Source organism: Fictibacillus nanhaiensis (assembly GCF_036213205.1).
GTDB lineage: Bacteria > Bacillota > Bacilli > Bacillales > Fictibacillaceae > Fictibacillus > Fictibacillus nanhaiensis_E.
This window is the reverse complement of the sequence record NZ_JARMFC010000020.1, coordinates 1-57,671: the sequence shown is the minus strand read 5'-3', so window position 1 is coordinate 57,671 and position 57,671 is coordinate 1. Positions and strand designations below refer to the sequence as shown.

Here is a 57,671-nt window from a genome sequence, read left to right as displayed (position 1 = left end):
ATGGCGTAACAATCGACAGCAAACCTGGTAAAGACAACATCCAGATGGTCGAAGGCATCGGAACGGGCGAGATTAAATCGATGTATTTAGTCGGCGAAGACATGGCGCTCGTTGATTCAAACTCCAACCATGTTCATGAGATGCTCAGTCAGCTTGAATTCTTTGTTGTCCAAGATATTTTCTTAACAAAAACCGCACAATACGCAGATGTCGTTCTGCCTGCAGCTCCTTCTCTTGAAAAAGAAGGAACATTTACGAATACGGAACGTCGTGTGCAGCGTTTGTATCAAGCTCTACCTACAACAGGAGGATCTCGTCCTGACTGGGAAATCATCCAAGCGATCGCCATTCGAATGGGTGCAGATTGGAACTACAGTCATCCAGGTGAAATCTTTGAAGAGATGGCGGGTCTTGCTCCTCTATTTGGAGAAGCAAACTATGATGTGCTAGAAGGCTGGGGCAGTTTCCTTTGGGGAGACTTTAGCGGTAAAAGCACACCGCTTCTCTACACAAAAGGCTTCAACTTCCCTGACAAAAAAGCACGCTTTGCACTATCAGACTGGATGCATCCCGCAGAGTTTCCAGAAGAGTTCGATCTTCATATCAACAACGGGCGCATGCTCGAACATTTTCATGAAGGCAATCTGACGAATAAATCAAAAGGCATCCAGCATAAGGTTCCTGATGTTTTCGTTGAAGTATCACCTAGTCTTGCTGAAGAACGTGGTGTGATCGATGGCTCAGTCGTTCGGTTAATCTCGCCGTTTGGAGCCGTGAAGTTGAATGCACTCGTTACAGATCGTGTAAAAAACAACGAGCTGTATCTTCCGATGAACTCTGTGAACAACGAGACGGCGATCAACTTTTTAACCGGTCCAGCTGTTGATCATCGTACACATACCCCAGCTTACAAACAGACGAAAGTACGAATGGAGATCATTAGTCGTGAAGGAGAAGTGAAGCTTCCTGGCAACAATCCAAGAAATAAAAAACGCTATCCGCAAAACGGTGTTGAAGTACAGCGTAAATGGAACCGTCCGGGCTATGTTCACTTGACGGATGAAGTCTAAGGAGGCGGAATTAATATGGCACAACCAACTACGGTTATCAAAAAGAACATAAAAACCGAAGAGCAGATTCAGCAAGAGAAACTTAATGAACTGCAAAAAGCATTAGCTGAGAAAGATGCAGCACTAACGAAGGCGCTCGATTTTATAGGTGAGCTTGATAAAATCGGGGCATTGGAAGCGGCAAACTCCATGCTTGTCGCAAAAGATAAAATCGCAAGCATCGCACTCGGTCAAGCAACGCGCGAACCGGTGACAAACATAATCAACAACTTAATGGGTGCAGCGGGTGTTTTAACGAAAATGGATCCAGAAGTTACGGCTAAGATGCTTGATAGTGTTGTTTCTGGCTTGAAGCAGGGGGAAGACTTTGTGGAGAGCGATAAGAAGATCGGCGCGTTTGATCTTGTGAAGTCGCTGAAAGACCCTGATATTAACCGAGCGATCGGATTTGGTCTTCACTTTTTGAAAGGTATGGGTCAGGAATTGAAGAAGTGATGATAAGTTGAGGTGACGCTCCGGGTGGGGCGTCACCTTTTTGTGTTTCATCGGTAAGTGGATTTGTCGAATGGACAGTATTATTGTGAAAGTGGACAGTAAATGTTCGAAAGTAGACAGTAAATCTTAAAACTGGACAGTATTTTTTATAAAGTGGACAGTATTTCATGAAAACCCGACAGAAACCTTCGTATCAGAATGTCAGCAAACTTATCAACCGCTCTTTACCAACAGAATGAATCAATATTGGAATTCGGGGTCCACTGTTGCTGTTTAAAACCAGTTGATATATGGTGCTAAACAATCTTTTTTGGTTACTTTTCTTTAGTTTGGAATCATCTACATGACAAATATCGTAAACGCTTCTCATCAGCTCTTCATCCTGAATATCTATTTCAGACATCAATAACCTTACAAAGTCTTCAATCCACTTTTTCTCTATATCATCTAGTAACCCGTAAAAGTGTAAATCCTTATCTTTATTAACTTTAAGTACTTTCTCTGAACACCAATTTTTTAACCAATATTCAGCTCTTTCACAAACGCCAGCTACCTCTTTCAACGTATACGCCTCCCCTGTTCTCTCCAACACTTCACGAACGAGTGAGGTATCGAAATTTACAAGCGGCAATATACTCGCCACATGGCTAAATTTAGGTACACGCCTTATAACAGATGTTACTGAAGAAAGTTCCAAAGCTGCTGATATCTCTTCTTTTAACTGACTTTTCTCTGCATGGCTAAATCTTTCATACTCTGTGTAGTTCCTAATCACGTCATCATCTAACCCAATATGGAAAGGTGCATTCGGCTGATACTTGGCAAACATGAAAAGGATAACTTCTGGTGTATAGATGTTCAACAACTCTCCAGGTGTAATATTGTTTCCCGAAGAACTCGACATCTTCTCACCAGATCCTTTAATACTAATAAAATCATACGGTTCATATTCAGGTGCTTGAAAGTTATAAATGTGGGATGCGATCTCCTTGGAAACATTAAAGCTTCCAGTCGCAGAAGAATGGTCTCTTCCACCCGGTTCAAAAATCACATCTTCAGCCTGCCATCTCATCGGCCAATCCACTTTCCAATTCAACTTGATGTTTGTCGCTTCTTCTACTTTGATAGAATTTGAATGACCACATGAACAAGTGTAACTTAATCTTTCATCTTGAAATCTGTGAATGTTTACCGTATCTTTCCTGCAAACTTCACAGTACACATTTATCGGATAAAAGCGCTCTCGCTCTTCCATGCTGTGTTCACTAGTTTTAAAATTCATTAAAATATCATAGACCTGTTTACGATTTTGAAGAGCTTGAACGATCTGAGTTTGATATCTTCCTGATTGATATTCCTTGCTTTGATAGATGAAATCAGGAACGATCCCGAAGTCTCTGAGTGACTGTTCAAACTCTCTTTCAAAGTGCTCAGCGTAAGAACTGTGGCACCCAAACGGACATGGAATCTCTGAGTATGGCATTCCAATATATTGTTCAAAAGTCGGATCAACATTTTTCGGGACTTTACGAAAACGATCAAAATCATCCCATGAAAAGATAAAACGTGTTTTCTTATCTAGGTGTTGCAATGCTCTTACAACAAAATATGTGGTAACCACTTCTCGAAAATTTCCAATATGAATCGAGCCCGATGGACTGATGCCTGATGCACAAACAAACGTCTCTCGATCTGGGTGCTTCCTTATTAATTCTTCTGCTATTCGATATGCCCAATGCATAATTGAATCACTCCTCCATTTTTATAAAAAAGAAAAACAAAAAAGCCCTCACCCCCAAGATTATTCATCTTGAGGACGAGAGCTTATTTAGCGTTCGCGGTACCACCTCAGTTTGTTCATATGTCACCATATCAACCTCTTCAGGTACGGCAATGAACAACAATCATTTGCGTATACCCTATCTCTGTAACGGGAGATCCCGTTGTAGTATCAGCAAAGAAATCTTTGCATCCGTACAAAGCTCAGAGTCTTTTTTCGTTAAGGTATTATTGCTCTTTCACACCAACCAAGAGCTCTCTGGAAATAATGTTACTTAACTACTTTTCTCTTCATAGCCATAAAATGTTAAATTTTTATTAGTATAGTCAGTTTAGCGGAAGATGTCAAAGCAATTTTTTTATTTAGCTTGCCTGAATCTCACTAGAAAGAAGATTCCAATACAAACGAAGAAGACAACTAAGCCAACATGCAAATACTTATACTCGTCATTGTCGTTTTGAAAGGTTTCATTAGTCGTTTTGACTATAGGCTTTTCTGGTTGTTTTAATAGAAACTCCTCATAATACGCTTTGCTCTTACTATTATGATGTAGTACTTTCCCCTCTGAGATCTGAATCATTCCATTAGGTCCACCAACTGGGGTTAGAAAGCTAGAATCCTTATTATTATCAAGAAAAAGCAAAAACTTTCCACCATCTTTTTGTAATTCATCCGCCCAACCAACGTCGTACCCATCGATACCTGCCCTTATTTTATAAGGTACATCCCCTTCATATACCTTATCAATGATAAATTCATAACTAGTAAACACCATATTTCTTCCTTTAGGTTTACTTGTGAAATCATATCGGCCAATTACAATTACTTCAGCTCTTTTATGAACTTCCTTTGGTTGAAGTTCTGCCCAACTTGTAGCATGAGCTTCATTACTTATTCCCAAAATTGATAATAACGTTCCAAAGCAAATCATCATTATGAGCTTCTTCATTTCTAACCAATCCCCCTTTGTGAATTAGTCGTTTAGCAACATTGTAAGTTTCAATATTAATATGATTTTTAGAAGTCTATGCCTTTGGCTTTCCCCACACAATATGCCAGTGAAGGTGTTTAGAATCTCGATAATTACCTATATTGTAACTACTTTACAAGCTCCATGTTCTTTCGTCACTATAGCAGCTACCTGTTTCATCACTCTTATCATTTTAAGTACCAGTTTATGACCCTCTTCATTAACGTGCCAACAGAAATGATACATGCCGCTTTGGGTTCGTTACAATATGTATTGGGTAAAAGGATCGGGTATGATAAAAAGCCACAACATTTTTTTAACACTTTTTTTCCGTTGTCTTCCCGCTCAGTACTTTTCCACAAAAAAAGCATTCATCTGCCTCCCTCTTTCATCGCTTTATTCCAGTTAAAAAAGAAGAAGGTGAGTATACTTAACTCACCTTCTTTTAAGAATAAAAAACATGGAATTAGTTTAAGTAAATGCCATGTGGACTTAGCGATGACTTTCATGAATTAAGAGAAGTTATCTGTGTCATATACAAAATCGGCTCTTAACACGCCCATAACAATCGTGTCATAATACTTGCCATCGATATAAGCATCATTCCTGAGACGTCCTTCAACTACAAAACCGCACTTCTCATAAGCGCGTATCGCGCGTGCGTTACCACTCCATGTATCCAGTTGTACACGTTTTAAATTCATTGTATGAAATAGATAATGAAGAAAGGCTCTTAACGCATCGGTCCCATATCCTTTACCCCAAAGCTCTTTCTCACCAATCCCTATTCCTACCACACATCGTCGTGAGATTATATCTAGGCTTCGGTATCCGATCGAACCAATATGACGCGCGTCTTCCCCTCTTGTATAGATCGAGAACTCTCCTACTTCACGTTTATCAATGGTACGAATATCTTTTTCATAGCTTGCTTGGATCTGTTCCAGTGGCACATGACTATATCGATAATAACCAGAACCTGCATCAAATGTAGCGGTCTCTTTATCATTTCGCCAGTGGTATGTTCGCTTATGATCTTCAAGTGAAACGGGTCGTAACTCTACTTTTTTTCCGGATATCATAGTGGTGATCCCTTCTTTCAGTTCGTAATCTATTAAAATACTTCATATGAAAACCGCAGACACGTACCATTGGCATCACCCCTCTGACTACTGATAATTATTTTAAAAACGTCTTAATCTTCGGGAAAATCTTTACCGCCGTGTTGTAAAAAACATCTTCATGATGCTCTTCAGGAATGATCTCTTTTATAAAATCAATATACGGCTGTATTGGTACGAGCGGCCAATCCGTTCCGAACAAAAACTTTTCATAGTTATCCGTGAACGTTAAGGCATGGCGCAAATGATTGAAGAATCTTGGTGAATCTTTGTATCTTGTAATATCCTCTCTTGTTCCAACAACTAGCCCCGACAGATCGGCATACATATTACGATTCTTGTAAATAACTTCTGCTCCGTCTAAGGTCCATGGGTCGCCGAAATGCGCCATCATGAAATTCACGTCTCTATGCATAACCGCTACTTCATCTAGCGTTAGGGGATGTGAGTACTTCAACAAACCACGCTCTGAATAAGTATCACCTGTGTGAAAGACGACTGGCAAACCATATTTCGCCGCTAACTTATAAACTGGCTGATACACTTCATCATACGCATAGTACGGGTAATAACCGAGGTAGATTTTGATACCCACAACTTCAGGTCGCTGAACTGTTTCTTCAAGCTGTATTAATTCTCTCTCTCCTAGGTGATACGGATTGATGCCTGCACAATACACGACGTTCTCAGGGATTTTCGTATCCAGATCAATCCCCATTGGGGTTGGAGCTAGAGGGTCTGGAAAACCCTCTAGCTCCTTTTCTGTTAACCCCATCGCGATGCCGAGCACAACATTAGATTCCTTATATTCTTTGATGATCCCATCATATGAATAGTCAAGTTTAGAAAGGTTTGTTGCCGTATGTTTGAAGCTTTCAATGTTTGAAAAATGCATGTGTGCATCGATAATTTTCATGAGTTCGCCCTTTCTAGCTGAATTTTATTTTCTTTAAATCTTCTAATGCTGTATCTGGAATCACTTTATCATTAAATACATAAAACACAGGTGAAGTGAATTGCTTAGCACCGTGCTCAAGGCTCACCTTTTCTGAGTATCCAAGCTCAATGACTTCTAAATTAATATACGAATCTACATGTGTAACGTTTTGGTCCGCTACAATTTGAAGCAGGTTCTCATGATTATCAGACCCGTAGATCACGCTGCGTTCTACTGTCATTTCCTGCTCACCTTTCGCACCAGAAACCATGGTCCACTCCCCATTTTCAGACTGAAAGCTTCCCCAGCTCCTAGCAGGCTCTGGTCCTGGATTTAAGAAACACCCTGTGTAAAAGTTCTTACCGTCCAAATAGCTCTCCATGTTCTGAACGATTTCCGTTGTATGGCAAAGCACTGGAACTCCTGGCAGCATCAAGAAGTACTTGTGAATTTGAATGCCTTTAAACTTCTCGTGCTTTTTATAGATAGTAGATACTTTAAGACCTCTCCACACGTTCCCTTTGCTGTCTTTCTCTTCTACAAATTCAACAGTGCTTTCCTCTTTTAATAAGGAATGAAGACTCGTGCCTTCTAGGAGACCTGCGATACCGCCGAACCAAGGATTCCACCATGATTTTGGTGTTGGTTTTGGAAACGGTGAATCCATCCACTCTTGATCTCCGTATTGAAGAGAAAACAATGAAGGCGCGAACTGTGCTGAAGCTGAGATCTTCATTTCTCCATTGTCTACGGTGTACACTTCAAGACCATCTTTTATCGACTTTTCCAACTGAATGGCTTGATTACTCAACACAAAAGCGGCTGATTGTCGTGTAACATGAACAGCACCTAAATTCATTTTGGAAGTTAATACATGTATACCCCTATCGTCTGGTAATTCGATATCAAACTCGGCATGTGTTAACTCTTCATCTGAAGCGAATAGATGACTCTGCAGAATCTCATCGTCTAGTTTCATTTCAATAAACCCGTTAAAAAACGAAGACTTATAATCTCTCACAACAGCTTTGCACTCACTATTATCAATAAAAGGATTTCCCCCGTTAACCGATACGTTCATATGATTGGTCAAACTGGCTGGCTTATCACCCTTTTGCGTCGCAAATTCTCTGAATGATTGCCAATCACGGAAAGCACCAATTGTCATGGTGATTGGCTTTGTCGCTACAGTTTCTTGAGGAGCTAATTTGCCTAACTTATTCTCAAGATACATGAACCAACTGGAGAAATTCACTTTCCCCTCTCTCGGCCATGAAATGCCTCTAGGGTTATTATTTCCACGTAAGAAAAGCCAGTTTTCTGTAAGTTTACTAGGATCCCAATATGATAAACCAGATCCCATAGAATCATTTAATTCAATGTATCTTCCTTCATAAGGCAATATCCCTTTATCAAGCATAGGACACATGATCGGCGTATTCAGCCATACCTCTTCGGCTGTTTCTACATCGCTTATATTTGTTACTTCATCGTATCTTTCTACTAGACCTTCGCTGTACAATTTCACAACAGTAGCAAGTTGCAATTCTGGAAACGCCTGTGAATGAAAAGTTGCTCTTAATCCTGCGTAACCATCTTCGACCAATGGTTCGATTTTCTCTGGACGAATTCGCGTTATCTCTTCTGAGAAAGGTTTGCCGAGCTGAGGCACCATGAAAGCCATTTTGTAATCCACATCACCTTTACCTGGTGCAATCCAGTTGTTGAATTTATCTAGTCGGATTTGATATTGTCCGTTGCATACGTGATAAAAATCATCACACTCTCCAGCGAATCTAGCTCCGATCCCTTGCAATGCTACACCAAGCTTTTTCGTAAAAGTAACGATATCTCCATTGGATTTCTTTGCGGAGATTTGGACTTCGTCAGAGTAAAATCCATTCATCATTAGCTTAAAAGGAACGGATATTGATTGCTTTCCTTTCGGTGCTAGCGTAACATTCACATTTCGATCCTGAATGGTAACCAATTCTGATGAAGGAAGTTCAAAGCTAAATGTTACTGTTTCATCAAAGTTATTTTCAAAGTTAAAAAACAGTCGAGATGAACTGCCGACAAAACTTAGATTACCCGGAGTGCTACAGCTTAGCTTAACTGGATACTTAGGACGAATCCCTACTCTAAATTGTGCTTTCTTCCCATTGATCAGTAATTGAGAAGTAACAGCTGGGTGCGTTCTCCATACACTTTGATCTACACTAATTGGATTTACCACAAAAGGAATCTCAATCTCTTCTTCCTTTTGAACTGTGATTTTTTTTGAAGTTGCGAACTGAATGTTCTTATCGTCCACACCTTGGATCTCTACGGTTAACGGCTTACTTGTTTTATTAATCATTTGGTATCGAATCTTATATTCAGAGCCAAAAACAAGATTAAAGTGTTCAACAACCGCTAAGATTTTATAATCATCAGTTTCAATGGAGCGAAGTCCTCTTCCAAAACGCTCAAATTCCATCTTCAAGTTACCAAGAGTCTCATGATTCCAAGCATACTCATAATAATGAAATTCATTTTCGTTGTTTCCATCAGGGATTGTTTCAATCGTACGTGTACTGTTTTCGTACCATTTACCATCATTAAAATAATCCAAAACCGCCTCTGTTTGCATAACGGAAGGCATAAAGTTCATGAGATGTGTCGTGTCATCCCGATCCTCCCAAAAGAATCCACATTTTTTATAGAGTGGAACTGCCTTCGTGTTCCCTGGCCATGTGTATAAATCCAAACGCGGCCACTTCATTTCAATCGCTTTTTGTAGCGCTTTTAGTACAAGCTTTTTGCCGATCTTCTTACCATGATAATCTCCTCTTACATTCAATAACGGGATGTAGAGCGCTCCATCATCTTCTCGATATTCTCCTAAACTGCAATAACCAACGACCTTATCTCCATCGAGGGCAAGATATAAATGGAGGTTTGATGAGTTCGATTCTTTCTTTAATACTTGTTCTTCCGTCATGATCGAGTTTCCGCCACCCCAGCCATCTTGACTCTTATTCCACATTTCAGCGACTGCTGCTGCATAGCTCGGATCATATTCTACTATCGTAATCTGATCAGTAATCTGCGTGTTCAACACTTCCATTTTTCTAACCTCCAAGTTTTCATTTTCTTACCGTTACTTGCTCTATCCAATTAAAGAATCATGTTCTACACTCCTTCAACAAAATAAAAAGCCACCCTAAATATATGGGTGACTTTTCGTACTAAAAAGCATAAAAAGGCCCCAGAATGTATACACATCCTGAGGCTCTGATTCACGTATCATTGGTTAGATCGAGTTCTCATATAGAAGGTTGTGTATTGGACAATATAATGTTGTTTTGTAGTGTCAAAAAATTTATTCATGTCCAACGCCTCCTTATCTTGAAAATTTTTCCTTACCTTTTGTATTGTAAAACATATGGATATAAAAGTAAATATAATTTTCCGAATATTTATTTTTTTACTCGTTAAGCCTGGATATTCGCTAAAGCTAAACCTATAATAAGTGCTTTATGAAGTAGTTTTAAAATTCTTATTAAAAAGCCGAACTGCTAAGATCTTTCCTACGATACACGCTCAGCACAACTCCGATTAAGATAGCGTTTAATAGAATCGGCACCAAGCCGTAACTGATAAACGGCAGTGACATGCTAGTAAGAGGGAAGAACCCGAACGCCATTCCGATATTACTTACTATTTGAAAAAATAATAATGATAAGCTGCCTATGATTAGAAGTTTTCCAAAGTAATCTCTAACTTGCTGAGTGGCGATGACCATTCTTGCAAGCACTAATATAAGGATAAGCGTAAGGAAAATCGCTGCTATCCAGCCGAAATGATACGTTATGCTAACAAATGCAAAATCTGTGTGTGCTTCAGGTATGAACTGCTGCTCGTTCTGACTTCCTCCAAACCATCCAGCACCGGATATTAACTTCTTAATTTGAAGCACCTGATATCCTGCTCCATCAGCTACTTTTCCAGGATTCAAAAAACCTATCATTCTATCTTTTATATAATACGGTTGATACTGCCATGAGAAAATACCTATTAATAGTAACGAACCCACCGTAATACCTGAAACAACACCTTTTTGACGATTAGAAAATTTGCTCCACCATAACATGGATAGCACCATGGCAAGATACAAGTAAGTCGTTGCGATACTTGGTATCACGAAGAATAATAATAGCGAAACCAAGAATAATAGTATAAATTGATAGATTTTAAAGGTATCTTTATTAAAGAAACAAGCCCAGGCAATCAGGAAGAATGGAAGCGCAGCAATACTTTCAATCGTTAGTTGCCCAAAAGCAAAGACAGGCTTCCCATTAATCGTACCACTAGAAAAGAAGAGTAAAGACAGCAGTAACAAAGTACCTACCCCATAAAACATCCATCCCCAGCTTACTGACTTCCGATAATCAACAAACATCAGACCTAATGCGACAATCATGCCAAGTACAACCAATATCATCTTTCTCATTAAAAAATAATGATTGCTGTCATACCCAAGAGAAAGTACTGGCAGAAACCCTAGCAAGAGTACAGCCGTCAATAAACTCAACAAGATCCAATCAATTCTTGGACGATGAATCTTGTTTAACTGAATACCTAGCGTAATCGGGCTTCCCATCTGCTCAATCGCTTTTTGTTCTGCATCCACATCAGAGTATCCTTTATTTACCCATCGCATTTTCGCTTCTTTCACATGGTAATTCAACTCAGCAGAAACTCGATCTTTTGCTTCCTTTGAACGAATCTGACTCGTAACCTCGTTTAGAAATGACTTTCTGCGATTTTCCATTCGGCTCCTCCTATCAACTGCTGCAAAATGATTGGTGACCGATTCTCCTTTTGATTCGCTTGTTTCAATAATCTTTTACCTTTACTTGTTAACTGATAACACTTGGTTTCCTCTTTTGATAGCCAGCTTGATTGAATGACCCCATTACTCTCTAAACGGTGCAATAAAATATAGAGAGATCCTTCATTGTCATTAAATTGTTTTATCCCTCGAGCAAAAAGTAAGTTTGCTAACTCATAGCCTGTCTTTTCTTGGTTTAATAATTGCAAAATGTTAAATACAATCTTTTCCTTATTTTCTTGATTACTTAGATTATTTTGTATGGTTTCGCGATGTTTTTCGGTGAACCTTACTTGTGAAAAGGTCTTTTCGTTCATCATTTTCTTTAAGTTTTTTAAACGGTTCTCCATCCCTAACCCTCCAAACGTATTTTCAATAGTTCTTTTGCTCGGCGCAATCTAGTTTTGACGGTATTGTCACTCACTTCAGTCACCAGTGCGATCTCTTTAATAGGTAGCTCCTCATAATAAAAGAGATAAATTACCTCTCTATATTTGATTTCCAGTTGCATAATCGCATGAATTAACTTCTCATCATCTTCTTTTTGAATGACTTCATGTTCAACCACATCCACTTCAGTCCGATGAAAAGAAGGCTCTTCATCAGTAGCGATAACTCTATTGTTGTACCAACTTTTCAAAAAGTCCTTACAATGGTTAATGGCAATCCGCCATAGCCATGTTTTAAATTTTGATTTTCCGTTATATGTATGCAATGCGTTATAACACTTAACAAAGATATCTTGTGTTAAGTCTTCAGCAATGCTTATTTGATTCACATAAGAATAGACCAACTGAATCAAGTCTTGACCATGCTCATTCATGGCTTCATTTAATATGTGCTCTTTATCTTCTGCCGAGATCACTTCAACTAACATGTTTTCCATACCAATCCCCCCTCTCTTATAATTAGACGACAAACGATGATTGCAAGTTTTTGTTAATCAAAAAAAAACAGCGTTTGATAATAACGCTGTCCTGCTTTTACCCTTTGAAAGCATAGGCTGGCATTCCTTTAACACCCGGTCTTACTTTAAACAACCCGCCAGCTTCTGGAAATCTTTCTAGGTTCTCTGCACTTGTATTCTTCCTAGCTGTTGTTACATACAAATCGTCCATATTTTCTCCGCCAAATGTGCATGAAGTAACATTTAATGATGGAATGGGAATAGAAGATAGCTGTTCGCCTGTTTCTGGGTTCCACCGGGAGACTTGTGCACCGCCCCAATGAGCGATCCAAAGCATGCCCTCTTCATCAATCGTCATTCCATCTGGAGCACCTACTCCTTCTGGAAAGGATATAACTTCTGTTGCTTCTTGGATGCGGCCCGTTTGAAGATCATATTGGAATCTCGTTACTTTTTTCGTTGGTGTATCAATTAGATACATATACGATTGTTCAGGCGACCACGCCAAACCATTCGAAATCGTTAAATTTTCTCGCTTCTTTTCCACATTAAGATCGTGATTTAAACAATAGAGAGAGCCTTTTTCAGCTTCTTCACTTAAACTCATCGTGCCTGCCCAAAACCTACCTAACGGGTCACACTTCCCATCGTTAAAGCGATTCTCAGGAAGCTCTTGTTCAGGGTCAACAATAGGTGTAAGTTTTTCCGTGTTAAGATCTAGAAAAAAGAATCCGTTCTGAAGAGCTACGACTAAACCACCTGATTCTCTCGGCACAACCGTTCCTACCATTTGATCAAGTTGAATCTCTCGGTTTTGGTGAGAGCGTGGATCGTAGATGTTTACCTTTTTATCTAAAATGCTAACCCAATAAAGGACGCCGTGTTTAGAGTCCCAGCAAGGTCCTTCACCTAAAGGAGCTTTTGCCGAAAGAACTAATTCCGCTTCACTATTAAACATGGTTTATTCCTCCATAATCTATGTTTTATGTGTAAGTATTGGTGAGATTATTAATTCCAAGTATACCATTAAAAAAATGTAAAATAGTTATGGAAACGGTAACAAACTTATTGTAAAATATAACTTCCGCTCATTTGAAAGGAATAAATAGTTAGGAGCTGATTTATGTCTTCCCACTCTAATTCTTACTTGTTTAAAGTGTACCTTTGGGCACTATCCTTCCTTCGTCCTTATAAGTGGCTGTTTATATTAATGATTGTCAGCAGCATTATTGTCACAAGCATTGAACTGATTATTCCAAAGTTTATTCAGTATTTTATCGATGTAATCTTTCCAGAAAAGGACACTACACTCTTTTTCACACTTCTAAGCTGTGTTATTGGATTAATCGTTTTTATGATTTACCTGAGTACGATCAGGAACAATTTGCAACGAATTGTACAAGAAAAAGCTTCTCGAGATATTCACTTCAAGATTTTCTCTCACCTTAGAAAACTAGGATTTTCTCATTTTGAAAGAACCCCCATAGGAGAATCGCTTTCTTTAATGAATACGGAAGTTTCTGCAGTTCAAAATCTGTACCGTCATTTTATTCCGTTCATGATTCAAGAAGCTATCTTCTCTATCATTGCAATTTCAATATTGTTTACACTGAACGTTAAACTCGCTCTCATTATCATTCCATCTTTCCTTCTTTATTATCTGATCGGACCTCGGTTTGAACAAAAAGCATCTATTCTCAGCAAAGAGCTTAGTACCAACCGAATCACATTGAACAAAAAAATCTATGAAACAATTAGTTCTTTGATTGAAGTTCGAGCTTACTCTTCAGAAAAGTGGGAGTATGAAAGATTAAATCAAGACGTGCAAACTTTAAATAAAAGCATGGTCAAAGCATTTCTTTATGCTTATATCAGAGGTACAGTCAGGAGGCTTTCTTATAATGCCGGAGCCATTGCAATCTTAATCTATGGATCAATTCTCGTTCAGTCCAATTCTCTTAGTGTTGGCGAGTTTGTAGCTTTTCTGCTTTATTACTTTACGGCTATGCATCGGTTAACAGCAGTTGTTACCTCTTTAACTGAGCAAAGAATCTTGATGTTTCAGGTAGATAAAATTTATCAAATGACAAAAATTGAACCAGAGATAAAAGAACAACTTCATCCCTTACACCTTTTAAATGTTAAGGGAAATATAGACTTTTGCAATGTACATTTCAGTTATCCTACTTCAGGTGAAATCATAAAAGGTTTTCAATTAACTGTTCAATCTGGACAGCGAATTGCATTTGTAGGAACGAGTGGAAACGGGAAATCTACCCTACTAAAATTATTAGGACGATTTTATGACCCTAACAAAGGTGAAATTTTACTTGATGGTGTATCTCTGAAAGAATTAGAGCTATCTCAGATACGTGAATCGATCGGATATGTTTTTCAAGAAACTTATTTGTTCGGTACAAGCGTTAAGGAAAATATTCGTTTTGGAGATCCGCAAGCAACAGAGCAACAGGTCGTTGCAGCTGCCAAAGCAGCATATGCTCACGATTTTATTATGAAGTTGGAAAATGGGTACGATACGCTGATAGGTGAACGAGGCATTAAGCTATCAGGTGGACAAAAACAGCGAATCTCTATTGCCCGTATGTTTTTGAAAAGCCCTAGTATCGTACTTCTCGATGAGGCGACATCTGCGTTAGATCATGTTAGTGAAGTAGAAGTACAAAAAGCACTAGACACACTTTTACAAGGAAAAACAACGTTCACAGTTGCCCATCGTTTATCGACGATTCAAGATTATGATCAAATCGTTGTACTGGAAGATGGTATGGTTGCAGAAAAAGGAACTTACTCGGAGTTAATGGCAATGCAAGGAATCTTCTACTCTCTTGCTGAAGGTCAAGAGGAAGCAAAGACTATTAAAATTGGGGGAATTTAATGAATAATATGAAATGGTTGTTTCACTATATAAAAAAGATTAAATGGTTATTTTTGCTCTCTCTTACTTTACTAGGATTAGAATCCATTTCTATAATTGCAAATACTGCTCTGCAAAAATATATCATTGATGATGTTTTTATTAATGGACACTATAACCGACTTGTCCCTATTCTACTTTTATTTTCCTTATCCTTTGTTGCTTACGCTTTATTATTCACGGCCGCGCCACATACATTTCATCGCATTCAAGCAAAAATGATAAGTCGACTAACTTTTGATTTTATGAGTTATATGCAAAGGATACCCGTAAAAACGTTTCATAATGAACGTGCTACAAAGTATGTACATTATCTCTCTAACGATGTCATGCAAGTTGCTGCAATAATCGGTGGTCATATCCCTCGTTTAATACAGTTGTTTATGACCATCCTTTTATTAACAGTGATTATTTATCACTCATCACCGATCATGTTAGGTTCTATCTTAGTATTCAGCCTCCTATATTTTTTCATGGGAAGATTCTTTTCCCCTCTAATTCGAAAAGCCGGGCAGGAAGCACAGAATTGTAGAACAGACCTGCTTATCCATATTGAAGAAGGTATCTCTTCCACTCGTGAAGTAATAGCATACAACAGAATAGACTGGGAAACTTCAAAATATAATCGATATTTCAAGCGGTACTTTAATGCTGCCATGAATCAAGCAAGAATTAACAATAAACAGTTATTAGTAAGTGAACCCCTAAAGTGGGGTGCTTCCTTAATAGTGTTAGGATACGGTGGCTATCAAGTCATTCAAGGGTCATTATCAATAGGAACATTTGTGATTGTTTTTCAGTTTACTGGACAATTGATGGATGCTCTTCATCGATTGTTTACATTCTCTATGGAACTTTCTAATCTCTATGCAAACGTGGACCGATTACGTTCAGTTATGGAAGGACCTATTGAGAAAGACGGAAACCTGCCTCTCTCAAAAAAAATAGAAAGTATCACTTTTCATGATGTATCTTTCTCATATGAAGAAAATCTTTCTAAAAAGGTACTAGATGGACTTTTCTTCACAATAACTGCCGGAAAAAAAATTGCTTTTGTAGGAACGAGTGGTGGTGGAAAATCTACTATTGCAAAACTTTTACTACGATTCTATCAACCTACTCGAGGAGCTATATTAATAAATAAACTGCCTTTACATGATCTTTATTACCAAGATTGGGTTAAACAGCTAGGCTTCGTTTCACAAGAACCATATCTCTTTCCCGATACCATAAAAAATAATATTTTGTTTGGAAGAGACTTCTCGGATGAAAGATTGTTTGCTGCTTGTAAATCAGCACAAATACATGATTATATCGAATCTCTGCCAGAAAAGTATGATACTGAGGTTGGAGAGAGAGGCATCACCTTATCAGGTGGACAAAGACAACGTATCGCACTTGCCCGAGCTATACTAACGAATCCTGAAGTACTGTTACTAGACGAAGCCACGTCTGCATTGGACCTTGAAACAGAACGACAGATTCAAACTAGTTTTGATCAGATAAGATGTAATAAGACTACCATTATTATAGCTCATAGACTTTCAACCATTCAGAACGCAGATGTCATATATGTAATGGATAAAGGTTGTATCATGGAAAGCGGAACACATCATGAACTGATGCAAGGAGAAACTCTATATAAAAAACTCGTACATGCTGAAAGATCTTTGGAAGTAGGAGCATAAACGAGAAGCCAAATGAAAGAAAGTGACGGATGCCCCGTCACTTTCCTCGTTTACGCTTTTCCTTTTCCTTCACTCACACGCTTATACTGACTTTCCTGAGTTAATTGATGGGACAGGCTCGATAACGTTGCTCCAACGAGATAAGCCTGTTTAATCTTTTCATTTTGTTTAACAGAAGTTACAGACATCTCTTCTGAACTTGCTAGAGTTTCTTGAGAAATGCTTGAAAATTGAATAGCAGCTGTTTCAATCTCAGGCAATACCACTTTTAACTGTTGCAGAGCTAGACTCATCTCAACCATTCGCTCATTGTTGTCTACCACTGAATTCATTATATATTGAATGTAACCAGTCGTATCCTTCACCTTTTCCACATGTGAAAGATTCGCTTCTCCAAGAAGGCGTGCCTCTTGGATTGCTTGTAAAGCAGTTTGGTTCATTTGGTTTACTGTCGCAATGATATCTGCCGCCGCTTTACTCGATTGGTCCGCTAATTTCCCTACTTCATCAGCAACTACGGCAAAACCTCTTCCAGCATCTCCTGCTCTAGCCGCTTCAATTCGAGCGTTTAATGCTAGCAGTTTTGTTTGTTCAGAAATTTCCTTTATCGTAGAGATCACATTTTGTGAGTGACTTGAGTATGTACCCATCTCATCAATGATTTTGTTTAGTTGCACGAAGCGGTCATGATTATCATGAATCTCACCAACTAGCTTCCCTACTTTTTCTTGGCCGGAAACTGCATTATGGTTCATAGATGAAAACTCATCCATCACAGTCATCACCGTTTTGTTCAACTCACTCACTTTTTCCTGCATATCGATAAATAGTCGGACACTGTGTTCTGAACTTGTTGCCGTTTCTTTTGCCCCTGTCATCACATTCTCTATCTTTTTAACAAGTTGTTCATTATATCGGTTGGCTTCACTGTAAGTATGTTCGAGTTTATTGCCTTGAACAGTTAGTTCGCCTGATATTTGTTGAATCTGATCATGAATATTTCTAATAAAAATCATCATCTGGTTAAAGCTATCAATGAGTCTTTGAATTTCAAGATGTCTAGAATGGTAATCCACATTATGTTGAAAATCGCCTTTTTGAACGCGTTTCATAACTTGGTTGAGTGCTGTTAATGGCGAAGTAATGCTTCTGATAACGCAAATAATTACTAATGCAGTTAATAGAATACTAATGATTACGGCAATAGTAATAAAGTTTCTGAGTTCATAAACGGGTTGCATATAGCTTTCTGTTTCAACAGCTATCACATAGATGCCATTCAGCTCTTGAATCTGTTTCATTGCTAGTGTGTACGGCTTATTCTGGATATGCGTGTGAAGAACACCATTTTCTAGTTCAGTTATTTTCTTCATACTATCTGAAGATAAAGCAACTGTCTCTTTACCGCTCGTCTTATAAGGAATCAGCGTCCCATTCTGCAATAAGAAAATAGTTGCTTTCATATCATCTTGCTGAAGGCCAACAAATTGTGAATTAATACTTTCAGCCACACGCTTATTAAACATTTCTTCATCTCTAATAAAACTAAATTTAAGGTTTTTTGCAATGTCATATGTAGTTTCTGTTTCACGTTCTAATCGATTTTCAATAATCGTTTTAGTAGTTTCAGATGCCTTGTTATAACTAAAAAGACCTACGATCGAAATAGTTAGAATAAATAACGAAAGCATCATCATTAATAGTTTTGTCTGTAAATGTAGCTTGAATTTCATGGATGCAGGAAATTTAGCTTGTTCAATAACCTTATAACTTTTAATCTGCTTATACAGCCTTTGTAAAACCTTCTTCAAAACTGCCACCCCTTTTGTCTATGTATAGAAATTATGACAATATTTACTAAGGAATGGTGTTAAGGTTTAATTAAGACTTTGTAAAGGTCTAAAGACTCATACGAAAAATCATCTCTATGCCATATTCCCCATTATAGTTTTCACCTTTATGGATAAATCCCGCTTTTCTATATAGAGATATAGCAGCGTCGTTCGTTTCATGAACGGTTAATATAATTTCATTTTTATCTTTGTACTGCTGCTTCACGATATTTGGTAGTAATTTAAGGGAATCCAGACCGAACCCCCTTTTCTGAAACCTAACATCGATTGAAAAGGATTTTAATAGAATTGCCTGCTTATTATTTGTATAAATATTACCTGATCCTTCTGTATATAGAGCAAACCACCCTACTAGTTGTTGATTGGAATAAATAACAAAAGGCTGATTGAAGATATCATTACGAAACGTTGCAAGTACCTCAGCAGGTATGGAAGTAAAAATTGCTTGCTCTGGTGGTAAGATGTACTCTAGAGCAGCCTGATGATCTTTATTTTCGTATTTTCTGACTTTCACTATAAGCCCTCCATTCTTGGTAATGAATGAAACAAGGATTTCTAAAATAAATAAAGAATAAACTGATATGTAGTGGATGAGAGGAAGAGTGGAGAATGAAAAAGAAGCTTATTTTAGCTGCTGTTTTATTAATAGGATTTATTTCCGTACTAACGATTTTCTTCAAAGATTCAGCTCCAACTTCAAGTACAAAGGGTCGAACATTTAAAAATAACGCTATCGTTTTTTCTGGAGAAAATGATTTCTGGCAAGCGACGTTCTCTATAGATAAAACAAATTCACTAAAGCTCACACATATTGAAGACAAAAACAAACTACCGAAAGAACTGACGTTCACGCTTAGTACAGCTTTTGGTCAAGAAAAAAAGCAAACAGAGATTAGCGAATATACCTTTTCGATGAATCAGTTTCCAAACCAAATAGCCGTAACTTTTGATGGGGAGGTTAAAAGTTTAAAAGAAAATAAGAAACTCGTATTAAAGATTACGGGTAAAGATCATTATCAATTTTTCACCCTCTATAAAGAGGAGTAATTATTTATTCTTTATCTCTTCTAGTAGTGCAATTATTTTCTCATTCTGTAAAATAACCGTCTCATTTTGTTTTCTGAATTTTGCAGAGTCAAACATGAATACGATTAATATGATAAAGATAAAAAACTCCATTATTTTAGTCACCTCTTTGCATCAAATATCTAAATATTAACATAAATATGAAAATCCTTTTGTAAGGAGAAATGAAAAATGAAGGATCAAGTTTTATTCACAAAGCCAACTATTTTAGAAAATAACGATGTTAAATTAATTCCTTTAGAATTTGAACACTCTATATCTCTATTTCAAATTAATCACTCCGACCATTGGGCTTATATGCTAACTACAATCAACACCAAACAGGAAATGGATGAATGGATAAGTAATGCGATACAACTTCGAGAAAAGGGGCTTGCTCTACCCTTTGTTATTGTGAACAAGAGAAACGAGCAAATTGTAGGTACTACTCGTCTTTACGAAATAAATTCTACTCAACGTTCATGTGAGTTAGGCTCCACATGGTATGGAAAAGATTATCAGCGGACATTCGTAAACTCTGCATGCAAGCAACTGCTTCTCACGTTCTGCTTTGAAACATTAAATTTTATTCGTGTGCAATTTAAAACTGACGAGCGAAACGTACGATCGCAAAAAGCAATTGAACGATTAGGTGCTGTGAAAGAGGGACTCATAAGGAACGAGCGTATACTCTCAAATGGCTATATTCGCAACGCTGTTTTGTATTCCATAACAAAAGAAGAATGGAAAGATGTTAACCAGGGTTTTATTGAAAGAGAAGAAAAATATAGATCACGTTCACTATAAAAGCCTGCAAACGATGTCGCAGGCTTTTTCTTTAATGATGATCCCGATTATTTTCTTCTGGTACCAATATATGGCCGTTCTTCTCTTTGTTCAGCAAAACTTGAAGAATCGACGAAGTTAACTGACTTGGTTGATAAGGTTTGATCAAGTACCCCGCAGCACCTAATTTGAGTCCTCGCTGCTTCTCATCAAGTGCTGTTGAGATAAATATGGGGATATCTTTCGTGTTCTCATTGGCTTTTAGTGTTTGAATCACTTGCCAGCCATCCATCTCCCCTTCAAGAAGAATGTCTAATATAATCGCTTCCGGTTTTAGTTTCTCTATCATGATCAAAGCTTCTTCACCTTTATTAAATTGTGCGATTTGAAAGCCTCGTTCAATTAATTCCTCGGTAATTAGACCTGCCAGATGCCTATCATCTTCAATAATGATAATATCAGCCTTCTGTCCTTTATCCATCGTGATGGAGGCATTCACATATACATCTTCTATGACAGGAAACTTTACTGTAAAAGTACTTCCCTGCCCTAATGTTGACTCTACCGATATTTGCCCTTGGTGGACTTTAACAATTTCTTTAACGATAGCAAGACCCAGTCCAGTGCCACCTATTTTCCTTCGATCGGAGTTATCAACTCTATAGAACTTCGTAAACAGATCTCCAATTGCCGACTGCGGAATTCCGAGTCCTTCATCCTTAACATCTATGATAAGATGTTTATCATTATTGTAGAGCCTAACCAAAACTGTGCCACCCTCAGGTGAGTATTTTATTGCATTCGAAATCAGATTCATAAACACCTGTGATAACTTATCTCGATCTCCGAACACTGATAACATTTCCGTTTGAATATCAATATCAAACATGTGTTTATCGCCACTTACCTTTTGAACGTCTATAACATCTTGAATAATTGGCAAAATTGAGTGATACTTTTTATCAAATTCCTGGCTGCCGCTCTCCATCTTTTGTACATCCAGGAAATCGTTTATAAGTGAAGTCAGCCTGAATGCTTCTTGGTGGATTGTTGTTAAGTATTTCTTTTGACGCTCTGGTTTCAACTCACGTGTTAGCATCAACTCGGTAAACCCTAGAACACTAGACAATGGTGTTCGAAGCTCGTGACTTACGGTTGTAACAAACTCCGATTTCATCTGGTCCACTTCGTATTCTTTTGTAATATCGCGGTACACGATAACGGTACCTAGTTTAGTGTCGTTTTGTATAAGACTTTCTGAATAGATTTGGATGACACGCTTCACTTCACCATCTAACTCAAATACATGTGAAATGCCAACATCGTTCTTTTCATGAACCGCATTCTGTATAAATGCAAGAAGTTCAGGAGCTTCTTGCACTCTTTCTTCTAACCGAAGAGTCCACTCCTCAAAATCCATGTTAGTCAATTGGTCCGGTTGATTACAGCTCATAAACTCACAAAATTTTTGATTGGCAGAGATGATATTTCCTTCGTTATCAATAAGCTGTATGCCTTCATGGATGCTGTTCATCACATTTTTCATCGTTACTCGCTGTTTCTCACTATCTTCATACAACATTATTTTTTCAAGCGAAAGAGCGACCTGACGTGCGAGACCTTGGTACTCGGATACTTCATCACCAGAGTAAGATGATCCTATTCGAGTTACGACCAAAACTGCCAAAACTTCACGTTTTCCAGAAATGATTGGGATGTAGAGATCTCCTGATTTATACGTTACTTCAACATATCCTTTTTCAGATGTTGAAGCATCTCTCATCACTTGATGAGATAAGTTGCTCTCTTTTAATTTCACCAATATACCCGAATCAGGAAAATGTTTTTTGAATTGAGTCTGCTCACTTTCTGATAGACCTACTGATGCGGTTTGATTACCATCAATAACCCATATTATTCCTTTGCTAGAATAGGTGATTTCAACCATATTGGAAATGATGCTCTTCAATAGTTGATTCTTATCAAGTGTATTAGAAATAGAATGAATAAAAGAATTCATTTTAAGAAGCATCTTTTCATTCTGCTCTGTGGTCAATAGAGCTTCACGAAGCTTCTCTTGTTGCTCATTTAATTCATCCTGCTGAGCGGCAAGTTCTTCATTCTGGGCAATTAATTCTTGTTCATTATCCTGAGTGCTTCGAATCATTTTCTCAAAGGCTTGAGAGAGTAATCCAATCTCATCTAGTCTTTTCGTATGTGGAACGTCGGTAACATAGTGGCCGTTCGTAATTTGGGTGGATACATTTGCAATTTCCCTAAGAGGTCCTCCAAATTGTTTCATCATTAATCGAATAAGAACGATGAACACCAACACCATAAACGTTAAAAAAGAAAAATAGATCCATTGACTGGTACTTGTCTTTTCATCTTTTTGTTTATATATTGAATTAATTTCTTTTTGGACATCTGTCTCGAATAAATTCAGCAATTCAAGTACATCATTTACCTGTTTTGTGCCTCCTTCATCCTGTGACATATTAACAAGTTTATCCATTTGCCCTTGCCGTTTGTATTGAATAGCACGAGGAAGCATCTCGTTAAAATAATTATCTGTAAATCCTTGGATCTCAACTAATAAGTTTTTATCTTGCGCAGTCTTATAGTTTTTTTCAAACGTTGCAAGGTCCATTTCAATCTGTTGTTCTTTCTGTCCGATCTTATCTAAAAATGTCTCTGATCCAAAAGCAAAATAACCTCTTGAATCAAACATCACTGAGTTTAAATTCTCTCTCATATTTTCAACAAAATTTAATTTGCTCTGTTTCGCTGAGATTTCTTTATCAAGTGATTGTGTTAAATTCACATGATAGAGTCTAAGTGAAACCATACCTGCTAAGAGTAGGAAAACAAAAACTAAGTTAATGATTATTACCTTCCTACCTAAGCTCCTCTTAAAATAGTTACGCACTCAAAATCTCCCCTATCGTTTCAAGAAGCTGCTGGGGACTGAACGGCTTTGACATAAAGAAATCAGCTCCCGCTTCCTTCATCCGTTCACGGTCAGCTTGTTGATTTTTCGCTGAAAGAATCATCATTTTCATGTCCTTTTTGTTTAGAACCTTTCTCGTTTTTTCAACAACCTCAAGACCTGTCATGCGTGGCATCATATAGTCTAAAATGACGAGATCATAATCATTCATTGATAACCTCTCATACGCTTCTTGTCCGTCCGTCGCCTCATCAATCTCATATCCCTCATCTTCAAGTGTATCTAGAACAAGCATACGGAGTATTTCTTCATCCTCTGCTAAAAGGATTCTTGCCATGAATCATTCCCCCAATTCCTTTACATTTTCAAATGTTTTCTGCATTTCATAATAAGATTGTTTTAATCGCTCTTGGTATTTAGGTTCATCCCATTCATTCCATTTATACTTTCTTACGTTCTGAAGAGAAATCACATCATTTTCTAGATGTGGAAGTGAGTCACCAACAGCTCCGTTCCCTTTATACGTGTAAGCACCAATGGCAAAACCATCTGTTTTCTCACTAGCCGACAACGTATCCTTCCACATATCTCCCATTACCTCATGCAGACTAGGATCTTTTACGTTAAGAAGAAGCCATGGAATTCTTATTTCTATAACACGTTCTTTTTCATTCACACTAACATCGGTTAGAGAATCATAGTTTTTATCTGCTGGATTTCCATTACCAAAGTGTAGTTTCCCAGTTTCAAATGATTGAAAGGGTATGAATTCTTTCGTACTCGGTATTGTAAGTTCTTTGTTTAAAGCCATTTCTATTGGATGATAGATACCATTATTTTTTTGATTGGCATACCTTTTTTGCTCAATCATTTTCAGTTCATGTCCATACATGTAATAGTTGCTATCGTAATAACTATCAACTAAAATTCTAGATTTACTCGGATCAATAAGACTTATAGCAAATTCGACACCAGTATCCGTACTAAGTTCTCCATTTGGTGTAGACAGCTGCCCTTGATTACGGATGGTATCAATTAAAATAGTTGTATTCAATCTCTCAGAATCTACTTTGCTGTTGTAATCCAGTCGCATATATACATAGCGGTTATCACTCGTTACATATAAAGCTTTTATATCGCTATTTTTAGTGCTACTTTTTTGATAAGGGGCTATCCCTTCCCAATCATATATTTCACCATCTACTTTAATAGGTGAATCTGAATCAAACGCTAACAAACCAAACTGTTGTTCATTCGTCTGAGCATTTGACCAAAACGGACGTCTGTCTGGATTGTCAAAGTCCATCGTATTCCATGTCCGTTTAAACCATTCATCCTGCCACGTAAATACCATGCCGCCTGCCATATGTTCTTCGACGATATCTTCAAATAGTCTCGTGTTAAATTTCCCTTGATCTTCTTCAGAATGGTGGCCTTGGTTCCATCCAAATGCGTTCTCATGGGTGATTCCTCTTGAACTTGGCACGCCAAATTCCGCAACGACGACTGGCATATCATGAACTTTCCTTAGATCATGTAAATAACCTGCATAATTGTTTTTCTTTCCACGATGATCCACATACTCCAGATACTTTTTCTCATAGTTTAAAAAGTCAGGATAGTATGGATATACGTGATACGATGCAAAATAACCTGATTGAAATGCATTTTGTGGCTTAATGCTGTTTGGATCAACAGAAACTTTATCCTCTTTTTCAAAAGGTTCGGCAGGATGTTTCAAGGTGTCTGTCGTAACCCAGTTCACATGACTCACTGCGTGCTGCCACTTATACGTTTTTGTTTCATAATCTGTTGTATAATTCAGCATAGATGTGAGCCAACTCTCAAACGGAGAAGCGTTTGAACTAGTGAAATACTCACCGTCAAGGCTGTTTTTGACTTGATGTTTCTCGTTCGTCGAAACCACCACTTCCGGGTCCCATTCTACACCAAGGATAAAGCCTAAAACATAAGGTGAAATATCGTTCTTATACTCACCACCTGCATGTCCTGGCAACTTCGGAATCTTAGCTTGACCGTGAACAATATCCACGACATGTTTGATTTCCTTCTTAAATGATTCTGTTACTTCTGGCGCATAAACATCTTGCTTTTCCTTCAGCTGATCCTCATTCACCCATACACCATGAAAAAGATACAACGGCTTTTTAGCGATCTTATTATATTCATAAAAAGCTTCATAAAAGCCTGGGGGATGAATCGTATAGACACGGATAGCATTTGCGTTCATCTCACCGATTCGTTTAAACCAACGGAAATATTCACTTTTAGAAATGGCTGTCTCACCTGGGAAGCTTCCTGGTTTCGCAATTCCCATGTTCACACCTTTTATCAAGAATTTTTTCCATTTCCCGTTCTCAAGAATTTGTAAATAATCACCTGATGCCTTTGCGTTTATCTTAACCCCATTCTTTTCTTCGACATGAATCGTAGCATTTGTTTTCTTAGCACTTTGCTCGTTTTGCAAAAGAGTTTTCATTAATGGCAGATACACCTTCCAATAAAACGTACTTCCTTGACCATCATCTAGAGCAAATTTCTGTTTAATGAAACTGATGCCCCATGTTTGGTACAACTCGGGAAGTTCCGCTTGATCGGCATAGTCACCAGCAAAGTAAGTAGCTTTATATACTGCATTCTGATGCTGTATAATGGCTGGGAACATTAGAGGAATATGATGTTTTTGAATCTTGTTTTTCCCGTTATCCGTTAGCTTCAATTCGTAATTTGCCATTATTTCATCGTCATTTATCGGTTTAATAATATCGAACCAATAATGATACGGTACTGATGGGTCCAATCCAAATGTTTTCTTCCCTGCCTTAGTAAAAGTGAACTGAGCACCTTTTTTCTTCATGTCTTTATTCTCTAAAATAACCATCTCGCCATTCTCATGCACGAACAACATACCACCACTCTTAAACGTCCACTCTCCATAACGATCTTTATAGTTCTCCTTCACCCAGCTGGGAACTTCTTCGCCGTTTAAATTTGAAAAGTATCTGCCAATCCATCCTGACCACTCCACATTTAACAGCTCTGATATTCCATCTCTTGCTTCTTTACTAGTTGGGCTCGCAAACGTATTAAATTCCGCGATGAGGTCCGTTTGTCCTGACATGACAGTACGTCTAATATTCTCAACTTCTTTAGGTGTCAGACCACCTTTGACACTTGGTTTGTTTTTCTTATTGAGAATTTCAACACCATAGCTATCAGCCACATAAAGGATATCTAGCTCTTTATCCTTATTAAACCTTGGCACAGACCTGCTAAAATGCTTACTCTCTCGGTATACTTCTTCTTTCTTATTTACGATCTTTAAGTGGTTTAACGTCCAAACTAGTCCACCATGTTCTCTGTATAAATCTTCTTTTACCGTTTTATCCACAATAGCAACGTCTAGCACACGATCTTGTTTGATCCACCACATCCAAAACGGAGAAGTAATCAAACCGATGATGAGCAGAATAAAAAGAAAAAAGAAACGTTTCCTTGATTTTTGTTGTGAATTCATTGTGAGATTCCTCCGGATACACCTTTTCTCTTCATTTCTCCCCATGATTTTTTACCTCGAATCGCTTGAACCAACCCTTGACAACGCCAAATCACAGTTAACGGACGATACCATAGTGTTTCTGTTAGTGAATACCCAAAAAGTTTAACGATGTCCGATATTTTTGGGTATTTACGAAGACTCCATTCCTCTAAGATCACTGCTCCCATTGAAGAAAGTGAGCCGATCAAGACTGACAAGAGAAAGAACAGCAATGCCATCTCAATATAGATACCCCCTAGAAAAAAAGAGAGTACCACAAACAAGTAACCACATAGCTCTACGACAGGTCCTGCCAATTCAATGATCCAAAAATAAGGAAGAGATACCATTCCGATCGATCCATACTTTGGGTTTAAAAGCATAGATTTATGAATCCATAGACTGTCAAACAAACCTCTATGCCAGCGATTTCTTTGTCTATGAAGATATTTAAGATCATCAGGAGCCTCTGTCCAACAGACTGGATCTGGTACATACACAATTTTTTTGTTCTCTTTTTTATCTTTAATCAGCTTCTGAAGGCGTACAACTAGCTCCATATCTTCGCCTACCGTATCCCGCTTATAGCCACCTGCTTCAATCACCCATTTTTTTGAGAACACACCAAAAGCTCCTGATATGATCAATAGCCAGTTATAACGGCTGAGCCCGATTCGTCCCATTAAGAACGCTCTCAAGTATTCAATAACCTGCATGATAACGATCGGATTCTTCGATAGGCCGATCCTTTCAACTTGCCCCTCATGAATATCACATCCGTTAGCGATTCGAATACTTCCACCTGATGCAATCACAGTCTCATCCGAGTCTATGATCGGTTTCATCACTTTTAGAAAAGCGTCTCGTTCAAGAACTGAATCACCGTCTAGTGAACAAAAGTAAGGATAGTTAGAAATATTGAGCCCCGCGTTCAGTGCATCTGCTTTACCACCATTCATCTTATCCACCAGCCATAGATTCGGATAGATCACCGATTGGTAGACACCTTTTATGGTCATCGTCTCAAGCCTCATCTGAATAACCTTCTTCACCTTTTTCATTTGAAAATGTTCGATAACGGTTTCTACCGTTGCATCTCTAGATCCATCATTGACAACAATCACTTCAAATTCTGGGTAGTTGATGCTCAAGAGTGAACGAACACTTCCTATGATTCCAAGCTCTTCATTATAAGCAGGTACGATAATAGAAACTGGCTTTGTGTAACTCGCATCCATATAGTCTTCATAACGTTCATAAGAGTCGATCTTCTCTTCCCTTTTTAACTGAAATGCAGCTAAAATAAACAGGAGTCCATAAAAAAGGACAACGCCTGACATATAAAACAAAATAAACCAGCCAAAAACACGAACAAGTTCGAGCCATAACTGACTAATAACTGTAACCATCTGCAATTCCTCTCTCGATCCATTCTGATGCCATGTCTCTGGCAAAAGGATCATCACTGGTAAACCGAACATCATACAAACGTTCCAGACCATTGGTATAATTTAAAAAAGACTTTGCAGCTTCAGCACGTACCATCCACGATGAATCTTTTATAAGTACTTCAAGAATATCCAGACCGTTTAAAGCTCGTGTCTTCCCAATCACCTTGGCCGCCATCAACCGTTCTTCCCACTTTTCTGATTTTGCGAAACGTCCTATGACTTCAGTGTCAGATAGGAATCCAACTTCACCTATCGCTTTCATCGACCGTATACGAATTTCAAACCGCTTATCAGCTAACTGACTTTCTAAAAAGATAACAAAGTCTAATTTCTTTTGGATTCCAATCATATCGATGATGGCTAACTTTAATGACTCAGGAAAATGCAAGTAATCCTCCACTAAAGTTTTGAATAACGCATCTTCCACTCTATTTAAAATACTTCTGTACTCTAGTACTGAAAATAAGGCTGCTACGGACTGAAATAACTGAGAGAGTGCGCGATCTTGGTTATTGGCTAAACAACGGAAAATAATAAGCTTTTCTTCTTTTGATGTGTCTTGATTCTTCAACTTACATTTAAGCACTTCTGAAAGGGAACTCATCTTAAAACCATCAACCTTATAAAGAACATTCATCCTGCTGCTCCATTTTTTTTGTTTTAAGATAGATTCATACCTTTCATGAAAAATTTCGTCTGCCAATGAAGAGATTCGCTGCTTACCCGCTCCATCAATAACGGTTGAATACTCTGTTAATAGACGTTCAATCGCAATAAACTTTATCGCTGAGTCCGGGATTAAAAGACGTGATTTTTGTTCACGATACAGGTAATCGTAGATCGTTAAATGAACTTGTTCTTTATAGTTATTGATTTCTTTCTCTTGTGAGTTCTCAACAGCCTTCTTGATGACTAAATATGTGAACATGCTTGTTAATAAAGTCAATAAAACTATTGCGATGCAAACTAAGAGAGAAATTTCCTGTGACAACATCATTTCACCCTTTGCACTAACACTTTTATTCTCGCTTCTAACTCACGAATACTAAAAGGTTTTGTTAAATAGTCATCTGCACCTAAATGCAGAGCACGCACAATGTCCCCCTCTGCTTTTCGTGCTGTGAGCATTAAAATTTTGTATTGGTTTGTATCTGTAAATTTGCGGATCTTCGTTAATACTTCGATTCCGTCCATCTTAGGTAAAACACCATCAAGGATGATCAAATATTCATCGTTAGATTGATGCCAATTATCCGCAAAGAATGAAAGGCCATCTTGAAATGTTTTTATTTCAAGCTCATAATTTTCAACCTCTAGACTGGTAAAAAAGCTTTCGAGCATTTTCCTAATGACTTCTGAATCATCGATGATTGCTACGCGAAGTCGACGGTTCAACTCTTCTTGCGTGCTTGCCGTTTCAACTCTCCCTCTTCCGTTTTCTTTTGCTGCATAGAGAGCACGATCTGCAGTTCTTACTGCTTCTGCTAAAGAAACAGGACTGTGTACCTCATAAACTCCTGCAGAAAAAGACACAAAGAATGAATGTTCTTCATAAACAAAAACGTTCTGACTCAAATTTTCTAAAAGTCGACAAGCGGTCTGTTCCGCTTCTTTAAGCTTCGTATATGGCAAAAGAAGAAGAAATTCTTCTCCCCCATATCTAACAACTACATCCTGATTCCGAAGTTGTGTTCGAAGAAAATCAGCAAACTTAATAAGCACGTGATCACCAGCAGTATGACCATATGTATCATTTATTTTTTTGAAGAAATCTACATCAATCATGATCATTGAGAAGTTATCCTTGTGTCTCAAATGTTCAGAAGAAATTCGTTGATAGGCTTCTTTAAGAAATTTCCGGTTGTATACTTTTGTTAACTCATCTTTCATAAGAGTGTCTTTCACAATTTTCCTTCTTTTCACCTGTCGATCAATCCTTGCCACATACTCATCCCATTCTAATGATTTTAGGAAGAAATCATCAGCACCTTTTTGATAAGCAGCTATTCGCTTCTCTTTATCATTAGAAGAACTGATAACAACGATTGGAATAAGTTCAAAAGCAACGGTCTCCCTTACTTGTTTAATAAAATCGTACCCATCGATCTCTGAACTAAATGGATTTACGATTAGACAATCTGGGCTAAGGTCATAAAACATCGATAGAGCTTTTTCAATGGTTGGAGATACGACTACAGCAAAGCCGTGATTCTCTAGTTGTTCTTTACTGTATATGAGATAAGGTACATCTTGATCTACAATTAGAAGAAGGGGCTTATCACACTGATCTGTGCTCGGAGTAAATTCAGAAGATAATGTCACGGCAAGGTTCTTTTGGTTAGCATCAAACAAATTTGTCACTGGACTCAAAAAATGAGCAACTTCTATTGAACTCCAGCTTTTTTGCTCATGACTCATCTTGTTCATCAAGTCAGCTGCAGCTTTTGAAATTTCTATGAGCGATATCGTACCTGCCGTACCTGTGATGGTATGCAAAAATTGGTGAAGCTCTTCATGAGAAACTGGAACTTCAGTACTTTTCCATTCTTGGACCTGTTTTGTTATCTTTTTTTGAAGCATGATTTGATATTTTGTCAATTTGGAATCCATTATAAAAAACTCCCTACAAAGGTGTTAGTTCTTACTCATTTATAATAATTATTATTTATGACAGTGCCTAGTGATTTTGAACAGAATTTCAAAAAAGTTCCTTTTCACCCATTTTACCTTTAAATTAAAATCGTTTCCCCGCTTCATCATGTTAGATACACGAATGAATATTGTTCTTTCGACTTATATAACCCTGATTTATTATTTTTATTTAGGTACTAAGCATGGTGTAATATCTACATTCTTTATATCGACTTCATGCTAAAGACCTGCATATTTTTTTAACACCTTTCTAAAAAAGACATTTAAAATTGATAAGACTTTCCTCTTCTTTTTGTATTAATTAACCGTTATTGTTAAGGAAGAGAAACTTTTGAGGAAGAGGTTAAATCCATGATCAACGAAAACATATGTAAACTTCTTGAAAAAGAACTCGTTGTGGCACTCGGTTGCACTGAACCTGTTGCAATCGCTCTCGCATCAGCTACTGCCAGAAAATATATAAGCGAGCCCTTAACGTCAATCTCTGTCAAAGCGAGCGGTAATGTTATTAAAAACGCTTTATCTGTAGGAATTCCCGGCATGAATCACACAGGTATCGATTTTACAGCAGCTCTCGGTATGATTGCAGGAGATCCTTCAAAAGGTCTTCAAGTACTTGAAGGTGTTACACGTTTTGAGGAAGAGAAAGCGATTGATTTGGTTCAGAGCGGGATTGTTTCTGTTGCAACTGCTGACGGTCCTGAAAAGTTATATATAGAAGTCGAAGTGAAAACTTCTTCAGAGACAGCAATCGTTGTGATATCTGGAGACCATACAAATATAAGCTTTATCTCTCAAAACGGAAAAGTGCTAGTAGATAAATTAAAACCACGTTTATCTACTAACTCTAATGAAGTTGTGGATTCTAATCTAACCATCGAAGATCTTTATACGTTTATTACGGAAGTCCCACTTCATCGATTGACTCTTGTTAAACGGAGTGTGGAGTTGAATTCTGCGATCTGTAAGGAAGGTCTTTCGAATGACTATGGTTTAAAAGTCGGAAAAACTTTGTATGACCAAACAAAAAAAGGTATTCTTTCAGATGATCTAGCTACTTATAGTATGGCGCTATCTGCTGCAGGGTCTGACGCACGAATGGCCGGATCTACAATGCCTGTAATGGCGAACTCTGGCAGTGGAAATCAAGGAATCGCTGTTACAATGCCTGTTGTAGCCGCTGCAGAGAAGCTAGGTGTAACAGAAGATAAAATGTTACGGGCAGTGACATTGAGTCACCTTTTATCTATTCATATGAAATCAAAGTTCGGCCGTTTGTCTGCACTCTGCGGTGTTACTGTTGCAGGTGCTAGTGCATCAGCTGCTATCACCTACTTGCTTGATGACAATTTAGAAAAGATGAAAGCTGCTATACAGAATACATTAGGCAACGTTAGTGGAATGGTTTGTGATGGAGCAAAAGCCGGATGTGCGATGAAGGTTGCTACATGTTCAAGTGCCGCTGTTCAATCGGCTGTTCTAGCATCGAACGGATTGTGTATTCCATCGACAAATGGATTTATTGAAGAAAATGTAGAAAAGACGATTGAGAATTTCTGCAGATTAGGTGCTGAAACATCAAGTACGACTGATTCTGTACTTTTAGATATGATGGTGAATAAGCAACAATAACCCCGATAATGAAGAAAGAGCTGATCAGCTTTGATCAGCTCTTTCTTCATCCATTCTGTTACTGCTTTATTCGTTGACAACTTTTCACTGTCAGCGTTTAGATTGCTCTCCTCTTTATTGATACCGCTGTTAGTCAAACAAAACATTTGAACATTTCACCCTCTCTTAATGTGTTAAAATTATCCATATACAGATTTCAAGCTAAGGAGATAAAACCTATATGGAGCAAAAGCAAATAATTGGCAAAGGAAGTACCGCACAGGTCATAATCTTTTCTCCATCCGAAGTTGCAAAGGTTTTTCATGATCACATATCTGATGATTTTGTTGAGCATGAATATTCGATCCATAGTATCATTTCTCGATCAGGGCTTAAGGTTCCCAAAGTAAGATGGAGTAAACCGATTTCTGGGAAAAGAGTTCTAATTTATCAAAAAATCGAGGGGGATACGCTAACGAGTTTATTAGAATCTCAACCTCAAAAAGTACTTCATTACTTGAGGAGGATGGCGACTCTTCAAGCCAGCATTCACGATAAGAAATTATCATCTCTTCCCTCTCAATTTGATGTGCTGCAACAAAAGATTATTTCAGTAAAAGAACTAAATAAAGATCAAAAGAAAAGAATTCTTGATGAGTTAGAAAAACTGCCTAAAGACAAATGTCTATGTCACGGTGATTTTCATCCAGACAATATTTTAATCACAAAAGACGACGCTGTAGTCATTGACTGGTGTGATGCTGCGAGCGGCAACCGTATGGCAGATTTAGCTCGAACTATCCTCATCTTGCGTTACGGCGGATTAAAAGACAGCACATCTTTTTTGAATTATACAACTACTTTGTATGTACGAAAATTTTTAGCTATGTATTATAGAAAAAGTTATACTAGACATTACCAGTTCTCTTCGCGCGTCTTGGAGAGTTGGATGCTTCCCATAGCCGCAGCACGATTGAGTGAAGATCTTCCGGATACCGAGAAAAAATTATTGTTAACAATTATTACTAAAGGTATTAATAAGTAATTAAACTGTTATGAAACCTCTGCCTCGTCAAAAACGTTGTTAGTAGTTATTAAATGAAGTAAAGGAGAATTACATATGATATATGAAATGACGGTTCAAGTTCGTGTATCGAACATGGATGTTGGTCAAAAATATTATGAAACTCTGTTGAACCGGCCACCTGATTTCACACCACATGAAGGATTTGCAGAATGGGAGTTACTTCCTAACTGTTGGCTGCAAGTTGCAGAGGGAGACCCAACTGTTGGCAACGGACCTCTTCGTCTAGGTGTAGTCGATCTCGATGCTGAGAGAAAACGATTGATCGATGTTTTACATGTGGAAGACTTTGAAATTTTTGAACGTGTCGAAGTTCCTGTTAGATGGGCTACGTTTACAGATCCTTGGGGAAACCAGTTAGGATTGTTTGAATACAAAGATTCAGAAGCCATGAACGAAAAGCTTCGACAGTTAGTTAGGAGATAGTTATGAGAGTCATCATTTCATCAGTAATATCGGTACTTTGTGGGGCATTATTCTTTTTTGCTATTCCTGGCGGAAATCCATTTAAGCTGGATCTACAAGGTGTGTTATTCGGTCTATTCTTTGGAATCGTTACAGCTCTTCCCTTTTTTCTTTTTTGCACATTGCCAATTGCATTTATTATTGAATCTTCTAAAGATAGAATGAGATTGAAATTTAGATTCCATCTTCTTTTATATGTAGCATTAAGTATCGTATTTCTTTTGATATACCGCTTTACCATCTTCTATTGGGCTAAGTTTGAAGGACTGAACACGTTTGCTGTGTTTGGCTATGGAATTACGTGTTCTATCGGCTTTTGTTTAAGTTATGCGTTATTTCGACCAAGAAAAAAGCGTGATCCGAAAGAGCCTAAAAAGCCTTCAGGTCCATCTGACATAAAAAGATACAGAAGTAAAAGTACTGTTTGATGGAGAGGAACATGGGGATGAAGAAAAAAAGATTTTGGTTCATTTTACTTGGATTTGTTCTCCTATTCCTATTGATAAATTATTTCTTTCCATTCTCACCTCTCAGCATAAAAAAATCCATTCGTTATAGTGGAGATCAAGTACTTATTGATGTATATAGATCGGAGTTAAAAGCATTCAAGTTGGAATACGAACCTCTTCTCAATCAACAAAGAAAAAATGAATTGATCCAAGACCGGACTACGAATGATGTTGAATATCTATTACAAATGTACGAACTTCCTTGGTTGGTTGACAAAGATTCGATAACTATTACACAAAAATTGTTAACTGATATGGATTTTGAAGTTAATGAAGCAAAAGATATACTCATCAACCTTACGTTTCAAGAGGAATATTCAAAAAGTACGAAGGGTTATATGCAAAGCTTATTAACGCAAACATTAAGTCTTGAAAGGGAAATTGATCAACTGAAACACCATTCGAGTCTTCATCCACGAAGTACGATTGATCGGCAACTACGGAACCTACACGTCCATTTCATCTCAAATTTCAAGATGCTATCTACTTTCTATAAGGAACATCTAAGGTCAAAACAAGAAGCTTGAGCACTAGCGCTCAAGCTTCTCTCTATTCTACCACTCTAACTTTGTACCAAACGGCTTCCCAATTTTTTTTCTTCACGCGCTCTTTATACTTGTTTCTTCTGTTTTCAGTTTTTCTGTAACTACCCGTTGGTCTTACCTTCATGTTTAAAACATCTTCTATTCCACATGGAGCAGCAAGTATTAATTCATTCTGTTCATTAAGCGTAACTCCAAGAGCAGTAACCGTTTCAGGAAATTTGGAGATTGCATCAACTGTTGAAGTGTAGGGTTCGAAATCATCATTGACGAGATGCATTCTCGCTTCATTTTTTACAGACCACGGCAAATCTGGAATGAGTTCTAAAAGCATTTCCTCATATTTTTTTTCGCTCTCTTTGTTCAAGTTATCAGGATTGAAATAAACGACATCAATATCTGCCAGTCTTGTTCTTTCTTGAAAATCATGAAGCGTATCCCAAACTTTTGATCGCACAAAGCCTGCACATATCCACCAATCTGGTAAATCTAACGTTTTGGCAGCACGTAAAATCCGCATCATCCATTCATCATTTTTAATCATGTCCATTATGTATTGATGTTGATCCACCTTTTCATCCCCTTTTTTTCTTTGTATATATGATAAGGATAGTAAAGTAATCTCGTCTGTTATCTTCCACACTTTTTAAAAGATAAAATAATTGACATGTTTAAAGCAAGCATAATATGATAATAGTAACTTCATAACTCCTAAAGGGGAGTAGCTTTTACAATATAGTCGTCATTTCGGAGCTTCGTGCTCTCGGCTATATTGGCAACTTTAACGTTGTTAGCAAGACCTTTACCGTTCGGTTGGTAAGGGTCTTTTTATTTGTAAGACCTTTGCCTGCTATTGGTAGAGGTCTTTTTTATTTGTTATCAGGAGGTTGCTTCATGTAAATGGTTCTCGCTTCATTCATGCATCTATCATTTTTTAAGGAGGAACAAAAATGGAACTATCAATCTTGTTAGAGTATGGTTGGATCTTATTAGTGCTAATCGCATTAGAAGGCTTATTAGCAGCAGATAATGCACTGGTCTTAGCTATTATGGTAAAACACTTACCAGAAGAGCAACGAAAAAAAGCATTATTCTATGGTTTGGTCGGTGCTTTCTTTTTCCGTTTCGCATCACTGTTTGCCATTTCATTCTTAGTCAATGTATGGCAGGTTCAAGCGATCGGAGCTGTATATCTTCTGTTCATCGCACTTAACCATATCTTCAGAAAAGTTGTCGTTAAAAAAGCAGATGATTCTACTGAAATGTATAGATCCGAAAAGAAAAAATCTGGTTTTTGGACTACAGTATTAAAAGTTGAACTAGCAGATATCGCGTTTGCAGTCGACTCTATACTCGCGGCTGTAGCACTAGCAGTAGCACTTCCCGATTCAGGTCTTCCTAACATCGGTGGTCTAGATGGTGGAAAGTTCTTAGTGATCTTTGCCGGAGGATTGATCGGACTCATCATCATGCGTTTTGCGGCTAACTTTTTTGTTAAGCTTTTACAATCTAAGCCAGGTCTTGAAATCGCAGCCTTTCTGATCGTTGGATGGGTCGGTGTGAAATTAGCAGTTTATACGCTAGCACACAGAGACTTAGCTATCCTTTCTGAAGGTTTCGCGAAGTCACCTGAATGGAAGATTACGTTTTATGTTGTGCTAATCTTAATCGCTGCAGGCGGCTGGTTTCTTTCTAAAGACAAATCACCACAATCACAAACGGATTAACTAAAAAAAGAGGAGCTCTCGGGTAGCTCCTCTTTCTAGTTTACCGTTTTCGAACAGAATCTCCTTCGATCAGGCTTACGTTGATTCGTTCATGTTCCGGACTTTGCTTTTTTTGTATTAAATTCAAAAGAAGTTCTGAGGCTAGTGCTCCCCATTTATGCTTTGAATAGTTGATGGTTGCAAGTCTCGGTTGAATATATTGAGACACTTCAATATTATCAAAACCGATAATATGAACATCTTCACCAATACGTAGATTTGTCCGGCTGAAATAGTTATACATTCCAATCGCCATCTCATCATTCAAACAAAACACACCAACAGGCTCTGTAAAGTCTTGATGAATTTTCTTTGCTGCTTCTTCTCCTGATAGCTTGTTAAAATCACCATCGATTTCGATGTAATCGATATGCGAATAGCGTTGCACCGCTTTCTGTACAGCTTCTAACCGCTGCCTCGCATCAAATGAGATATCGGGCCCTTTTACAACACAAATCTTTCGATGGCCTTTTTCAGCTAGATAATCAATCGCGAGTGTCGCACCAGCTTTATTATCAAGCAGAACTTGAGAGATGTTCGGATGATCCATTCTTCGATCCATCACGACCAGCTTATGACCTCGTTCTGCATGACTTAACAATTCTTTCGTTTCATATGTGGCATCAAGTATGATGGCTCCATCGATCATGCGCTCAGGAAGAAAGCGATGCGATTCTTTTCCACTGCATACGATTAGCTCATAGCCGTTCTCGCTTAAGGTCTCCATCATTCCCTGCAGAAGCTGGCCATAAAAAGCACCACTGTAGTTTGTTAAATAGATGCCTATGATTTTAGTTTCTCTTTTTTTTAAAGAACGAGCGGCGGCGCTTGGAATATAATTTAGTTCTTTAGCGATTGCCAGAATTCGTGCTGATGTTTCCTTCGTAACTTTCGGACTTCCGTTCAAGGCATAGGAGACCGTGGAAATGGAAACACCTGCTTGCTTTGCAATGTCTTTAATACTTACCAACGAACTTCTCTCCTATCTCTCTTGTTGCAAACGTTTCCTTTATTATAACGAATGGTTATGAATAAATCTCTACGGTATTCACGTCTGCTGACAATTTATTTACAAATTCATTTCGATTCACGCTGACTCCACCATTTCGGTAGATGTTTTGATATGTGTTGCACTCCACTTCTTGACCATTAACGATGAGTCGATTACTTTTCCCACCGCGATCTCGGAATACCATTTTAACAGGTTTGCCGTCGATCATATATTGCAATTCTAGACCATTCATTTCTTCTGTTAATACAGGATCAATGATTAAATTTTCCCCTTGTGGGCGAATACCTAAACAATTTGAGATTAACTGGTTCATGTATATTCCAGGACCAGATGAATAGATTCTCCATCCACCTTTTACCTTTGCCTTACCATCTTTCAGTTCGCCAAACCGTTTCTCTGCTTCATAACGGGTTTTAAAATCACCATCAGAACTTGAAAAGTAGGCGTTACTCTGACGACGCTCTGCATTTGGAACTTTCTCTTGAATCATAACAGGATTGATTTTCTCTAGTCCGCTCCACACTTCTTCTTTTTTACCTAGCTTTGCCATCGCTTCAACAAAACGAATGTGAGCATGAACATATTGTAGACCAATCTCACGTCCAAAGTTCGATGCTTGTTCAGCACGTTTAAAATGCGTACTCACACCCCCTTTATAGTGAGCAGGCTTGTCCATCAACCTTACACCATCTGGACAATAAAATTTATCCATAATCAGATCAAGGTGCTGTTCAGCCTGTTCCGGTGTTGACAATTCAGCGATCATACTGCGCGTCATGGGCAATAGACGATAGTTGATACCCGTCGTGTTATCACTAGGATGAAGCATAAGTTTTGGCGATTTTGGATCCTCCATGTAAACAAATCCAGGGATTACATCCGTGCTTAACATATGTTCTTGGTAATCTGTCTTAATGTTTTTAGCTAGCTCGCCTAGTTTAGCAGCCTCTACTTCGTCCACATGCTGTAATTGTTGTGAGAACTGAGTCATGACTTGATACGTTAACGCAACCGTCCATGAACTCACCATGTACTTTTTAAGCTGTGGATTCGCAGGTTGAAGCGTATCATCCCAATCACCGTCTCCATATGAGGAAAGGTGCGTATCATGCAAAAAGTTCTCTTTCATGTAGCGGATCTGTTTTTGAATATGCTGCAATAATGTTTCTTTTTTCTCAGTAAAGTTAAAATCACGGTTAGACGTGTAAGGAACTTCCACACGTAAAATATCAAAATCATTCGTAGCTGCAAGGTAATCAGTCACTAACTTCAGTGGCCATACGATGATATCTCCATGTGAATCATCTTGCTGAATTTTGAAATATTGATCAAACATGAACCATTGTGGCCAGTTCCCTGTTTCGTCAAATTGATGAGAATATACAGTAAGCAAGATTTCTTTTACTGCATCATAATGCTGAGTTGCTAAGAAGTATTCAGCTGGCCCTTGGCAAACATCACGCGTTCCCCAAGCAGCGCCACCATATTGCTCTAGACCATGCGGAACAGAATAATGAATAAGCATGTTATGGGTATACCAATGAGCTAAGGCGTTCATCTTCTGAAGCTCGTGTGTCTCGACTCCATCCTTAGTCAAACGGAATCCACGGTTCGTGTTTTGTATAAATGAACGGTAACGCTCGATTTCCGTTTCAATCGTCTTACTTGTAAATGGTATCTTCTTTCCATCAATCAATCCTTGATGAGAAATGCTCCACTCATTTGTTGGTTCTAGATCGCAAACCACAAGAGAAGCAGATCCACTATCCATGTTATCACCAAAAATTGTCTCATCAGTTACGTTCCACTCTGCACCAGTTAATTTCATTCGATAACTTAAATTTTCATACGTTTTTGCACTGTCAGAAGCAGCATCAGCGAAGAACGAAAGAACTCCATCTTCTTTTTGCATCTTAAATGGCACTTCGTATTCTTGATTGTTCAAGGATACCTGGTTCGTTACAACAAATCGGTATGATTTGCCGCTCAGAGCCTTAACATGCAGCTCAACTTCAGGGGTATCAACCGTTGTGTAGTTTGTGATGATGAACGTCTCATCTTCGGTTTTATAGAACCAACGTGTATAGTTGAAGCCCATCTCGAACAAGGACGGCATCGTTAATAGTTTCAGCTTCCCATCTAACTCAACATAGATTCGTTGACCAGATGTTTTCATCACATTCAACGCATTACGTGCATTCGTCATCATCTTATGAAAAGAAGTGTTTCCTACTACTAATTGCGAATTAAAGATTCCGTACATATAAGAAGTAGTCGTAATCGTGTCCTCTTTTAATGACACGTTATCTCCCGTAACGAGAATATGTCCATGAGGTCGCTCAACGATTCTTTCTTTTTCTTTTAAAACGATATGCTCATAGGTAGGAGTAAAAAAGGATAAAAGTTTGTCACCTTCATATTCTTCTAAAATTCGCTCTGGGAAAAGAGTTTCCACTTCTTCCATATGAAGATCCACTGTTTTTAACGTTCCATCAAACTGTTCATTACGACTGATCTTTTCAAGTGTAGTCGTTTCCTTTTGTAGTTGACCTTGAACTTCATTCCAAGTGGCATTTATCTCATCCTTAAAATCAATGGACGAAACAGCTTCCTGATGATTCTCTTTAAAACATCCATAAAAATTAATGTGATGTTTACCATCAAGTTCAAGTCGTTCTGATTGAAGAGCTATATAAGCAAATTCGTATTGATACACTTCACTCTCTAGATCTTCCTTGTAAAGTGCCTGTGGAACATCTGTCTCTTTATAAGAAGTACCAAAGAATTGAAAACCATCCGTTGTATAGCCAACAGATTTCGTTAACGATCCTTGTTGCAGGTAAGGAAAGGCTTTGCCATTGGGCTGGTTTTGACGAGAACATAGTACATAGCCCAGCTTCTTATCTTCAAAAACTGCATGATCTACATACTGAGCAATGAATGCTTCGTTTGTTCGAACAGCACCTATGTGAGCAAGACCCACGTCTTGGCCATAAATAATATCAGCTTTATCAGCCCTTCCTTCGAGTTCAACATCCCAAAACCAGATACCGCTTTCTCTTAATGAAAAAGTGACTACATAAGAAATGTCTTGAAATGTACCCTTCCAAAAAACCTGATTCTCATTATATGAAACGGTGCTGTTAGATCTACTACCTAGAAGAGGGGTCACCTGAATACCCTCCTTGTTAAAGACACGTAAATAAAGATTGTTTAAAGAGCCATCGATCGGATTACTCATCCATTGGTTGATCATCGTATCATGGTGGGAAGCTTTATAGATATCACCAGTACTTAAGAACTCAAATACAAAATCACCAGCTTTAATCGTGATGTTCCCTTTCGTTAATGTTGTCATCGTCTATCCCTCAATTCTTTTTATTTGCTGTGTTTAACTGACTTAATGAATACATTGCTTGTTGGTATATCCTGTTGAAAGAAGCATGAAATTTTCTTCTTCTCTTTTATAAATGAAAGCATTTTATCGAAACGTTTCAATTATATTCAAGAGAGTCCATAGGTTTTTTAATCTCATAACTTCAAATTCTCCCTGCCCTTATGGAACAAAGAAAAACGTATATAAAACCTTATGTTTCCATCAAATTATGGAAGGAAATCTCTTTTTGAAAATTCCATGTTGTAAACGATTACAACTTGAATTATAATGTGCTTATCGAAACGTTTCAACAATAATCTCAAAGAAAATTCGGGAATAATAAAAATTGAATTGCTTTTACAAGCAAATTTTAGGGGGAACTTACATGAAAAAACGTTGGTTTAAAAAATCAATGGTTACGTCAATGGTTGGTGCACTTGTCTTATCTGGCGTATTAGCTGGCTGCTCTTCAGGTTCAGAAGACGGAAAAACGACAATTACAGTTTGGGGAATGGGTGAAGAAGCAAAATCACTTCCTAAGATCGCTGAAGAATTTGAAAAAGAAAATCCTAAGATTGATGTTAAAGTTCAAGCCCTTCCTTGGGATCAAGCACACGATAAACTATTAACAGCTGTTGCTTCTAAGAAAGGACCTGATGTTGTTCAGATGGGGACAACTTGGATTCCAGAGTTTGCATCAGCTGGAGCATTAAAAGATTTAACACCTCATGTTAAAGATTACCCGGAACTAGATCCAAAACATTTCTTTGAAGGTTCTGTTGAAACGACAAAGTTTGAAGACAAAATGGTTGGTGTACCTTGGTACGTAGATACTCGCCTACTTTATTATCGTACAGACCTGCTTGAGAAAGCTGGATTCAGTGAAGCTCCAAAAACGTGGGACGAGTTAAAGGAAGCAGCTGATAAGCTAGCTGACCGAGGAAAAGGGAAATATGGAATTTCAATTGATGCTAAAGAACAAAGCTTGTCCTTTATGTTTGCACGCCAAAACGGTGCTGAACTGTTAGGACCAAATAATGAGCCTATATTCAATGAACCAAAATTCGTTGAGGCGGTTGAATACTTGAACAGCTTCTATGAAAGCGGAGCAGCTCCAAAAGAAGAACTAGGAATGGACATCGTTCAAGGTTTCCGTGGAGATGGAATCCTGCCAATGTTTATCAGTGGTCCATGGATGATTAAATTAATCAACGACCAAGCTCCTGAGCTTAAAGGTAAATGGGGTACGGCTGTTCTTCCAGCAAAAGAAAATAACATTTCTGCTCTAGGTGGATCTAACCTTTCTGTATTCGAACATACAAAACATGAAAAAGAAGCGTTAAAATTCGCAGCCTATATGAGTAAACCTGAGACACAACTAAAATGGATGGAGATGACGAATTCCCTTCCGGCAACACAAAAAGCATGGGAAGACGAATCTCTTACTGGAAATGAATTTTACAAAGCATTTGGTGAACAAATGGAAGCTTCACAACCAATGCCTGTAATTAAGCAATGGGAAGAAATCGCTCAATCTTACTTGAAGAGTTTTGAGAAGATCTACAGAGGCGGAGCAGATGTTCAGAAGGAATTAGATAACTTCGACAAAAAAGCTGAAGAGATCTTAAAGAAATAAATCCTGTTGATCACGGGTATAACGAGCAGGTTATCCTGCTCGTTACCTTTTTATCATCAACACGGGTAACGATGAAGGATGTGAAAACATGAAAAGCTATTCAAAAACGACTCCTTACCTCTTCATTGGACCAGCGCTTCTTTTATTGGCTTTATTCTCTCTTTTTCCCATTGTTCTTGCATTGGTGATTAGTTTTACAGATATTGACCTAGCTGGGCTTGCAGACTATTCAAATATTAGCTTTATTGGAATCGAAAACTATATAAATATCCTTAAAGATCCTATTTTTCTAAAATCGATCGGTAACACTGTCTTTTATGTCGTATTTGGTGTTCCTCTCGTTATCGCATGTTCACTTGGTATCGCTCTTTTGATCAACTTCGGTACAGCGCGTATCTTCAAGGCTTTTCGTCTTGTTTTTTATATGCCTTCTATCACAAACGTTGTAGCAGTAGCTGTTGTGTGGACGTATCTATACAACCCACAGTTCGGTCTGTTCAACTATCTGCTCGGTCTTGTAGGTATTCCTGCTATACCATGGTTACAGGACCCAACGATCGCCAAAGGATCATTGATCGCTTTAGCCGTTTGGCGCGCGATTGGTGTAAATATGATAATCTTCTTAGCTGCTTTACAAGGTATTCCGAAAACGTATTATGAAGCAGCTCAATTAGACGGTGCAAACAACTGGAAACAGCTTACGAAGATTACGATTCCACTTCTTCGTTACGCCATTTTTTTCGTATCAATCACAACGATGATCGGATGGATTCAATTCTTTGAAGAACCATTTGTAATGACGAACGGCGGACCGCTTGATAGTACAACATCTGTTGCCCTGTTCATCTACCGCAACGGATTCCAGTTAAGCAACTTTGGTTATGCCGCTGCAGGATCATTTGTCCTGTTTGTAACAATCATCATCATCACAATGATTCAGTTCCGATTACAGAAGAAAGATACCGACATTTAGAACGTGAGGTGAGAACATGAAATCAAAAGTATCTGATGCAAAAAAGGCATATAAAATGCAGCAATGGATCGCAGGAATCGTCTTAACGCTTGGCGGACTTTTAGTAGCCATCCCTTTTATTTGGATGATCCTTTCTGCCTTCAAACCTGAAAGTGAAGTCCTTCAGCTCACACCGACTCTGTGGCCTGAAACCTTTACAACGGAGAATTTCGTTTACCTGTTTGAGAACATGAACTTTGGTGTTTATTTGCGAAATACGATCATCATCGTCCTCTGTTCTTTCGTCGGACTTTTCTTTAATGCGATGGCTGGATACGCGTTTGCGAAGTACAAGTTTAAAGGAAGAGAAAAGCTTTTCTATCTTGTCCTAGCAACAATGATGATTCCAGGGCAAGTAACGATGATCCCTGTTTATTTAATCTTAAACCAGATGGGCTTGACGAACACGATGGCGGGTGTCGTTCTACCAGGATTAGTTGGTGCATTCAGCATCTTCTTATTCCGCCAGTTCATGTCGACGATCCCAGACGAACTGCTTGAGGCTGCTCGTCTAGATGGGGCGAGTGAGTTCCGTGTATTTATGCAACTCGTTCTACCTATATCTAAACCGATCATGGCCGTTCAAGGAATTTTAACGTTTATCGCGGGTTGGAACAGCTTCTTATGGCCGTTAATCATCGCGAATGACGAAAGCTTGTACACGTTGTCTGTTGGGTTAAGCCTTCTAAAAGGGCAATACGGAGGAAACTTCGCGTTGCAGATGGCAGGATCAACGTTCATGGTTGTTCCGATCGTCATCATTTTCATCATCTTCCAAAAACACATTATTGAAGGCTATACGATTTCAGGAATGAAATAGGACTAACGTTTAAGAACCCTCGATTCGAATTTGTAATCGAAGGTTCTTATTTTTTAAGTGTCTACTTTTTCTAGCCTGGTTTTCTTTCTATAATAGAGATGGATGAGAATAGCTAAGAAAAGACCTGAAGCATAAACAATATCATTCATCATGCTGTCGAAATAATAAACTTTTGAAAGGATAGAGTACAAGAATAGGCTCACCGTTAATAGTAAAAAAGTGTTTAGTCTTTTCTCCGATGTTTTCGTCATAATACCTCCTCTACAATGATTGAATTAAATGAATATTTGTCGAAAAGCCTATAAATTAATTTGAGGGACTATAAATATTTTTAACGGCCTATAAAATTTCTTGAAGGACTATAAATCTAAAACTACGGCCTATAAAACAAAAAAGTTATTAATATGCACCTTGCAACACTTCTTCCCTTGCTACTGACTGATAAGCTTTGAAAAATTCATCACAAAACGTGTCCCATTCATCCGCCGATTGAATAGATAGCTCACTAATTTCCCCACAGACAGGCTTTTCCATGAGTTCTGTAAGCTGTTCTGAAAATCGTTGTATGATTTTATCAGAAGCACCTTGCAAAACACTTTTCACAAATTCAGAAGCCGGATACCATTCTAAAACCCTTTCTAAATCACGATAAATTTGCGTTAACAATAAATTTCGAGGTCCTTCCCATTGCTCGTTGACGACAACATCACGGAAAATACGAGGCAATGATGAGAACTCCTCCATCACTCCATGACCACCAAAAATAGAAATGGCATCTCTTAGTACCTCTGCCCCCTCATTCGTTGCACAGATTTTTTGTAGAAGGATAAGCTCTCTTAGATTAAATAACTCTTTTCTGAGTTCTAATTGTTGATCCTTAGGTATCCCGGGGTTCAACGGCTTATCAAGTTTCATAAAAAGATCATATATCTTAAATGCACCTGCAGTCGTTCTTTCCGCAGATTCCTCAATCTTTAATAGTGTTCTTGCGGATAGTGGATAATCCTTTACCTTCTTTCCAAAAACAGTTCGGAAGTCTCCATAAAGTTTTGCCTCTCTAGACGCCCGTAGCATAAAACCAGCACAAGCGATGCCAATTTCAAGTCGAGATAGTGTAAGCACAATTCCTGCGGCGACAGCAATACCCTTTCCAGCCGGACCTATAGGATAGGCGAGTGCACCATTGTACTGAATTTCACCTGTTGGAAGTTCGGCTGTACCCATCTTCCATTTGATGCGGTTGATCTCGTAGCCATTTCTCTTTTCTTTCTGCTTATCGCCAGGCAACCATGAAGGAACAATAAACGTTGAGATTTTATCAGACCCCATGATTTTTGCCGTAACGACTGAGTAATCTGCATGCGCTACAGAACAGAAGAACTTATTGCCGTACAGACGATAATGTTGGCCGTCAGGAACAGCTTCTAAAACATTCGCTGGCAGATCCGATCCGCCTTGGATCTCTGACATAAATTGAGCGCCAATCGCAAAATCTCCATCAAGCCCTTCTTTTGTATGTTGTAAGATTTTCTGAAGTTCAGGATATTTCGAGTCAGGGTATTCCTCGAGTAAGGCAATTAAACCAATCGTACATGTTAACGGACAAGCAATCCCAGCCTCTCCTAGCTGATGAATTAACATCCTCTTCACAAAGCTTTCCCATGTATGCATGTTTTCTGAAAAGAGTCCCTCCCCAAATACTTCTTTCTCAAGGAGATATAATTCATGAGGTCGAACGATTCGATCAATGCGGTTATTAAACGCGTCGTAATGAAGCAGGTAAGGTCGGACTTCTGGCCGTGCATTGTGCTCAGCTAACCTATTCCATTTTAAAGAAACGACGGGAGAAAAAGATAAGACGGCATTATGTATTTTGTCAAAGTCTCTTTCAACAAATTTCTTTACCGCCTTCTGCAAAAAAGGATTTTCGCAGTACCAATCGATGTTTTCGCGCTTTTGAAGAAATTCATTAAAAGTATAAGTACCACTTTCTTTTACTGCTGAATCTAATGAAGTTTTCTTCATGAACTTTCAACTCCTTAGGTTATTGACAAAACGTTATTTTCAGAATTCATCATAGGTATATAGGTAGCACTGATGTTTTTACTCCACTATGAATTATTGCAGCTAGGTAAATAACATGCACAACTGTCATAGATAGAGTTCCACACAAAAATACTAGACCCTTCTATCTATCGTTTACGGTACGTGTTTTTATTTTTATTACACATTCGCCGCTAAATGGTTTCTTTTCACCGATATACATCACCGTTTCACTGATAAATTCATACTTATCACCTATGAATTCCTGGTCACCACCTCTAACTCCCTCAACTCCATCCGAAAGCAACAAAACTACCTAGATCCAATAAAAAACACCCTCATCCACATGGAATCAGGTGCTACATACAATTATTGAATTGAAAACTTTTCTTTTTTCAACAGACCCTCTGGTTTCTTACCTATTGGATCTTGGTGGAAGTAATCGCGAATAACACCATCTTTTAGATAGTTAGCGATCGATACCATAATCATTCCTTGATCTAGCGCGAGATATGCTTTGGCGATCTCGCCTGTTTCCACGTTTACAGAATCATAGAATCCGTACTTGCTATACGTATTGAGCTCTTTCAATGCTTTAATGTTTTTTCGAACAGCTTTTGGATCATAATCTAACGCTAGAAATGATGCATGAGCCGTTACGGTCGCACCATCTTTGTATCCTGAAGTTCCGAGTGGTGTTGCTGCGAACTCACTGTAACCAGCTGGTGTTGCAGATGGAGAGAAGCCCCATGCTTTATATCCTTTTTCTTCTGCAAAAGCTTGCTGTAATTCAACATGACGCTTGTTGTTCAGCCCAAGCGCATTCTTTCCAAGTTCTACCTCATTCAAGACGATACCAGGCATAAGGCTTTCGAACATGCTTCCGCCCCAGCTTGGAACGAATTTTACACCTTTATATTCATAATGACCTTCGAAAACAGAAACGCCATCATATTCATGAGTTTCACCTTCTGGAATCTGAGCTTGCCAGTCCCATTCTTTTGGCATCGTACGGTACATTTTCCACCAGTGCTCACTTGGCACATCGCCTTTACCAATTGAGATATAACTTGCTACACGTGGTTCTGTATTAAACAACCCATAATGATGATCCGTAAGCTTTCCTTGTGCAACATCGTATCCACCTCGGAATTGTCCTACTTCTGGATCATATAGAGTCGTATAATTCATGTTTTCAACGAGCTTACTCGTTTGTGGATTAAGCTCATCATAAGCTTGTCCAACTACAATTAATCCTGCAGAAAGCCAGCCATTATCCACTTGAGAGATGAATTGTCCCCAATCCTTTTTAACGGAACCATCTTTTGTGTTATACCAGTTGTAGTATAAGCCATTCCACTTTTCTAAACCTTCAAGTGTATTTAATGTTACTTGTATGCGTTTTACCGCTTCCTTTTTAGAGATGATACCTAATTCTTGAGCGGAAATCGTACTCATCATATACATTCCAATGTTTGTAGGAGATGTGTGTGTTGCGTCTTTTTTGCCTTCTGCTGTATATCGAGTTTCATCATAAGTTAAACCTGTTTTTGGATCGGTATGATCTTGATAAAACTTATAAGTCTTTTTAGCGATAGCTTTCAATTCCATTTGAAAAGCATTATCTTTTCCTCTATCAGTTGCGGATGCAGAGGTTGTTACAAATACATTTGCAATCAAACTGAACATCAATACAAAGCTTATGATTTTACTTGTTTTCATGGATTCATTGCTCCTCTCGTACTTAGAAATGGTGAATCGAAACGTTTCACCAATAGTTTAACACGTTTAAACGAAATTAATAAGGAGCATCCTGCCTTTTGCGTCAAAGGTTGTATGCGCTTTCATAACAAACAGTATAAAGGTAGGGGAAAACTGATAATAACAGGAAATTAATTAGCTTTATTAGGAAAATAAAGGATAATTATTTCTTTTGCGAGAAGAAGTAGTGATTAATCAAATAAGGAGTTTTTGCTATGCATAAGAAAACGCTTCTTGAAACACCAGTAATAATAGAACGGAATGAAATAAAGTTAGTTGGAATAAGGGTTCTATGTGAGGGAGATCAATACATTCACGAAATCCCTAAAGCTTCAGTTGCACTGAAATCATAATTACAGTCCATTCAGCATGTTGTGAATCCTTCAAAGCAAATAGGTGCGTTTCTTGTTGATGCACATACAAAACAAGAAGATGGATACTGGGTTTGTGTTGAAGTAGAAAAACATGAAATATTCCAGGCGGCATGGTGAACTTAACCATACCACCTCAAAAATATGCAGTAACAAAACATATAGAAAGAAACGATGAAATTAAAAACAGCTATGAAATATTGCACAAGTGGATTCAAAAGAATGGACACGTTAGACTTATTAGTAATTGGCACATCGAGATTTTCAATAATTTTAATGATGTAGATCAATTAGAAATTGAATTGTACGATACCATCCAATAAAAGTGGGGTTAGAGTATGCAAGAAAAATCTCGATCAGTACTAGGCTACAACCGGATGAAAATTCCTTATGTTATACAAAGTAGTGCAGAAAATCCAAAAGGGTTAGCTATCATGCTTCCTGGTATAGGTTATACCGTTAAATCGCCACTGTTTCATTTTTCTTCAGGAGCTTTTTTAAACAAAGAATATGATGTATTGCATGTAAACTATCCTTATTATTCAATAGATTACGAAAATTTCAGCTTTGAAGAAATCACCTCTGCACTTATTAATGATGTATCCACAGTGTTAAATGAAGTGGTAAATCACACAATCTATAAATCTTATTACGTGTTAGGAAAATCCTTTGGCACTATGGCCATTCCTACTGCTTTAGATATATTACCTATCGAAAACACGAAAGCGGTTTGGCTAACACCTCGTCTAATCGATCTATCTGTTTATCAAACGTTAAGAGCGTGTAAACAAGACGGTCTTTGCGTAATCGGTGATAAAGATCCCTTTTATGACGTAGTAAAGATGAATAACATCATACTTAATCCATCGATAGAATGTATGATTCCTACGAATGCAAACCATGCACTTGAAGTGGACAACGATATCCTATAAAAAGACTGGATAACTTTATCTCGCTTAAAAACGGAGAATTAAAAACATGAACTTTAAACAAAATGAAGCTATCGAAATTCTAGAACGTACGCCTACCGTTTTGACACACTTATTATCTGGACTCTCTTATGAATGGTTGAATAGTAATGAGGGTGGGGATTCGTGGAATTCTGTTGAAGTTGTCGCTCACTTGATCGAATGCGAAAAGAGTAATTGGATACCACGTATTTACAGCATACTTTCAAGCCATGAGAATGAGTCCCTTCCACACTATGATCGATTCTCTCACTTAGGAAAAGAAACAGGTATTGAAGAACTGCTGCGTGAATTTTTGCAGTGCCGCCAACAAAGCTTATACCAATTAGGGACTTTTAATATTAGTTCCTTCGATTTAAACAAAACGGGACTACACCCTGAGTTTGGCTCTATTACCCTACAACAATTACTCTCAACCTGGGCCGTTCATGATCTTACACACATCAACCAGATTACTAGGGTTCTGGCTAAGCGTTATGATTTGGACGTTGGTCCATGGAAAACATTTTTAAGCATACTAAAATAACGTTCCCCCAGTGGGAGCTTTTTTTTTATTTCCATAAAGGAAAATAATGGATGGTGTCGAATGATTATAGTTAACTATATTAGATAAAATATAGATAGAGAGATTTAGGGGGAAAATTTTATGTATTTACTTGTCCTTCGGCGCATTATTTATTTTTTGATGCCGATCGCCGGTGTTTTTTTCATTGGTGCGCTTCCTTTCCTTTTCTTCAGCAATGTTCAAGGTATTGAAGCTGTAGCTCGTTTGCTAGACTCTGGCGCACTTGATAATGCACTTTTTTTAAACCAGGATTTAGGATTATTTTTCAAACCTTATTTTGATAAGATATGGGATTTATTCATAAATCTCGTAACGTTTTCAAACGTAACTTTTTATGAATATCAACAAGAAAAGTTACTATTCCCGACTATTTTGAAACCTTATTCTTATTCTATAAAACTAGTGTTAGCAGCATTTCTTCTAGCTATCGTATCATCTATCTTCCTAGCTCTTATCATCAAGATCTTGCCTGATCGTATTCAAAAAGGAATTCGCTTCTTGTTTTTTTCACTAGAGTCTTTACCTGATATTTTTATAGTTGTTATCATTCAATATAGTATGATTTTGTATGTTAGAAATACGGGAAATCTTTTATTCCCGATCGTACATAGCGATCAAAATCCTAGCTATTTTTTACCGATTTTTTGTTTGAGCATCTTGCCTACTCTTTTCTTAATAAGAACATTACTGTTTTTACTCGATGATGAAGATTCAAAAACGTATGTAGAATTTGCGCGCGCAAAAGGAATACGATATGCGCTTATCCTTTATATTCATATGTTAAGAAATTCGCTTTTAAGTCTGTTTTATTATTCAAAAAACGTGTACTGGTTACTAATCTCTACACTTTTTATGGTCGAGACTATTATGGCAATTCCCGGTATCACTGATTTCATGCTAGATAACGGACCTACAACACCGGACGTCATAACAGTTAGTGTTTTGCTCATGTTCGTTCCTTTTTATCTATTATTTACACTTTCCTCTTATATTTTGGAGTATAAGCTAGGACGTACTGATGAGGAGGTGGCGTAGGATGTCTGTATGGAGAAGTCCGTTATTTTTAAGTGGTTTTCTAATTATTGTTACCCTGTTTTTTGGAAGCATCATCTATTCACATTTTGTACCTAATGAAAAACAGCCAGTTATGCAAATTAGATTTGATGAACAAAAACAACCTATTGATTCAGCCCCACTCGCTCCTTATAAAGAAATGCCATTTGGTACTGATCGCTTTGGTGTCAGCATGCTACACAAGGTGATCGATGGAGCAAAATATACATTAGGATTTGCATTCTTAATCGCGTTCGCTCGTCTATTCTTCGGAACGTTGTTAGGATTATTCTTGAGTCAGCTACCAAAATCTGTACTTCGGATATCAAGCAAACTCTTTGAATCTTTTTATTATGCACCAGCAACCATTGTCGCTTATTTACTGATCTATCCTGTTCTCCAAATCTTCACTTGGTCAGTTCCAAAAGAGCAACAAACGATTTTCTCTTTGCTGATTCTCATAGTAATCGCGGTTCCTACCGTGATGGTAACGGTAGCCAATGAAACGTCAAAGTTTTTAGAGAATGAATTTATCTCCTCCGTTAACGTACTCGGGGGAGGAAGAATTCACAAGCTTCGCAAACACGTATTACCTTACTTGAAACCGCGATTAAGTATTCTATACAGTCAGCAGCTAATCGCAACACTTTTACTTGCTGCACACCTTGGTATTTTACAAGTTTTTATTGGTGGTACTGACTTTATTACACTCGATCCACTAGAAAATAATACCGTGCCTGTTGCTATGATCAACGAATGGTCGAGTATGATCGGTGCCAACTACTATCAGATTCGTGGTGATCGCTGGATCGTATTTGCACCACTCGCTGGATTTGCCATAACCATTCTCGCGTTGAACTTTATGGTTGAAGCGATGAAACGTCAATATCTTGAAAAAGGTGCCTACACGAAACGAAGTCGAAAAGTAAGGAAGATAAAAGCTCCTGTACAAGTTAAGAAATTGTCTCAAGAACAGTTTGATAGGATTATGAAGACAGGGACTGATCATTAATGAATAAGAATGACTCGATAAGGCGAAGACTTACCTTATCGAGTTTTTTTTAAATTTGGTATGTTTTTCGTTCGTCATGAATAAAGGAATAAAAAGGAGTGAAACATTTGAGTGAAGCAGACCTTAACGTAATCTTTTATACCTTGTTTCTTCTACTCGGATTACCAATCAGTTATAAATATGCAAAGTTTACGGTATCACATACGGGTATGGTTCTTCCCCACTTCTTTGTCAGTTTAATGCTTAACTTATGTATAGGTACAGTTGGTATTGTGGGGTGGATCTTTTTTTCTGTAAGAATCTCTAGAGCATTCACCATCGGAGGCATCTATTTAGGTGCTTGGATCGTTTCAATAAGTCTAGTAGCCTTGTTGGTCCTTCTCTTATTTAAACGGAAATCAATGATACAAAGCTTTCACTATCCTTCTTCTAGATAACAAAACACCTTCCTCGTTCACACGTTCAGGAAGGTGTTTTGCTTCTTTATGCCTTGATACTTTCCTTTTCGAAATCAGAGGCTGGGCCAAAGAACTCAAAATGAATGTTTTCTTTTGGTACATTCAACTTCTGAAGAGCTGTATTTATCCCTCTCATAAATGGAATCGGGCCACAGAAATAGTAGTCTGCATCTTCTTTTAAAGGTAAGATCTCCTTCAACCAAGCCTGATCGATGTATCCCCTCTTTGTGTAGCCTAAATCTTCATCTAACGGACTTTCATACACAAAATGTGTAGTGATATGATTTGAAGCTTCTGCAATTTCTTTAACTTCATTCTTTAACGCGTGTGTTTGGCCGTTAATCGCAGCATGAACAAATGTGATCTCTCGTTCTGGCTGTTCACTTGCTACAGTTTTCAGCATGCTTACGATAGGAGTTAGCCCCACACCACCACTAATAAGTACAACGTGCTTTTCACTGTTTGTATTTAAATAAAAGTCACCTGCTGGAGCGCTTAAATAAAGGATGTCTCCTTCTCCCACACTCTCATGCAAATAAACAGAAACAATTCCGTCCACTGCATTCCTACCACTTTCTTTTTTAACAGAAATGCGATAGCTGCTTTTTCCTGGAGCGTCAGACAAGCTGTATTGTCTGATATGTGTGTTTTCCTGACCTGGGATATCCATTTTGACACTCACGTATTGGCCTGGCTTATATTTTGCAAGCGGCTTTTCATCTTGTGGCCTTAAATAGAAGGACGTGATTACTGAACTTTCTTCTACTTTATCTGTAACAACAAAAGGTCTAAATCCTTTCCAATCCGCATCACCATACATGTTACGTTCAATACCGATAAAGACTTCTGCAATCACACCATACGCTTCTGCCCAAGCATTGATAATCTCTTCTGTTGCAGCATCACCAAGAACATCTTTAATAGCAAGAAGCAGGTTTTCACCGACAACAGGATAATGTTCTGGCTTAACCCCCAAGCTCCGATGTTTATGGGCGATTCCTTTTACAACTGGAATAATGGTTTCAAGCTTATCAATATTAGCTGCTGCTGCGTATACAGCGTTTGCTAATGCAGCTTGCTGACGCCCTTTTTTCTGGTTTGCATGGTTAAAGATATTCAAAAGCTCAGGGTGCTTCTGAAACAGCATTTCATAAAAACGAGAAGTGATTGCCTCTCCGTGTACTTGCAGAACAGGTACGGTTGACTTAATAATTTCAATGGTTTTTTGCTGTAACATGTCAATTCCCCCTTATATTCTTCTTACAACTCTATCGTAAAAGAATGTTAAAAGAGAATGTGTGATTTGAATCACTTTTCCTTAGGATGTTTTGTGAACATAAATAGTGCTATTTTCTTAGCCACATTTCTGCTTTTTGCTTCATTTCCTCCTGAAGACCGGCAGAATTTTTCGTGTCATCTAATGCTTTTCCTGCGTATTCTCTCGGAAAGATTTTATACAATGAGCGTTTAAAGTCAGCTCCATCCCGTGGTTCCTTATAATGTGAGACCACATACTCGCCGTCTTCACTCCTGAGTTTAACTACAACAGGAACGGAATGGCCAGGCTGACCCTCCGCTTTCGTTTTCTCGTTAAAACCCAAATACAACGAATAAAGATAGACGGATGTCACTCCTCCTGTTTCTTTCGCTCCATAGATCTTGTGAACTTCAAACTGTTTATCGGTTTCAGGATATACTCCATCATAATGTTGGATGATATAATCCGAGATCAACTCATTCATTTCAGAAGTCACTTTTACTTCATTAGAAGAGTTGAATGAAGCGCATCCAGATAATAAGAAAAGCAGAATCAAAGTAATAAACGTTATTCTCTTTTGACACTGTAACATCAAACTCCCCGCTTTCTTTTACGTTAGATCTTGCCCCCATAATGATTGTAAAAGAATCATGTATAAAGTAAGCAACACAGAAATGATTATAAAGATAACAGAAATGAATCGATAATTATCCACTTTAGAGAGCGTGATTCCAAAAACAGTCATAGCTAGTATCGTTGCTGCGTAATAAACAAAAAACATAGGATAAAATGTTAAAGGACCTAAAAACAACCCTAAAGAAGCAAACTGTATAGAAAAAGCTAAGATTGAAAATAAAACCCACTTCTCTTTCCCTTTTGCTTTCACTGCACCAAATAAGGAAAACAGTCCAGCTCCTAATACCAAAATGACTAATGCCCATTCATAGAGAAAGAACAAATTTTCATGATCTACTGCAAAATAATAACCGACCATTAATACTGGAAATATAACAAGCAGTAGTAACGAACTTCGCTTTACATATTGGTTGCTATCCACTTAACACTCCCCCTTATATAACTTCACACCATCATATTACCATTTAATGGTTTGTTTTTTACGCAATTCTTTTCAAACTATTCAAACGATTTTATAATAATATGATACTATTGAAAGATACAAAACTTCACTAAGTGAATGAAACGGGATTATTATGGAGTTATCAGGAGTTGGCAAAGTGATGAGAAGGTCTTTGATCACCTACAAAGAAAAAATAGTCCACCTTACAGAATGGGGTGAAGCTCACAATCCTACCATTGTTTGCTTACACGGATTAGGAAGTACGAGCCTTAGCTTTCTAGAAGTAGCTGAGGAATTACAGAAGAATTTTAGAATCATTGCGTTCGATGCTCCGGGACACGGGAGATCTGAACCCTTTGACACGCCTATAGATTATGAGATGCCTAGACTTGTTGAATGGTTACATGGTTTGTTAGATACGTTAAATGTAAGCGATTTCTATCTCTTATCCCATTCATGGGGAAGTTTTCTAGCTCTTCACTATTTGGTTCGTTATCCTGAACACATTTTGGATACGATCTTAATCGATGGCGGCTATCAAACAAAGCGTATCTGGTCTTCCTCTTTAGAAGAAGAGATGAATTATTACGAAAAAGATTTTGATGAGTACGTGTTTGATTCTTGGAATGACTTTTTTCTAGCAGAAAAAGAAAACTATTTGATGTGGTCACCGTTAAAAGATATCGCAGTTCAAGATCTTGGTGTCGAAAGAGAAGGTAAAGTTTGTTGGCATGCTAAAGGTGAAACTGCCCGTCATATCATTCGTGGCATGCATCTCGACGAAACCGAAGACATCTATCACCTTCTTCCATCAGGTATCACTTTACTTGTCGCCACCGTACCAGAGCGATTGTCTGAAATAAGGTTACAGACCGCTGAAACGTTTAGAAAGAACGCAAACGGTGAACTACATATCGTGCCAAACACGACACACTTGTTGCACTGGGACAACCCCCGCGTTGTAATCGATATAGTTCTATCAAAATGGCTAAAAAAATCGGAGGTTAAATGATGGCATACCTACTCGTCTATTTTTATAAATTAAAACCTGAAGTGAAAGAGAAGTTTCTTGAAATATCATCTAGATCGAACAAAAAATTTCAAGAATACGGAGGTGTAACAGAACAGATTTTCAAATTATCCACATCACCCAAAAATTATGGCTTCTCCTCTATTTCTGAAAAACTCCAAGTTGATGAAGGTGAAGAACTCTGGATTGGCCTTCTTCGTTTCCAATCTGAAGAACATGCACGCATGACGATGGAGGACTTCGACCAGGATCCAGAGATGAAGGAACGACTAGACGAATTTGTCACACATGTAGCACCACTTGAAAAGTTAGTTTTTGGCGAGTTTGTTTCTGAAACTGAGGTAGTGACCGTATAGAGAACGACCAGCGCTATAATGAAGATAAATAAAAAATGCATCTCCTTGCTACAAGGAGATGCTTACCCAAATTCTTTTTGATGTGCTTTTTTCATCTTCAAATATTCTTTATCTGTTCGCGCTAATTTCCACTTCTCCTCAAAGATCGCCGCTGACTTTGCTTTAACCGGATCAATCTTCCTCTTATTTACTTTACCTTCCTCATTATATTTCCTGCCACCTTTATAATTCGTGTAACGCCTTGCGCGTGTATATCCCATCTGAAGAAACTTCCTCGCCATATCCGCTCCAACAAAGTCTTTGTTTTTCTTATATTCTAGAAACTGTTCATATATTTTCTTAGAAGACTTTTCAGCTTCTTCTGGGGTCTTAAAACGCCAGTGCGGTAAGATCTCACTCTTATAAGGTTCCACTAATAATACTCCCTGCTCACCACGTCCTACACGATACTTTTCAGGATGTTTTCGAAAATCGATATTATCAAAGTCAAGATTATAATCAAAAGCCATTTCCTTCCCTCCTTTTTGTTATCGTTACCCTAAAAGGAAGAAGTCAAAAATAAAGAGTGTTTTCATATTGTTGCTTTTGATAGTAGTTGCTTCCCCTTCAGGTTGCTCGCTTTCCACAGGGCGAACGGTGGGCTTCGCCTGGAACGGAGATCAACACTTCCAAAAGCAACAAAGTATACGAAAAAAACCTTTAGATAACAACAAAAATAAAAAAGAATTTGGTATAAGAAAAAAATCCGCTGTTTCTTTAAAGAAACAACGGATCTCAGAACGTAGACAAA

53 protein-coding genes and 1 other annotated feature (1 of these 54 running past the window's edge) are annotated in these 57,671 nt (G+C 38.0%); of the genes, 25 read left to right on the top strand and 28 right to left on the bottom strand.

Annotated elements, in window-relative coordinates; translation table 11 throughout:
• On the top strand, positions 1-1,070 hold the end of the coding sequence (gene fdhF / locus P4V41_RS17440; protein ID WP_328086453.1) for a formate dehydrogenase subunit alpha. The gene continues 1,867 nt to the left of window position 1, outside the view; the window shows 1,070 of its 2,937 coding nt (coding positions 1,868-2,937); its start codon lies beyond the left edge, outside the window; its stop codon occupies positions 1,068-1,070.
• A gap of 15 nt (positions 1,071-1,085) precedes the next feature.
• Complete coding sequence (locus P4V41_RS17435) at positions 1,086-1,565, top strand: DUF1641 domain-containing protein (RefSeq protein ID WP_328086452.1); 480 nt, start codon at positions 1,086-1,088, stop codon at positions 1,563-1,565.
• Between the two features lie 193 nt (positions 1,566-1,758).
• On the opposite strand, the gene lysS is transcribed toward P4V41_RS17435, so the two are convergent.
• From lysS to P4V41_RS17390, 9 genes are all read right to left on the bottom strand, one after another.
• Positions 1,759-3,306: a lysine--tRNA ligase gene (gene lysS, locus P4V41_RS17430; RefSeq protein WP_328086451.1), complete on the bottom strand. Its 1,548-nt coding sequence runs from the start codon at positions 3,304-3,306 to the stop codon at positions 1,759-1,761.
• A gap of 68 nt (positions 3,307-3,374) precedes the next feature.
• Positions 3,375-3,648: a binding site (T-box leader), on the bottom strand.
• 55 nt (positions 3,649-3,703) lie between these two features.
• Positions 3,704-4,294, bottom strand: coding sequence for a hypothetical protein (locus P4V41_RS17425; RefSeq protein ID WP_328086450.1), 591 nt, complete (start codon positions 4,292-4,294; stop codon positions 3,704-3,706).
• A 533-nt stretch (positions 4,295-4,827) separates the two neighbouring features.
• On the bottom strand, positions 4,828-5,397 hold the full coding sequence (locus tag P4V41_RS17420) for a GNAT family protein (RefSeq protein WP_328086449.1): 570 nt from the start codon (positions 5,395-5,397) through the stop codon (positions 4,828-4,830).
• Positions 5,398-5,494: 97 nt separating this feature from the next.
• The gene (locus tag P4V41_RS17415; RefSeq protein ID WP_328086448.1) at positions 5,495-6,352 is read right to left on the bottom strand and encodes an amidohydrolase family protein; all 858 of its coding nucleotides are present in this window, start codon (positions 6,350-6,352) and stop codon (positions 5,495-5,497) included.
• A 13-nt stretch (positions 6,353-6,365) separates the two neighbouring features.
• Entirely contained in the window at positions 6,366-9,482 is a 3,117-nt protein-coding gene (locus tag P4V41_RS17410; RefSeq protein ID WP_328086447.1) for a GNAT family N-acetyltransferase, read from the bottom strand.
• A gap of 435 nt (positions 9,483-9,917) precedes the next feature.
• Positions 9,918-11,189 (bottom strand): FtsW/RodA/SpoVE family cell cycle protein, encoded by a 1,272-nt coding sequence (locus tag P4V41_RS17405; protein WP_328086446.1) that lies wholly within the window; start codon positions 11,187-11,189, stop codon positions 9,918-9,920.
• Complete coding sequence (locus tag P4V41_RS17400; protein ID WP_328086445.1) at positions 11,162-11,599, bottom strand: PadR family transcriptional regulator; 438 nt, start codon at positions 11,597-11,599, stop codon at positions 11,162-11,164. Before P4V41_RS17400 ends, P4V41_RS17405 begins: the two co-directional genes overlap by 28 nt.
• A 2-nt stretch (positions 11,600-11,601) precedes the next feature.
• Complete coding sequence (locus P4V41_RS17395; RefSeq protein WP_328086444.1) at positions 11,602-12,135, bottom strand: sigma-70 family RNA polymerase sigma factor; 534 nt, start codon at positions 12,133-12,135, stop codon at positions 11,602-11,604.
• Between the two features lie 97 nt (positions 12,136-12,232).
• Entirely contained in the window at positions 12,233-13,114 is an 882-nt protein-coding gene (locus P4V41_RS17390) for an SMP-30/gluconolactonase/LRE family protein (protein WP_328086443.1), read from the bottom strand.
• 165 nt (positions 13,115-13,279) lie between these two features.
• Between P4V41_RS17390 and P4V41_RS17385 the strand changes: the two genes are divergently transcribed.
• Positions 13,280-15,052: an ABC transporter ATP-binding protein gene (locus tag P4V41_RS17385; protein ID WP_328086442.1), complete on the top strand. Its 1,773-nt coding sequence runs from the start codon at positions 13,280-13,282 to the stop codon at positions 15,050-15,052.
• Positions 15,052-16,779 (top strand): ABC transporter ATP-binding protein, encoded by a 1,728-nt coding sequence (locus tag P4V41_RS17380; RefSeq protein WP_328086441.1) that lies wholly within the window; start codon positions 15,052-15,054, stop codon positions 16,777-16,779. Before P4V41_RS17385 ends, P4V41_RS17380 begins: the two co-directional genes overlap by 1 nt.
• Before the next feature lie 50 nt (positions 16,780-16,829).
• Here the strand turns inward: P4V41_RS17380 and P4V41_RS17375 are convergent, their stop codons facing one another.
• Together P4V41_RS17375 and P4V41_RS17370 are read right to left on the bottom strand one after the other, a co-directional pair.
• Positions 16,830-18,590, bottom strand: coding sequence for a methyl-accepting chemotaxis protein (locus P4V41_RS17375; RefSeq protein WP_328086440.1), 1,761 nt, complete (start codon positions 18,588-18,590; stop codon positions 16,830-16,832).
• Positions 18,591-18,678: 88 nt separating this feature from the next.
• Complete coding sequence (locus P4V41_RS17370) at positions 18,679-19,146, bottom strand: GNAT family N-acetyltransferase (RefSeq protein WP_328086438.1); 468 nt, start codon at positions 19,144-19,146, stop codon at positions 18,679-18,681.
• Between the two features lie 95 nt (positions 19,147-19,241).
• On the opposite strand from P4V41_RS17370, the gene P4V41_RS17365 reads away from it, so the two are divergent.
• Positions 19,242-19,679: a hypothetical protein gene (locus P4V41_RS17365; RefSeq protein ID WP_328086437.1), complete on the top strand. Its 438-nt coding sequence runs from the start codon at positions 19,242-19,244 to the stop codon at positions 19,677-19,679.
• On the opposite strand, the gene P4V41_RS17360 is transcribed toward P4V41_RS17365, so the two are convergent.
• Positions 19,680-19,811 carry a hypothetical protein gene (locus P4V41_RS17360; protein ID WP_328086436.1) on the bottom strand — a complete coding sequence of 44 codons (132 nt, stop codon included), beginning with the start codon at positions 19,809-19,811 and terminating at the stop codon, positions 19,680-19,682.
• Between the two features lie 78 nt (positions 19,812-19,889).
• On the opposite strand from P4V41_RS17360, the gene P4V41_RS17355 reads away from it, so the two are divergent.
• Positions 19,890-20,504, top strand: a complete 615-nt coding sequence (locus P4V41_RS17355; protein ID WP_328086434.1) for a GNAT family protein — start codon at positions 19,890-19,892, stop codon at positions 20,502-20,504.
• Positions 20,505-20,535: 31 nt separating this feature from the next.
• On the opposite strand, the gene P4V41_RS17350 is transcribed toward P4V41_RS17355, so the two are convergent.
• The 6 genes from P4V41_RS17350 to P4V41_RS17325 are packed head-to-tail and all read right to left on the bottom strand — an operon-like array spanning position 20,536 to position 31,053.
• Complete coding sequence (locus tag P4V41_RS17350; protein ID WP_328086433.1) at positions 20,536-23,412, bottom strand: ATP-binding protein; 2,877 nt, start codon at positions 23,410-23,412, stop codon at positions 20,536-20,538.
• Positions 23,405-23,770 carry a response regulator gene (locus P4V41_RS17345; RefSeq protein ID WP_328086432.1) on the bottom strand — a complete coding sequence of 122 codons (366 nt, stop codon included), beginning with the start codon at positions 23,768-23,770 and terminating at the stop codon, positions 23,405-23,407. Before P4V41_RS17345 ends, P4V41_RS17350 begins: the two co-directional genes overlap by 8 nt.
• Before the next feature lie 3 nt (positions 23,771-23,773).
• Entirely contained in the window at positions 23,774-26,971 is a 3,198-nt protein-coding gene (locus tag P4V41_RS17340) for a hypothetical protein (protein ID WP_328086431.1), read from the bottom strand.
• Positions 26,968-28,401: a glycosyltransferase gene (locus tag P4V41_RS17335; protein ID WP_328086598.1), complete on the bottom strand. Its 1,434-nt coding sequence runs from the start codon at positions 28,399-28,401 to the stop codon at positions 26,968-26,970. The genes P4V41_RS17340 and P4V41_RS17335 overlap by 4 nt, the downstream gene beginning before the upstream one ends.
• Positions 28,385-29,434, bottom strand: coding sequence for a hypothetical protein (locus P4V41_RS17330; RefSeq protein WP_328086430.1), 1,050 nt, complete (start codon positions 29,432-29,434; stop codon positions 28,385-28,387). The genes P4V41_RS17335 and P4V41_RS17330 overlap by 17 nt, the downstream gene beginning before the upstream one ends.
• Before the next feature lie 2 nt (positions 29,435-29,436).
• Positions 29,437-31,053, bottom strand: coding sequence for a diguanylate cyclase (locus P4V41_RS17325; RefSeq protein WP_328086429.1), 1,617 nt, complete (start codon positions 31,051-31,053; stop codon positions 29,437-29,439).
• Positions 31,054-31,446: 393 nt separating this feature from the next.
• On the opposite strand from P4V41_RS17325, the gene P4V41_RS17320 reads away from it, so the two are divergent.
• The 5 genes from P4V41_RS17320 to P4V41_RS17300 all read left to right on the top strand — a co-directional run bounded on the left by P4V41_RS17320 (position 31,447) and on the right by P4V41_RS17300 (position 35,291).
• Positions 31,447-32,727 (top strand): serine dehydratase subunit alpha family protein, encoded by a 1,281-nt coding sequence (locus P4V41_RS17320; protein ID WP_328086428.1) that lies wholly within the window; start codon positions 31,447-31,449, stop codon positions 32,725-32,727.
• Between the two features lie 220 nt (positions 32,728-32,947).
• Positions 32,948-33,751: an aminoglycoside phosphotransferase family protein gene (locus tag P4V41_RS17315; RefSeq protein WP_328086426.1), complete on the top strand. Its 804-nt coding sequence runs from the start codon at positions 32,948-32,950 to the stop codon at positions 33,749-33,751.
• Positions 33,752-33,826: 75 nt separating this feature from the next.
• The gene (locus P4V41_RS17310) at positions 33,827-34,216 is read left to right on the top strand and encodes a VOC family protein (RefSeq protein WP_328086425.1); all 390 of its coding nucleotides are present in this window, start codon (positions 33,827-33,829) and stop codon (positions 34,214-34,216) included.
• Positions 34,217-34,218: 2 nt separating this feature from the next.
• Positions 34,219-34,683, top strand: coding sequence for a hypothetical protein (locus tag P4V41_RS17305; RefSeq protein WP_328086424.1), 465 nt, complete (start codon positions 34,219-34,221; stop codon positions 34,681-34,683).
• 17 nt (positions 34,684-34,700) lie between these two features.
• On the top strand, positions 34,701-35,291 hold the full coding sequence (locus P4V41_RS17300) for a hypothetical protein (RefSeq protein ID WP_328086423.1): 591 nt from the start codon (positions 34,701-34,703) through the stop codon (positions 35,289-35,291).
• 22 nt (positions 35,292-35,313) lie between these two features.
• Here P4V41_RS17300 and P4V41_RS17295 read toward each other — a convergent pair whose 3' ends face one another.
• Positions 35,314-35,856: a nucleotidyltransferase family protein gene (locus P4V41_RS17295; RefSeq protein ID WP_328086596.1), complete on the bottom strand. Its 543-nt coding sequence runs from the start codon at positions 35,854-35,856 to the stop codon at positions 35,314-35,316.
• A gap of 400 nt (positions 35,857-36,256) precedes the next feature.
• Between P4V41_RS17295 and P4V41_RS17290 the strand changes: the two genes are divergently transcribed.
• A complete protein-coding gene (locus P4V41_RS17290) occupies positions 36,257-37,033 on the top strand; it encodes a TerC family protein (RefSeq protein WP_328086422.1) in 777 nt (258 codons plus the stop codon).
• A gap of 40 nt (positions 37,034-37,073) precedes the next feature.
• Here P4V41_RS17290 and P4V41_RS17285 read toward each other — a convergent pair whose 3' ends face one another.
• Both P4V41_RS17285 and P4V41_RS17280 read right to left on the bottom strand, forming a co-directional pair.
• Entirely contained in the window at positions 37,074-38,042 is a 969-nt protein-coding gene (locus tag P4V41_RS17285; protein WP_328086420.1) for a LacI family DNA-binding transcriptional regulator, read from the bottom strand.
• Positions 38,043-38,097: 55 nt separating this feature from the next.
• Positions 38,098-41,442, bottom strand: coding sequence for a GH36-type glycosyl hydrolase domain-containing protein (locus tag P4V41_RS17280; RefSeq protein ID WP_328086419.1), 3,345 nt, complete (start codon positions 41,440-41,442; stop codon positions 38,098-38,100).
• A gap of 403 nt (positions 41,443-41,845) precedes the next feature.
• Between P4V41_RS17280 and P4V41_RS17275 the strand changes: the two genes are divergently transcribed.
• The 3 genes from P4V41_RS17275 (at position 41,846) to P4V41_RS17265 (ending at position 44,928) form a co-directional block, all read left to right on the top strand.
• The gene (locus P4V41_RS17275; protein ID WP_328086418.1) at positions 41,846-43,096 is read left to right on the top strand and encodes a sugar ABC transporter substrate-binding protein; all 1,251 of its coding nucleotides are present in this window, start codon (positions 41,846-41,848) and stop codon (positions 43,094-43,096) included.
• A gap of 88 nt (positions 43,097-43,184) precedes the next feature.
• A complete protein-coding gene (locus P4V41_RS17270; protein WP_328086417.1) occupies positions 43,185-44,069 on the top strand; it encodes a sugar ABC transporter permease in 885 nt (294 codons plus the stop codon).
• Between the two features lie 16 nt (positions 44,070-44,085).
• Positions 44,086-44,928, top strand: coding sequence for a carbohydrate ABC transporter permease (locus P4V41_RS17265; RefSeq protein ID WP_137790287.1), 843 nt, complete (start codon positions 44,086-44,088; stop codon positions 44,926-44,928).
• Between the two features lie 53 nt (positions 44,929-44,981).
• Here P4V41_RS17265 and P4V41_RS17260 read toward each other — a convergent pair whose 3' ends face one another.
• The 3 genes from P4V41_RS17260 to P4V41_RS17250 form a co-directional block, all read right to left on the bottom strand.
• Positions 44,982-45,179 (bottom strand): hypothetical protein, encoded by a 198-nt coding sequence (locus tag P4V41_RS17260; protein ID WP_328086414.1) that lies wholly within the window; start codon positions 45,177-45,179, stop codon positions 44,982-44,984.
• Positions 45,180-45,327: 148 nt separating this feature from the next.
• A complete protein-coding gene (locus tag P4V41_RS17255) occupies positions 45,328-46,953 on the bottom strand; it encodes an acyl-CoA dehydrogenase family protein (protein WP_328086413.1) in 1,626 nt (541 codons plus the stop codon).
• 387 nt (positions 46,954-47,340) lie between these two features.
• On the bottom strand, positions 47,341-48,693 hold the full coding sequence (locus P4V41_RS17250; RefSeq protein WP_328086412.1) for a glucoamylase family protein: 1,353 nt from the start codon (positions 48,691-48,693) through the stop codon (positions 47,341-47,343).
• Between the two features lie 254 nt (positions 48,694-48,947).
• On the opposite strand from P4V41_RS17250, the gene P4V41_RS17245 reads away from it, so the two are divergent.
• From P4V41_RS17245 to P4V41_RS17215, 7 genes are all read left to right on the top strand, one after another.
• Positions 48,948-49,085, top strand: a complete 138-nt coding sequence (locus P4V41_RS17245) for a hypothetical protein (protein ID WP_328086410.1) — start codon at positions 48,948-48,950, stop codon at positions 49,083-49,085.
• A gap of 131 nt (positions 49,086-49,216) precedes the next feature.
• Positions 49,217-49,426 (top strand): effector binding domain-containing protein, encoded by a 210-nt coding sequence (locus P4V41_RS17240; protein WP_328086409.1) that lies wholly within the window; start codon positions 49,217-49,219, stop codon positions 49,424-49,426.
• A gap of 15 nt (positions 49,427-49,441) precedes the next feature.
• Positions 49,442-50,035 (top strand): alpha/beta hydrolase, encoded by a 594-nt coding sequence (locus tag P4V41_RS17235; protein ID WP_328086408.1) that lies wholly within the window; start codon positions 49,442-49,444, stop codon positions 50,033-50,035.
• 46 nt (positions 50,036-50,081) lie between these two features.
• A complete protein-coding gene (locus tag P4V41_RS17230; protein WP_328086407.1) occupies positions 50,082-50,597 on the top strand; it encodes a DinB family protein in 516 nt (171 codons plus the stop codon).
• A gap of 120 nt (positions 50,598-50,717) precedes the next feature.
• Positions 50,718-51,671, top strand: coding sequence for an ABC transporter permease subunit (locus P4V41_RS17225; protein WP_328086406.1), 954 nt, complete (start codon positions 50,718-50,720; stop codon positions 51,669-51,671).
• Position 51,672: 1 nt separating this feature from the next.
• Positions 51,673-52,701 (top strand): hypothetical protein, encoded by a 1,029-nt coding sequence (locus P4V41_RS17220; protein WP_328086405.1) that lies wholly within the window; start codon positions 51,673-51,675, stop codon positions 52,699-52,701.
• Between the two features lie 107 nt (positions 52,702-52,808).
• The gene (locus tag P4V41_RS17215; RefSeq protein WP_328086404.1) at positions 52,809-53,138 is read left to right on the top strand and encodes a hypothetical protein; all 330 of its coding nucleotides are present in this window, start codon (positions 52,809-52,811) and stop codon (positions 53,136-53,138) included.
• Positions 53,139-53,184: 46 nt separating this feature from the next.
• Here the strand turns inward: P4V41_RS17215 and hmpA are convergent, their stop codons facing one another.
• The 3 genes from hmpA to P4V41_RS17200 all read right to left on the bottom strand — a co-directional run bounded on the left by hmpA (position 53,185) and on the right by P4V41_RS17200 (position 55,474).
• The gene (hmpA, locus tag P4V41_RS17210; protein WP_328086402.1) at positions 53,185-54,396 is read right to left on the bottom strand and encodes an NO-inducible flavohemoprotein; all 1,212 of its coding nucleotides are present in this window, start codon (positions 54,394-54,396) and stop codon (positions 53,185-53,187) included.
• 109 nt (positions 54,397-54,505) lie between these two features.
• Positions 54,506-55,009: a hypothetical protein gene (locus tag P4V41_RS17205; RefSeq protein WP_328086401.1), complete on the bottom strand. Its 504-nt coding sequence runs from the start codon at positions 55,007-55,009 to the stop codon at positions 54,506-54,508.
• An 18-nt stretch (positions 55,010-55,027) separates the two neighbouring features.
• Positions 55,028-55,474, bottom strand: coding sequence for a hypothetical protein (locus P4V41_RS17200; protein ID WP_328086400.1), 447 nt, complete (start codon positions 55,472-55,474; stop codon positions 55,028-55,030).
• A gap of 181 nt (positions 55,475-55,655) precedes the next feature.
• On the opposite strand from P4V41_RS17200, the gene P4V41_RS17195 reads away from it, so the two are divergent.
• Positions 55,656-56,507 carry an alpha/beta hydrolase gene (locus P4V41_RS17195; RefSeq protein WP_328086595.1) on the top strand — a complete coding sequence of 284 codons (852 nt, stop codon included), beginning with the start codon at positions 55,656-55,658 and terminating at the stop codon, positions 56,505-56,507.
• Complete coding sequence (locus tag P4V41_RS17190; protein ID WP_328086399.1) at positions 56,504-56,881, top strand: DUF1428 family protein; 378 nt, start codon at positions 56,504-56,506, stop codon at positions 56,879-56,881. Before P4V41_RS17195 ends, P4V41_RS17190 begins: the two co-directional genes overlap by 4 nt.
• Positions 56,882-56,943: 62 nt before the next feature.
• Here P4V41_RS17190 and P4V41_RS17185 read toward each other — a convergent pair whose 3' ends face one another.
• Positions 56,944-57,390, bottom strand: a complete 447-nt coding sequence (locus P4V41_RS17185) for a DUF4385 domain-containing protein (protein WP_328086398.1) — start codon at positions 57,388-57,390, stop codon at positions 56,944-56,946.
• 67 nt (positions 57,391-57,457) lie between these two features.
• On the opposite strand from P4V41_RS17185, the gene P4V41_RS17180 reads away from it, so the two are divergent.
• Positions 57,458-57,671: hypothetical protein (locus tag P4V41_RS17180; RefSeq protein WP_328086397.1), on the top strand; the 214-nt coding region annotated here is incomplete at its 3' end.

Coding starts and splice junctions, on each gene's coding strand:
- P4V41_RS17435 (WP_328086452.1), top strand. CDS start 1,086: ATGGCACAACCAACTACGGTTATCAAAAAGAACATAAAAACCGAAGAG.
- lysS (WP_328086451.1), bottom strand. CDS start 3,306: ATGCATTGGGCATATCGAATAGCAGAAGAATTAATAAGGAAGCACCCA.
- P4V41_RS17425 (WP_328086450.1), bottom strand. CDS start 4,294: ATGAAGAAGCTCATAATGATGATTTGCTTTGGAACGTTATTATCAATT.
- P4V41_RS17420 (WP_328086449.1), bottom strand. CDS start 5,397: ATGATATCCGGAAAAAAAGTAGAGTTACGACCCGTTTCACTTGAAGAT.
- P4V41_RS17415 (WP_328086448.1), bottom strand. CDS start 6,352: ATGAAAATTATCGATGCACACATGCATTTTTCAAACATTGAAAGCTTC.
- P4V41_RS17410 (WP_328086447.1), bottom strand. CDS start 9,482: ATGGAAGTGTTGAACACGCAGATTACTGATCAGATTACGATAGTAGAA.
- P4V41_RS17405 (WP_328086446.1), bottom strand. CDS start 11,189: ATGGAAAATCGCAGAAAGTCATTTCTAAACGAGGTTACGAGTCAGATT.
- P4V41_RS17400 (WP_328086445.1), bottom strand. CDS start 11,599: ATGGAGAACCGTTTAAAAAACTTAAAGAAAATGATGAACGAAAAGACC.
- P4V41_RS17395 (WP_328086444.1), bottom strand. CDS start 12,135: ATGGAAAACATGTTAGTTGAAGTGATCTCGGCAGAAGATAAAGAGCAC.
- P4V41_RS17390 (WP_328086443.1), bottom strand. CDS start 13,114: ATGTTTAATAGTGAAGCGGAATTAGTTCTTTCGGCAAAAGCTCCTTTA.
- P4V41_RS17385 (WP_328086442.1), top strand. CDS start 13,280: ATGTCTTCCCACTCTAATTCTTACTTGTTTAAAGTGTACCTTTGGGCA.
- P4V41_RS17380 (WP_328086441.1), top strand. CDS start 15,052: ATGAATAATATGAAATGGTTGTTTCACTATATAAAAAAGATTAAATGG.
- P4V41_RS17365 (WP_328086437.1), top strand. CDS start 19,242: ATGAAAAAGAAGCTTATTTTAGCTGCTGTTTTATTAATAGGATTTATT.
- P4V41_RS17360 (WP_328086436.1), bottom strand. CDS start 19,811: ATGGAGTTTTTTATCTTTATCATATTAATCGTATTCATGTTTGACTCT.
- P4V41_RS17355 (WP_328086434.1), top strand. CDS start 19,890: ATGAAGGATCAAGTTTTATTCACAAAGCCAACTATTTTAGAAAATAAC.
- P4V41_RS17345 (WP_328086432.1), bottom strand. CDS start 23,770: ATGGCAAGAATCCTTTTAGCAGAGGATGAAGAAATACTCCGTATGCTT.
- P4V41_RS17340 (WP_328086431.1), bottom strand. CDS start 26,971: ATGAATTCACAACAAAAATCAAGGAAACGTTTCTTTTTTCTTTTTATT.
- P4V41_RS17335 (WP_328086598.1), bottom strand. CDS start 28,401: ATGGTTACAGTTATTAGTCAGTTATGGCTCGAACTTGTTCGTGTTTTT.
- P4V41_RS17325 (WP_328086429.1), bottom strand. CDS start 31,053: ATGGATTCCAAATTGACAAAATATCAAATCATGCTTCAAAAAAAGATA.
- P4V41_RS17320 (WP_328086428.1), top strand. CDS start 31,447: ATGATCAACGAAAACATATGTAAACTTCTTGAAAAAGAACTCGTTGTG.
- P4V41_RS17315 (WP_328086426.1), top strand. CDS start 32,948: ATGGAGCAAAAGCAAATAATTGGCAAAGGAAGTACCGCACAGGTCATA.
- P4V41_RS17310 (WP_328086425.1), top strand. CDS start 33,827: ATGATATATGAAATGACGGTTCAAGTTCGTGTATCGAACATGGATGTT.
- P4V41_RS17305 (WP_328086424.1), top strand. CDS start 34,219: ATGAGAGTCATCATTTCATCAGTAATATCGGTACTTTGTGGGGCATTA.
- P4V41_RS17300 (WP_328086423.1), top strand. CDS start 34,701: ATGAAGAAAAAAAGATTTTGGTTCATTTTACTTGGATTTGTTCTCCTA.
- P4V41_RS17295 (WP_328086596.1), bottom strand. CDS start 35,856: ATGGACATGATTAAAAATGATGAATGGATGATGCGGATTTTACGTGCT.
- P4V41_RS17290 (WP_328086422.1), top strand. CDS start 36,257: ATGGAACTATCAATCTTGTTAGAGTATGGTTGGATCTTATTAGTGCTA.
- P4V41_RS17280 (WP_328086419.1), bottom strand. CDS start 41,442: ATGACAACATTAACGAAAGGGAACATCACGATTAAAGCTGGTGATTTT.
- P4V41_RS17275 (WP_328086418.1), top strand. CDS start 41,846: ATGAAAAAACGTTGGTTTAAAAAATCAATGGTTACGTCAATGGTTGGT.
- P4V41_RS17270 (WP_328086417.1), top strand. CDS start 43,185: ATGAAAAGCTATTCAAAAACGACTCCTTACCTCTTCATTGGACCAGCG.
- P4V41_RS17265 (WP_137790287.1), top strand. CDS start 44,086: ATGAAATCAAAAGTATCTGATGCAAAAAAGGCATATAAAATGCAGCAA.
- P4V41_RS17260 (WP_328086414.1), bottom strand. CDS start 45,179: ATGACGAAAACATCGGAGAAAAGACTAAACACTTTTTTACTATTAACG.
- P4V41_RS17255 (WP_328086413.1), bottom strand. CDS start 46,953: ATGAAGAAAACTTCATTAGATTCAGCAGTAAAAGAAAGTGGTACTTAT.
- P4V41_RS17250 (WP_328086412.1), bottom strand. CDS start 48,693: ATGAAAACAAGTAAAATCATAAGCTTTGTATTGATGTTCAGTTTGATT.
- P4V41_RS17245 (WP_328086410.1), top strand. CDS start 48,948: ATGCATAAGAAAACGCTTCTTGAAACACCAGTAATAATAGAACGGAAT.
- P4V41_RS17240 (WP_328086409.1), top strand. CDS start 49,217: ATGGTGAACTTAACCATACCACCTCAAAAATATGCAGTAACAAAACAT.
- P4V41_RS17235 (WP_328086408.1), top strand. CDS start 49,442: ATGCAAGAAAAATCTCGATCAGTACTAGGCTACAACCGGATGAAAATT.
- P4V41_RS17230 (WP_328086407.1), top strand. CDS start 50,082: ATGAACTTTAAACAAAATGAAGCTATCGAAATTCTAGAACGTACGCCT.
- P4V41_RS17225 (WP_328086406.1), top strand. CDS start 50,718: ATGTATTTACTTGTCCTTCGGCGCATTATTTATTTTTTGATGCCGATC.
- P4V41_RS17220 (WP_328086405.1), top strand. CDS start 51,673: ATGTCTGTATGGAGAAGTCCGTTATTTTTAAGTGGTTTTCTAATTATT.
- hmpA (WP_328086402.1), bottom strand. CDS start 54,396: ATGTTACAGCAAAAAACCATTGAAATTATTAAGTCAACCGTACCTGTT.
- P4V41_RS17205 (WP_328086401.1), bottom strand. CDS start 55,009: ATGTTACAGTGTCAAAAGAGAATAACGTTTATTACTTTGATTCTGCTT.
- P4V41_RS17195 (WP_328086595.1), top strand. CDS start 55,656: ATGAGAAGGTCTTTGATCACCTACAAAGAAAAAATAGTCCACCTTACA.
- P4V41_RS17190 (WP_328086399.1), top strand. CDS start 56,504: ATGATGGCATACCTACTCGTCTATTTTTATAAATTAAAACCTGAAGTG.
- P4V41_RS17185 (WP_328086398.1), bottom strand. CDS start 57,390: ATGGCTTTTGATTATAATCTTGACTTTGATAATATCGATTTTCGAAAA.